This window comes from Clostridium sp. CM037 (assembly GCF_055081095.1).
Map to the genome: position 1 here is coordinate 173014 of NZ_CM143650.1, position 57671 is coordinate 230684.

The window sequence follows — 57671 nt, forward strand, 5'->3', positions numbered from 1 at the left end:
TGGTAAACCAAGATAGAGGAAGCTTAAAGGACGGAAAAAAAGTTAACTACGGTCAAGATTTAGTAAATAATCTTAAAGATAAGGAAGCAGTAGGCTGGAGGTTTGTTACAAAAGAGCAAGCTGAAGATGGAGTCAAGGGAAAGAGTTATTATGCCATGTTCGTAATTCCTGAAGATTTTTCGCAAAATGCTTTAAGTTCGACTAAAGGTAAACCAGAACAAGCTACTATATTATATAGTGCAAATGAAAAGAGGAATTTTTTAGCAGCACAAATCAATGGTAAAGTTTTAGATCAGCTTAAATCAGAACTAACCAAAAGTATGTCAAAAGAATACGCAACAGCAGTGTTTGATAGTTTATATGAACTTAAAGATGGTATGAAAAAAGCTGCTGATGGAAGCAAAAAACTCGCTGACGGTGTAGTTACCGCAAAAGATGGTACGCATCAGTTAAAAGATGGAACCGGGAAACTTAAAAGTAATGTTCCAGAAATGATGGATGGAGTAGGGAAATTACTAGTGGGTTCTAATACATTAACTAGCAAGCTAGGGGAGCTTAAAGCTCAAGTGCCTACAATGGTAAGTGGGGTAAATCAGCTTCATGGCGGTGCAGATAAGCTAAATAATGGATTATCGCAGCTTAATAATGGATTATCGGAGCTTAACAACCAAGTACCATCTATGGGAACAGGAGTACAAAAACTTCATGGTGGTGCAGATAAGCTCAATAATGGCTTATTGGAGCTTAATAAGCAAGTATCAACTATGGTAACGGGGGTACAACAGCTTAATGATAAATATGCGACTGAAATGGTACCTCCAACTAAAGAACTTAGAGACGGAGCAGCAACTCTTGCTTCAGGACTTGCAGGAACTAAAGAGGGATCAACTAAGTTAAATGATTCATCAACTAAGTTAAATGGTGGATCAAAAGAGCTTAGTGGTGGATACGATAAAATGAAAGATAGCATGAGTGATCTTAGCGTGGGCAGTGCAAAAGTTGCTGGCGGAGTAGATGGTTTAGTAGATAATAGTAAAAAATATCAAGTGGCATTGCAACAAGCAAATGAAAAGCTGGAATCATATTTTAAAGATCATCCAGAAGCAAAGGATAATGCAAATATGCAAGTCGTTTCAGCTACATTAACTGCATTAAATAAAAATGCTACAGATGAAAACAACGTAGCGATGATGAATGGACTTCAAAAGGGTGCTCATGGAGTAGCAGAAGGATCTAAGCTATTAAAGGATGGATCCTCAGACTTTGTAAAGGGTTCGCATGACTTTGCACAAGGTGCAGAAGAATTTTCAAAAGGGGCTGGAATGTTTGCAGAAAAAACAGGTGGAGCAGCGGGCGGTGCAGCTAAAATTAGTAGAGGTCTAAATCATCTATATGATGGTATGAATGGTAAATTCAGTAATGGACTTTCAGAGCTTAATGGTAAAATGCCAGCTTTAACTGGAGGCGTGCAGGAGTTAGTTGCAGGTTCAGGAGCTTTATCAGGAGGGATTTCAGAGCTTAATGATAAAATCCCAGCTTTAACTGGAGGCGTGCAGAAGTTAGCGGTAGGTTCAGGAGCTTTATCGGGAGGCTCAGGAGCTTTATCAGGAGGGCTAGCACAATTTAGTAAAAAGATGCCAGCTTTAGCAGATGGAACATCGAAACTAAATGCAGGTTCAGCAGAGCTTACAAAAGGAATTAGTACTTTAAATGGCAAATTACCTGAGCTAAAAGATGGGGTAAACAAGTTAGATGATGGTACTAATAAATTAGATGGTGGCATGACAGAGTTAGCAGGTGGTTCTAAAGAACTTAACAAAAAGCTTGCAGATGGTCATAAGGACCTTAGTAGTAGCTTGAAAAATGATAGTAAAACTATGGGAGAGACATTCTCGCAGCCAGTAGTTATGGATCAAAAGCCAATAAACCCTGTTAAGACTTATGGTGAAGGATTTACTCCATATTTCATTCCACTATCATTATGGGTAGGAGCTTTAATGATGTTCTTTGTAATTACAGATAAGGTAGATGCAGATATTGCAGCAAGCCCAGCTTCTGTAGTAGCAGGTAAGTTCTTATCATATGGAGCTATAGGAGCTATGCAAGCGGTACTTGCAAGTGGAGCTGTAATGTTATTAGGTCTTAGACCAAGTAATATACTACTGTATTTCTTGTTTAATATTTTCTTATCAAATGTGTTTATAGCGATTATTCAATGCATGGTATTCTTACTTGGGCAAGCAGGGAGATTAATATCAATTGTATTATTAATTCTTCAACTTACTTCTTGTGCAGGTACATTCCCAATAGAAGTTGTACCTAATTTGTTTAAGGTTTTAAATCCATTTATGCCATTTACTTATGCAGTATCTGGGTTAAGAGAAGTAATATCAGGTATTGATTATGGCGTATTTACAAAAGATGTAATAGTCCTTGCAGCAATGTTAGTTGTATTCTTATTCATATCTATATCAATGAAGGGGCATGCAGATAAAGTGCAAAAATTGATACAAGATAAAAGAGATGAAGCAACAAATATAACTGCATAGTATAAAGTAAGAACGTATTAAAAAACCACATTCCTATATTATTAGGAGTGTGGTTTTTTAATATAATCATCAATGATTATTACTAAATTAACATTTAAGATCTATTCTAAACACCAATTCATAAACATTTAAAAGGATAGATATTATATACGACTGAATTATTATCATTAGACATGATTCTGCAATTCTAGGAAGCCACAAAACCATAAAACCTACACTAGAAAGCCCTGGTATAAATAATATTAGAAAATAAGTGTTAATAGATGAAATTACAATTGCAGGCAATCCTATTGCTAAAATCATTTTAATATAGTTATCATATAGTTTATTTTCACTATTGTTTCTTTTAATCACATTATTAATAACCAAAATTACAAAACCAAGCAGTGCTATAATCTCGAGTCCAATGCCAATAAACTGAGTTTTCTTTCCAAGCGAAAATATAAGTTTGCCTAAATTTGATTTTGGAAATAGCAATATTACAATAGTATTAACAATTCCTATTAATCCTAAAGTTGCAAAACAAGTAATATAGTATTTCACTTGTTTTGTAACTTTAGTAAATTTTGTGTGTTTCCATATTAGTCCTGGAATAAAGCCTGCGAGCATTGTCATTAAAGTAAATAGTGGAATATAAGGTCCCAGAGGTCTTATAATATATGCAAGAATATCCACAAGACCACCAGAAAGTGCCCCATAAATTGGTCCGAAAATAATTCCAGGAAGAATATAGAAAATACCATCAATGCTAATTCTCACAGCCCCTGCACCACCAATTGGGATCATTATACTAATTGATCTTAGAATTACTGCAATTGCAATGAAAACGGAAGTTGAAACCAAAGTCTTCGTACTCATCTTTTCTTTCATTTAAAGACCTCCGATAAATTATTTAAAAAAAACTGATTCACAGACTTGGTAAACTCAAATTTATTATTAATATGTAACAACTTTTAGATAGACAAACTATTTGTTTCACAAAGTGTATTGATAACAGAAAAAATCAATACAGCTGCTAAGTTTGCTGTAACGTCGTCTTGGTCAAATCTTGGCGAAACCTCAGCTATATCAAAACTTACTACTTTATTTGACCTTAAAATGTATTTAAGGAACTTTAATACACGTTCAGGATCGAGACCAAGTGGTTGTGACGAACTTACTCCTGGTGCAAAAGCTGTAGAAAATACATCGGAGCATATAGTTACATATAGATAATCTTTAAATTTTATGAAAGTATCTATTTCCTCCATAAGCGGCCAACTGTCACTATCTATTATATCTTTCGCAAGCATGTATTTAACACCGAGTCTATCAGCTGTTTTAAAAAGATCTATGGTGTTACTGTGCTTTTGAACTCCGATGCACAAATAAGAATATTGAAGATCCCTATCACTACAAATATCTGCTATTTGTCTAAACATTGTTCCGGAACTGGTCACTTTTGTATAAGGTCTTAAATCAAAATGAGCATCAAAATTTATTATCCCGATATTAGGTTCTTGGCTTTTTTGTGATAAGTAATTTAATGTACCCATATAACTTCCAAAAGCAACTTCGTGACCACCGCCCAAAATAATAGGAAAAAGATTTAAATTTAAAATCTTTTCGATTGCTTTTGATAGAAGAGCTTGGCTTTCATCAAGGGTACAGTTTTCACATAATATATCTCCTACATCAAAAAGTTTAACTTCTTGTGAAAAATTGCATGGAAGGTTAGATAATTCTTTTCTTATACTTTTAGGACCCTTTGATGCCCCTATTCTGCCACTATTAAGCCTTACACCTTCATCACAACAAAAACCAATAAAAGCAAATCCCAGTTTACCGGTGTAGGGAATTAAATCATCTCTTTTTAAATCTATTATCTTTACACATTGATGCCATCTAAAAGCATCATAGTTGGTTTCACTATCAGTGCGTCCCTGCCAAACTGTTTTATCCGTTATTTTATAATTTTTATCAAACATTGTATTTAGCCTCCCAAATTATTTATGTATTTATAATTACATCACTATCATTATTTTAAATATAGTTTTCAGTATGATAAGCATATTAAAAAACAACCTAAGGCAAATTATGATTTACCTTAGGTTGATGGCTATGGGGATCTATCCCTATTATAAAACTACTTTGCTTAGTAGTTGTTTTTCTCTTTCAACTACATTTTTTTCAAGAGTAGATACTTTTTTTTCAAATCGAGCTACGAACTCACTATCATTGATTGAGGATAGATTTATTTTTACATTGTAAAGAGCTGATAGAACTGCACTTCTTGCCATCATAGCTGATACAGCACCATCAGTTACTGCATTTTTATTCCCGTGTTTTATTGCCTTTTCTGAGTAATCCATAAGTGCATACGCATCTTCTGCTATCTTATATGGAGTCTCTGATGCATGCTTTAATGCATTTTGAATAGTTTCTTTTCTTGCAGATTTCTCTTCATCACTGTTTTTTGGCAATTTGAAGGCATCCATTACTCCATGAAAAGATTCAGAGTCTGCATCTATATACTCTATAAATCTTTCTTTATATTTGTTGGCTTGTTCATAAACTTCTTTCATCATGACTTCACTATCTTCATAACCTTTTTTACCAATAGTCAAACTTGCAACCATTGAAACAAGTGCTGCAGCAGATGCAGCTGATAGTGCGGCAATGCTTCCCCCTCCTGGTACGGGGCAATTTTGGGAGGTTTGGTCAATGAATTCTCTAACGCTTTTATCAACTAATAACATTATAATGTACTCCTTTCTCTATCTTTTCAACATAATATGAGCATATGTCTAAAATAATCCTGTTATAACTCCACTTCCATCTATATCCATCTTTTCTGCGGCGCTAACCTTAGGAAGTCCTGGCATGGTCATTATGGTGCCAGCTTCGCATACAATAAATCCTGCACCTGCAGAGACTCTTACAGTTTTTATTGTAATTTTAAAACCTTTTGGAGCTCCAAGAAGTTTATTGTCATCAGATAGGGAGTATTGAGTTTTAGCAATGCATAGGGGCATCTTATCAAGGCCTAATTCTTCAAGTTTTTTCATCTGATTTTTAGCAGCTGCTTCAAACACTACTGTATCTCCACCGTATATTTCCCTAACAATTGTGTTGATTTTTTCGTTTATAGAACTACTTACATCATAAATAGGTTTAAAGTTTGACTCCTCTGTTTCAACAAGTTTTATAAGCTTTCGGGCCATATCAACTCCGCCTTCGGAGCCTTTAGACCATACTTCATTAAGGGCTATGTCAACTCCGAACTCTTTACATTTTGATATAAGAAGTTCTATTTCTTTTTCTGTATCGTTACTGAATCTATTTACAGCAACCATTACAGGTACATTAAATTTTCTTATATTTTCAACCTGTTTTTTTAAGTTCTCAAACCCACTACCAAGGGCTTCAAGATTTTCTATGCCTAAATCTGATTTAGATACTCCACCATGCATTTTCAGTGCCCTTATAGTAGCAACTATAACTGTAGCGGATGGTTTCAATTCTCCATATCTACATTTTATATCAAAGAACTTCTCTCCACCAAGGTCAGCACCGAAACCTGCTTCAGTTACTAAGTAATCACAAAGTTTAAGACCAAGCTTTGTAGCTATGAGGCTATTGCAACCATGCGCTATGTTAGCAAATGGTCCGCCATGAATTATTGCTGGTGAATTTTCTAATGTCTGAACTATATTCGGCTTTATAGCATCCTTCATCAAAAGGGTCATCGCTCCATTAATTTTAAGATCTTTTGCAGTTACTGGATTACCATCCATGTTATAAGCTACTATTATTTTACCGAGCCTCTCTTTAAGATCCATTAAATCTTTAGAAAGACAAAGAATAGCCATAACCTCTGATGCAACGGTAATCATGAAACCATCTTCTCGTGGGAAACCACACACCTTCCCACCAAGACCAACAACTATATTTCTAAGAGATCTGTCATTCATATCCATAACTCTTTTAAATACAATCTGCCTGATATCTATCTTAAGGCTATTACCTTGATGAACATGGTTATCAATTGCTGCAGTAAGTAAATTATTTGATGCAGTTATAGCATGCATATCTCCTGTAAAGTGAAGGTTAATATCTTCCATAGGAACTACTTGGGCATATCCGCCGCCGGCTGCTCCTCCCTTCATACCAAATACGGGTCCTAAAGAGGGCTCTCTTAATGCTATACATGTCTTCTTACCTATTCTATTCAAGGCATCTCCAAGACCAATAGCAGTAGTTGATTTTCCTTCACCTGCAGGAGTTGGAGTAATTGCTGTTACAAGGATTAGCTTTCCATCCTTTTTATCCTTTAATCTATCAAAAATACTTAAAGAAACTTTTGCCTTGTATTTACCATAAAATTCTAATTCATCATCTTCAATTCCTAATTTTTCAGCAATGTTTGCAATGGGTAGCATTTTAGCCTTTTGAGCTACTTCAATATCACTCGGAACAATACTCATATAATTCGACTCCTCATCATAATTAATTATATTTTCTTGGCTCCTTACCCTGAAAGTTTTTTAGGTTTTTATTCTGAAAGTTTCTTTTCAAGTATTTGACTTATATCAAAGTTTTCTATTTGAAGATAATATTCAGCACAGTCTATTAATGCTTTCAAAGGAACCAATCCAATAACTTCACTGCCAACAACGGGTACTCCATATCGTAAAGCTTCCATTTTAACCATTTCATGGGCTCTGTATACGGCGGTTTTTTCATAATTTACAAGATTCATAGAAATCTGAACTATGTTTCTCTCACAAAGTTTAACGCCCATAGCCTTTACAAATCTAAGCCCTCCACCTATAAATCTTACTTTTTTAGCAATAGCAGTTGCTATTTCCATATTGTCTGTGCCTAAGTTTACATTGTATGCTACAAGTGGAAATCTGGCACCTATAACTATACAGCCACTTTTTTCATTCATTTCACATGGACCAAAATCAGGTTTCCATTCTGGAAGTTTTATTTTTTCAAAGAATCCCTCGTACTGACCTTTTCTAATTTTAGCAAGATTTCTTCGTGCTTCACAAGTAGCTGCATCTTCATAAAGATAAACAGGAATATTTAATTCTTCTCCAACTTTCTTGCCAAGTTCTTTAGCCATTTCAACACATTCTTCTGTAGTAATATCCTGAATTGGAATAAATGGAACCACATCTGTAGCTCCCATTCTTGGATGAGCACCTTCTTGAGTCCTCATATCTATAAGCTCTGATGCTCTTTTAACTAGCTTAAAAGCTGCTTTTTTAGCATCTTCAGGTGAAGCAACAAATGTAACAACTGTCCTGTTATGGTCTTTATCGGAAGAATAGTCAAGTAATTTTACATTTTCTGTATTTCTTATCTCGTCAACTATGCTTTCAATTATTTGTTTGTTTCTGCCTTCACTAAAATTTGGAACGCATTCTACTAATTTTAACATAATATTCTCTCCTTTACTATTTAAGATTAATTATATATTAACAACTACATTCCCAGCTTTAATTACTTTTTCTACAATGTTTATACCCGTATGATATGGTATAAAATTATAAGAAGGATATTTCAAAATAACAATATCACCCTTTTTACCAGGGTCGATACTTCCAATGGAATCTGCTCTACCGACAGCAGCAGCACCATTTATTGTAAGCGCTGTTATAGCTTCTTCCGTACTCATATTCATATATATAGCTGCCACTGCGAATACCAGAGGTATTGAATATGTAAAGCAGCTTCCTGGATTAAAATCCGATGCCAGTGCTACAGCGCAGCCCTTATCAATCATTTCCCTTGCCCTTGCATATGGTTCTTTTAGGCAAAATGCAGTACAGGGAAGGAGGGTAGAAATTACCTTTTTATCTGCCATGGCTTTTATTCCATCATCTGAAGCATGTAATAGATGGTCGGCTGATATTGCGCCAACTTCTGCTGCAAGCTCTGATCCTCCAAGGGTTACTATTTCATCCGCATGAAGTTTAAGTTTAAAACCCATTTCCTTTGCTTTCAAAAGAAGTTTTCGTGATTCATCTACAGAAAAAACTTTGTCTTCGCAAAAAACATCGCAAAACTCTGCAAGATTCTCTGATTTAACCACAGGGAGAACTTTATCTATAATGAAGTCAATATATTCATTATTTTTACCTTTGTATTCGGGTGGAACAGAATGTGCACCTAAAAAGGTAATTGCGAGGTCCATAGCATGATCTTCATTAAGTTTCTTCATAACACTAAGCTGCTTTATTTCTGTATCAAAATCAAGGCCATAACCGCTTTTACCTTCTACAGTTGTTACTCCAAGTTTAAGCATCTCATTAAGCCTTTCAATTCCAATATTATAAAGTTCTTCATCTGAAGCATTCCTTGTTGCGTTTACTGTATTTTGTATTCCGCCGCCTCTCTCCATTATATCCATATAGCTGTCTCCGCGGAGTCTCCAAGCAAATTCATCTGCCCTGTAGCCACCAAATACAAAATGAGTGTGAGAGTCTACAAATCCTGGAAGGACGCATTTATTAGATGCGTCTATAACTTCATAATCTGCTTCATTGTAAATTTTCAATATTTCTTCGGTAGTATTAACAGCTTTAATTATGCCATCTTCAATGACAACGGCTCCATTTTTTATGATATGAATGTTTTTCATTTCCTCACCGTATTTTGCATTGCTACCACTGCAGGTAACAAGTTCCGAGGAGTTTTTTATAAGCAAATTTCCTTTTTTCATAAATACATCCCCTTAAATATATTATTTATCAAAATACTTGCTAACAGTATCCCTTACAAGTTTTTCGTTTGTTAAATAAGGAATAGTAACATGGTCTGTACCTTTATGTGTATTGTTAAATTCTATGACTGTTTCTATAGAATGTTCATTTCTTGCCCATGAACGTCTTGCAACTCCATTCATAACATCCCATGAAAGAGCGGATTTGATTATCTCGTCTACTCTATAACTTCCATCAAGTACAAGACCGAATCCTCCATTTATTGATTTTCCGATTCCTACACCGCCACCGTTATGAAGTGCTACAAGACTCATACCTCTTGCTGCATTCCCGGCATAGCACTGTACAGCCATATCTGCCATAACATTACTTCCATCTTTTATGTTGGAAGTTTCTCTAAATGGTGAATCAGTACCACTTACATCATGATGATCTCTACCCATCATAACAGGTCCTATCTCTCCATTTCTTACCATTTCATTGAACTTAAGAGCTATGTTTATTCTTCCTGTAGCATCCTGATAAAGTATTCTTGCTTTTGTACCAACAACAAGATTGTTTTTTTCTGCATCCCTTATCCAGTTATAGTTATCTCTATCCTGGTATCTTCTATTTGGGTCTATGCATCCCATTGCAGCATGATCTGTTTTTATTAAATCTTCATTCTTTCCACTTAAACATACCCATCTGAATGGTCCATATCCATAGTCAAATAGCTGTGGTCCCATTATATCTTCTACGTAAGATGGAAATATAAAGCCATCTTTTTCGTCTATTCCATTTTTAGATATTTCCTTAACACCGGCATCATAAATTGCTTTCATAAATGAATTGCCATAATCAAAGAAGTATGTCCCTCTTTCAACTAATATTTTTATAAGTTCAAAATGACGTTTTAAACTTTTGTCAACCAATTGGCAAAAATTAGTTCTGTCTTTTGCAAGAAGACTTGTTCTTTCCTCAAAAGTTACTCCCTTAGGGCAATATCCACCTTCGTATGCCGCATGGCAAGATGTTTGGTCAGATAATAAATCAATCTTTTTGTTGTTTTTTACTGCATACTCAAGCAAATCAACTATATTTCCGTGATATGCAATTGACATTGGCTCTTTCTTTTCCAAGTATTCGTCAGCAATTTTGAATACCTCATCAAGATCTGATGATTGCTTCATAACCCACCCTTGCTCAAGTCTTGTACTAATTCTTGATTCATCAACCTCAGCTACGATGCCTACACTATTTGCGATTTCGATTGCCTTTGGCTGAGCACCGCTCATACCGCCCAAACCTGATGTTACAAATATATGTCCTCTTAAATCACCATCATTTGGAATTCCAAGCTTCATTCTACCTGCATTTAATAAAGTATTGTAAGTACCGTGAACTATGCCCTGAGGTCCTATATACATCCATCCTCCGGCAGTCATCTGTCCATAGTTTGCAACACCCATTTCCTCTGCTATTTCCCAATCTTTTTGATTATCGAACATGCCTATCATTAGTGCATTAGTAATTATTACTCTTGGTGCATCGGGTTTTGATTTGAAAAGCCCAAGAGGGTGTCCTGATTCTAAAACCAGTGTTTGATCTTGAGTCATTATTTCTAGATATTTCTTTATAAGTCTATATTGCATCCAATTTGGACATACACTTCCTGTTTCACCGTAAGTAACAAGCTCATAAGGATATAAAGCCACTTCAGAATCAAGATTATTATCAATCATAAGCTGAAAAGCTTTACCTTCAATACAGTTTCCTTTATATTCATCTATTGATTTTCCATATATTCTGCCTTCGGGACGAAACCTGTATCCATATATTCTGCCTCTTGTAGTAAGCTCCTCCATAAATTCTGGGATAAGCTCCTCATGATACTTTTCTGGAATGTAACGAAGTGCGTTTTTAAGTGATATTTCTGTCTGTGATTTTGAAAGGTGGAAGCCTCTATCTGGAGCTCTCCTTATTCCCTCAATAAATTCAGGCATAGTAGGTAAACAATCATCTAAAGAAACTGTCATTGCATTTTTTATATCAATATTATTAATCATTACTGATCACTCCCCTCTTTATAATCACATTTTAATACTATGTCGTCATTAAAATGTCTATTTTTTGGGGCACCCATAACTATTTTCTTTTATTAAGGTATTTAGCAAATCTATTTCATAATTATCCTTTGAGGTAGTTAAAAAATTAATACTATTTTCACAATAGAATTGTAAATTTTCATTTAAGTACATATTAAAAATTTTATTTAACTTTTCATTATTTTTCATTTCACTTTTAATTTGAGCTTTTACCATATATACAATTCCAATTTCATGAGGGTTTTTTAGCAACGTTGAATGCACATCTGAATTTTTTAAATATTTTAAGGCACTTTCATAATTTCCTTCACTAATTAGTATTCTTGACATAAAGGCTTCTACAATAGACTTTTCCCACATTAAATCGAATTGTTTATATATATCCATGGCCCTTTCGAAATATTTTTTTGCCTCAGGATATGATCCCATATTGAAACATGTTTCACCCGCATTTATGTTGAAAATAGAAAGACTGGTGAATACATTTTTTTCTTCGCATATTTTTATTGCTCTATTGAAAAAGTCTAAAGCTTCTTGAAATTTCATGCTTTGTCTTCTTATATCGCCTATATAGTTATAAGCGGCCGCTATACTCAAGGCGTATTTATCAGCTACACTTTTAGTTACATTAAAGATATTTATAGATTCATTAAAGAGTCTTTCTGCTTCACTGTATTTTCCCTGCATTTTTTTATATAAGGCTTTAAATCGTAAAAATACACCTATTTCCATATGATAATTACAATCTGCTGCTTTATCTAAACCGATGTTTACATATTTTATCATATCATCAATATTATTAGTCTGTATACAATAATATATCATCTGCTTGTACCCTTCTATGGAGTAATCTGAATCTTCAATCTCATTAGCTTTTTCTATCATTTCATTTATGAACTCAACGCCTTTTTCATAGCTGCCTTCTCTTATAAGATATCTCCCTTTAATATGTAAAAATTCGATCTCTAATCTTAAAACTTCTTTAGAGTTTTTACAGTCAGTTTTTATTTTTAATAGTAGAATTTCTATCTTCTTTATGCTTTTAATGGTTTTATCGTTACTAAAATATAGGTTGTTATAAAAATTAACATCCTTATAATATAGTACTGGATAAAGTTCATGACTAAAATTTAAATATACGTTTAAACTTTTTATACTATACTTTAATGTTGCTAAATTATTATTTGCGTTTGAAAAGTGATAAACAAGTTTATTATAAGTAGTTATATCACTTCTATTATTTGTTAAACCCTTTTCAATAATGTATCCTATATTATTATGAAGAATTTTTCTTCTTGCCAAAGATTGATTGATGTAAATAAATTCCCTTAACTTTTGATGAGTAAACATAAAGCTTATTATATTATTGTTATTTGTTTCTTTTAATATAAATTTATTTTGAAGTTCTTCTATTGAGTCAATTATCTTAAGTTCATCTTCTCCTGTAAGTTCATGTAAAATATATAAAGGTATTTCATCAAAAAATAAAGATGAAATTCTTAATATATTTTTGCATTCTTCAGAAATATCTAAAAGCCTGCTTTTCATTACATCCTGCATTTTAGAAGACATAATATTTATACCACTATTAGATTTTATAGTATTAATATATTCTGTTAAAAAAAATGCATTCCCTTCAGTTTCGTTGTATATTTTATTTACTATATCTTTATTGAAATGATTTTTTGGAAGACCAATTTTAATGAAATTTTCGACTTCATCATTATTAAATCTTAATAAATCCATCCTTAAAATCTTATTATGTTTATTTGCTGAAGCTAAGAATTTATCTATTTCGATATTGCATTCATTTCTATATGTCATGAAACACAAAATGTTAGCATGACCATGTAAAATTATATTGCTTAAAAATGTTAAACTACCATAATCAATCCACTGTATATCCTCAAAAATAAGCATTATTTTCTTTTCGTATGCAATTTTAGTAAGTATATTAGTTATTACATTTCCAATGACTTCATATTTTAATGTATAGTTACTCTCTATAACCTTAAGGCTTTGTTCTTTATTATCTAATTCATCAATCTCAGAAAAACAATTTTCTAAAATATCTTCCCATAAAGTTGGGATTTTTATATTTTTATTTTTCATAATTTCGGAAAGCTTGGATAATATTATGGTCCATGGTTTTAAAATACAATCCTTTTCAAATTGAAAACAATAAGTTTCTAAAATACAAGTTGTATCCTCATCTACTACTTCTAGAAATTTATCTTTCAATCTTGTTTTTCCTATACCAGCTTCGCCTACCAAAAATACGGATTTCGAAGGTTCATTTTTCATGAAATTATTGTAATTGTTTTGTAATATCCTCAATTCATTATATCTTCCATAGAAAAAATCATCAGCGCTTTTACTGCTCTTAACTGTATTCATAATATCTATTACTTCATTAACTATATTTAATATTTTATCATTAAGAGAAATGGATAATTCATCTTTAAATAATTTCTTAACATCATTATATGTTTCAATTGCTTGGTTATATTTACCTTGATTTTTGTAACTTTCCAATAGATATATATAAGCATTTTCATTGAATTCATCTATTTTTATCAATAGCTTTGAATATTTTTCAACAATATCATAATTATTATTATGTAATTCCTTTTCTATCTTTTTATTCAATTTATCAATATACATACATTCCAAATTTTCACGCATTTCTAATAGCCAAATTTCAAAATTTTCTGCATTTTTAGGGCAAAATCCTTGTAGAAATTCTCCTTTAAAAACATCTATTTCATTTTCATCACTCATAAAAGTATATATATCTACGTCTATTTTTATATCTGGATTGAGCATAATTATTGATTTTTGAGGGGATATCAATACCGGAACATTAGAGCATTTATTTATTTTATAGATAGCATTTCTTAGATTCTTTTTAGCATTGCCTTCTTCTTGGTTAGCCCAAAAAAGTTCTGAGAGATGCTCTCTGTTATCTTGTTTATTTAGCAGTAAATAACAAAATAGGCCTTGAGCTTTACTGAATGGTAAAAATATTTCTTTTTCATTGACAGTTACGCAAAAATTACCAAACATTTTGCAATATATATAATCCATCGAATCACTCCCGTATAATGCCATAAACTTTCTTATATAAATTATACTACAATATAAATAAAATGCCAAAATAAGATTATAGCTGAAATCTTTATACGGAAATTCTGGATTAATAGATGCAATATAGACGTAAATAGAAAAATGTAATATAAATGCAAGTGTAAAAAGGCAAAATAGTACTATGACAAGAGATGAAATGTATTTTTATGGTAAAAAAACAGTGAACTAATAATGTACAGGATATACTTAAAATTTTTATCAAAGTTAATTAATAATTCATAATAGACACTTATTTGACGTTTGGATGTTAAAATTGATTTATAATAAAAACAAAAAGGAAGTTATAACAATAAAGTTACATTTCATTAAAGTAAATCCAGTAGAAAATATGACCGTTTTTATTTTAGAGCCTGTACCGAGACAATTTCATATCAATGTTGATAATAAAATTATGGAGTATGGAAGCCTCCATGCTGAACAGGTTGAATTCATAGAAAAACCTTGTACAGAAGAAGGAAAAAGTAGCACTGTCCTAGGCTTCAGATGATGGGAGGCGAGTTTTGTGAAAATGCGACAAGGTCGTTAGCGGCAGTTTTGGTGGATAAGGAGTATCCTTGTGTGAAAAAGGGAAATGAAAAACTTATTGTTCCTTTAGAAGTATCAGGATTTAACGGAGTAATAAATTATGAGGTAGAGCATTTAAAAAATAGCAACGAATATAGTTCTAAAATTGTTATGCCTTTGGTTAAAGAGACTAAATATTTTTATGTTAATCACAATGGAATCGTTTACTAATATGCAGTGGTAGAGTTTCCAGGAATAATTCATTTAATAGTAGATAGTAAAGGGATATCTGATAAAGAAGGATTTTTTTAAAAAGTAAAAAGTAAACTGGAATACATAGCGTTTGATGTTAAGCAGCCAGGTGGAGAGCTACAAGTAACGACTGAATGGTATAATGAATGTATAAAAAAATTTACTTAAATGGTAAGGTAAAAATTGTTGCTGAAGGTGAAGTTTATCTATAACAATTAGCCACGAGGAGGGAATATATGTTATTATTTAATCCAGTTGTTGTATCAGTTATTGTAATGATAATTTTATGTCTTTTTAAACTTAATGTGCTACTGTCTATATTAATTGCAGCTATGACAGCAGGCTTAGTTTCTGGTATGTCTTTGGGAGATACTATGAGGACACTCATTGGAGGAATGGGAGGAAATGCTGAAACTGCATTAAGCTATATATTACTTGGCGCATTAGCAGTTGCAGTAAATAAAACTGGACTAGCAGGAATCTTGGCTAAGAAAATATCTAAAATTGTTGGACAAAAGAAATATGTATTTATAATGTTATTAGCCTTTTTAGGTTGTTTTTCTCAAAACCTTATACCAGTTCATATAGCATATATTCCAATATTAATACCACCGCTACTTTTATTAATGAATAAACTTAAAATAGACAGGAGAGCAGTAGCTTGTGCTCTTACATTTGGATTAAAGGCTCCGTATATTGTTTTACCAGTAGGATTTGGTCTAATATTTCATGGTATTATAAGTTCTGAAATGACTAAAAATGGTATACCTGTTATGACAGCTGATGTAGCTAAAGTGCTATGGCTTCCAGGGATTGGAATGGTTATAGGTCTTCTTTTAGCTGTATTTTATACTTATAGAAAACCAAGAGAATATAAGGATATTCAAATAGAAGGGCTGGATGAAATTAAAGATGGAGACCTTAAAATGAATTCAAAGCATTGGCGTGTTCTAATTGGAGCCGTGTCTGCATTTGTAATTCAAGTTCTTACAGGATCTCTTCCTCTTGGGGCATTGGGAGCATTAATTATAATATTTGTTTCAGGAGCAGTTAAGTTCGAGGATGTTAATGGCTTACTTGATGGTGGAATCAAAATAATGGGTTTAATAGCATTTATAATGCTTGTTGCATCAGGTTATGGGGATGTTTTAAGAAAAACTGGAGCAGTGGAAGCTTTAGTTGTATCTCTTGCAGGAATGGTTAATGGAAGTAAACTGGCAGGTGCAGTTTTAATGTTACTTGTTGGTTTATTAGTAACGATGGGTATAGGAAGTTCATTTGGTACTATTCCTATAGTAGCCGCAATTTACTGCCCACTTGCAATGAAACTTGGATTTTCTCCACTAGCTACTATACTTCTAATAGGTGTTGCATCAGCGCTTGGAGATGCAGGTTCACCAGCATCAGATAGCACACTTGGGCCAACATCAGGACTTAGTGTAGATGGTCAACATGATCATATTTGGGATACATGTGTACCGACATTCTTACATTATACTATACCACTTATGATATTTGGTATTATAGGAGCTATGATATTCTAGTTTAAATAAATTACTAATAAATTTTAGGAGGAATAAAAATGAAAGAAATACTTTTGACAGGAAATGATTTAACTTTAGAGGAAATGGTATCTATAGCTAGAGATGGTTGCAGGGTTTCTATAAAAGAGAGTGCTATAGAAAGAGTTATAAAATCAAGAGCAATAATTGATGATATAGTTGAAAATGAAAGAGCTGTTTATGGTGTAACTACAGGGTTTGGTGAATTTTGTAATGTTAGTATTTCTAAAGAAGATTGCAAAACACTTCAAAGAAACTTAATTTGCTCACATGCTTGTGGATATGGTCCTAAATTTCCAACTGATGTCGTACGAGCTATAATGCTTTTAAGAGCTAATGCACTATCAAAAGGATTTTCAGGTATAAGACCTGGAACTTTGCAAACATTAATTGAAATGATTAATAAAGGTGTTTACCCAACAATTCCTGAAAAAGGATCTTTAGGAGCATCAGGAGATTTAGCTCCACTTGCACATATGGTTTTACCTATGATTGGTGAAGGTGAAGCAGAGTATAAAGGTGAAATATTACCAGGTAAAGTTGCTATGGGAAAAGCGGGAATTCCTATAATAGAACTTGATGCTAAAGAAGGTTTAGCGCTTATAAATGGTACCCAAGTTTTAACGGCAACAGGAGCTTTAGCTACTTATGATGCTATAAAGTTATTAAAAACTAGTGATATAGCAGCAGCTTTGACAATGGAGGCTTTAAGAGGAATTACAGATGCTTTTGATCCAAGAATTCATGTGCTAAGACCACAGCCAGGACAATTAGCAACAGCCAGAAACATATTAAAACTAGTTGAAGGTAGTACTTATGTAACAAGACAAGGCGAAGTAAGAGTACAAGATGCTTATTCATTAAGATGTGTGCCTCAAATTCATGGTGCAAGTAAAGATGCTATAAACTATGTAAAAGCTCAAGTTGAAAGAGAAATAAATTCAGTAACAGACAACCCTATAGTAACTGAAGAGGGAGACGTAATTTCAGGAGGTAATTTCCACGGAGAACCTATGGCATTAAGCTTTGACTTCTTAGGAATTGGATCAGCTGAAATTGCTAGTGTATCTGAGCGAAGATTAGAAAGATTGATCAACCCTCAATTAAATGATTTACCAGCGTTCTTAGCTAAACATGGTGGATTAAACTCAGGATTTATGATTACACAATATGCAGCAGCAGCCTTAGTATCTGAGAATAAAATATTAGCTCATCCTGCATCAGTAGACTCAATACCTTCTTCGGCTAATCAAGAAGACTTAGTTAGTATGGGAACAATAGCAGCAAGAAAGGCTAGGGATATAGTTGATAATGCATCTAGAGTAGTTTCAACAGAAATATTAGCTGCATGTCAAGCTATAGATTTCAGAAAAGAATCTGGATTCAAACTTGGTATGGCAACTCAAGAAGCTTACGATTTAGTTAGAAAATCTGTAGACTTTATTGAATATGATATAGTTATGTATAAAGATCTAGATAAAGTTACTGAACTCGTTAAGAGCGGAAAATTATTAGCAGCAGTAGAAAAAGTAGTTGAAATAGAATATTAATATAACCCAAAGTATAAAAGGGAGCGAAATAAAATAGAAGTAATTTCTATTTTGTTTCGCTCCCCTTTTTTTTAAAAATAAAATCACATTCTTAATATAAATATATATATGTATGTTTATGTAGATATATTGTAGCCTATAAAAAATTTAAACTATAAATGTACCAAGACAAATGTCAAATGAAGAGCTAGCGCAAGCAAATCGTGTTGACATTTCTGGTGAACTTGAAGCTATCATAGGTTATGAAGCTCATTCAAGGTCTACAACCGATGAAAAAGTTAAAAAGGTTTTGAATCACATTGCAGATGAAGAAAGAAGACACGTTGGGGAGCTTCAAGAAGTTTTGTATATGTTATCTCCAAAGGATTCCTAATTTATGGAGGAGGGTAAACAGAAAATTAAAGATCAGCAGTCTCAAAATTTTCAGCAACAAATGTAGTAATTTTCACTTTTAAAGCATCACTTTCAGTGCTGTATATTTCAACTATTATTAGAAAGCGAAAGTTTGTGGCCACTTGAACCCGCTTTATAGCTTTTTAAAAATAAATTGTAAAACTCATTTACTACTTGTGCATTTTCAAGTTCTCTATTTAGTTTTAATACTTCGATTGCAGCTTCTATTGTGCATAGATTACCATCAACCGCACCTCGTCTTAAATCATACTTAGACTTATAATTTGGCTTCAATGAAATAATTGGTAGTTTTTCTAGATAGGGACTTCTCCTGACTATTTTCCGTGCTTCCTTCCACGTACCGTCTATGATAATAAATACAGGGATTTTACCTGTGTTTTTATATTCAACTTTTCGGAGCGCGGCTTCACAATTTTCTACAGGGAAAAGTAAGAATGGCTCATATATTTCATTATTTAGATTTGCTACTAATTTTTCAGGTATCTCTGTTCTTTCCCAAAGAAAAATTTCTGTTGAATGTGGATTAACTATCTTTAATATTCTCGCGGTATTAGAGGGCCTGTAAAATTCTTTTTCTGTAGATAGAATCCAAATATTCGCATTAGTTTTTATTTTAGGTGCTTTATCACAAAGGCAATTTATAATTGGTAACCCACATGTATTACAACTATCATATAGACTTGTTATTTGTTTTACTTTATAAACCAATTCATAATGCCTCCTAAATCCTTTTAATATTTCATTTATATTTAGTTCATTATACTACCATAAAATACTATTATCAACGTGGCTAACCCTAATTAAAATCTATTCAACTACCAGTAGATAATAGGGAGCATAACAGCACTTAAATTCATGATCTAATAAAGTATAACGCTGAAAAGGCCACATAATGGATATTCATTCCACCATGTGGACGGTTTTTGTACGTATGTCGGCTATACCCCCTCTAATGCCAGTTTAATCTTTTAAGTGATTATAACTCAATTATTTTGTCGAAATTATCTATCAATTCCTCGCTTAAACAATGTGTGATGAGAATAATAGTGAAATTAGGATTTTTTAATAACATTGACTCGACTTCAAATGCATTTTTTTTATCTAATGCTGAAGTTCCTTCATCAATAATGATGATTGGTTTATGACGGATCAAAGCTCTGGCTATAGAAAGGCGTTGTTTTTGGCCACCTGAAATGTTATTCCCTTCTTCGCCTAAAAAAGTATTTAAACTTTGATCTAAAGATAAAACAAAATCACTTAGACAGCTTTCTTTTAATGAATTATCTAATTCCTCTTCAGTAAAGTTTTCGCATAATGTTATATTATCTTTTATAGTCCCACTAAATATATATACATTTTGACTAATATATGCAAAATTCTCACTAATACTTTCTTGACTATATTGTTTTATATCAACATTATCAATATATATGTTTCCTTCATAATTATTTAAATGACCTAAAATCAATTTAATCAATGTGGTTTTATTACTTCCGCTTTTCCCAATGATTGCATATTTTTTCCCGTTTTCAAAGATAAGTGAAAGATTTTTAAAAACATCTTCATTTTTATAACCGAAACTTACATTTCTAAGTTCAATGGAGTTAGAAAAAGGTGGGCACATTTCTAAAGTTGTAAATTCATTAGAATCATTCTTCTTGTTGCTCAGACATAGCTTTTGAATCTTTTTCAACAGTTTTGTTCATAAGCTTTGGGGGAATTATCATTAAAACACATAAAATAATTGCAAGCATTGCGACCCACAAGTGAATATATACTAGTCCACATAATGAAAATATAATCATAGATAATTGTGAAATTAATACGAAAAATTGGTTGAATGTTGTACTTTCAATCTGAGTTACATCATTAGTTAACCAAGAAACATAGCTTCCGGTCTCATTTTATAAAATTGCTCATAGTCCATTTGTGTTAATTTATCTGTAATTTGATATCTTAAAGTAAAATTCATTTTTGCAACGGCTTTTGCTGTATTTATTTTACTTTCATAATTCATAATGATTGATATAGTCCACATCAAAATCATAAAAATACTTTGTTTTATTAAGGCATGTACATTACCTGCAATAATAACATTCAAGAGATTTGCTAACATTAACGCTGTTAATACAAATAACAACGATGACAGTATATTCAAAATGCTTGCAATTACCACTATTTTTTTATTTTGACCAATAACCTTTTTCATATTTCCTCCTCATCATAATGACGGATAGTGTTAATTCATTATAATACAATCTATGCTAAAGGCAATTAAAATATTAAATTAATAAATAATTTTCAAAACATAGTAAATACTAAGAAGTATGTAATGTAAAACGGTATTATCAAAAAAATACTCAAAAAAGTTATAAGATACTTTTGTCTTGACATAGAATATAAAAATATATATACTTTGACTATCAAACTAATTTAAAATCAAAGTAAAGGGAGCGGATAATTATGAAGTTACCTCCTTTAAAAATTGGAGAATTAATAGCAAGTATTCCTATAATCCAAGGCGGTATGGGAGTGGGAGTGTCTCTTTCGAGTCTAGCATCAGCGGTTGCAAATGAAGGCGGGATTGGGATAATATCTACTGCTCAAATTGGATATAATGAAAAAGACTTTGGAACCAATGCAAAGGAAGCAAACATAAGATCATTAAGAAGTGAAATCAGAAGAGCTAGAGAATTAAGTCCTAAGGGTATTATTGGGATAAATATTATGGTAGCTATGAATAATTATGAAGAGCTTACGGCAACTGCTTTAGAAGAAGGAATAGATTTAATAATATCTGGTGCAGGACTTGCACTTAATTTACCTAAAATGGCCAAGGGGTTCAATACAAAGCTTGCACCAATAGTATCATCAGCAAAGGCAGCTACAGTTATATCAAAAATGTGGGATAAAAAAAACAATTGTGCTGCAGATTTAATTATTGTTGAAGGCTCTGAAGCTGGTGGACATCTTGGTTTCTCTATGGAAGCATTACTAGAAAAGAAAACCCAAGACTTAAAGGATATAGTTAAAGAAGTTATTGAGGCAATCAAGCCTTTTGAAGAAAAGTATAATAAAAAAATTCCTGTAGTAGCTGCTGGTGGAATTTATACTGGCGCAGACATTGCAGAAATCATGAAACTTGGAGCAGCAGGGGTACAAATGGCTACTAGATTTGTGGCTACGCAGGAGTGTGATGCTAGTTTAGCTTTTAAAATGGCTTATGTTAATTTAAAAGAAGAAGATATAAAGATAGTAAAAAGTCCCGTAGGTATGCCGGGGAGGGCTATTAACAATAAGTTTATGAGGCTCACTCAGGAAAGTGGTTGCAAAGTGGATAAATGTTATTTATGCATAAAGGACTGTAATCCTCAAAAAACTCCTTATTGTATTACGGAAGCGTTAATACAATCAGTAAAAGGTAATTTAGATAAGGGACTTATTTTCGTGGGAAGTAATGCTTACAAAGTAGATAAAATTATATCGGTTAAAGAACTTATGAGTGAACTAGTAGTAGAGGCAGAACACAATTTTTGATTTTATTACAAATTTAAATTAACAAAGAAAATTTGCATATTTATGGTAATGATATTGACAAATAATCATTACATCGATATACTTTGATTGTCAAAGTATATGAAAAGTAAAGTACATGAAAATCGAAGTATGGGAAATGGTGATAAATATGAGCAAATCTGTTGGTGTTATAAATGAACTTTTAGTAGAGACCTTTAACGATATATTACAGATAGAACAGAGGGCACTTAAAGAGGGGATACTTAAAGACCTATCTATAACGGAAATACATACTATTGATGCAATAGGGATGTATGAGTACAGAACTATGTCAGAAGCAGCTCAAGATATTAAAATTACTGTAGGTACGCTTACAACGGCTATCGATAAACTTCTTAAAAAAGGATATGTAAATAGGAAAAGAGGAGAAGAAGATAGAAGATCAGTAATGATTGCGCTTACTAGAAAAGGGAAACTCGCCTATAGAATACATGAAAAATTTCATTCTGATATGGTGCACGCAACTATAGATGGTCTAAATGCAGAAGAAGAAGATGTACTAATAAAATCTCTTGAAAAATTAAATGATTTCTTCAAAAAAAAATACAGATTAGAAAGTTAATGAAAGGATCGATTAAGGAATGAATGAAGTACAAATAATTGGTACAGGAAGTTATGCTCCTCTAAACATAATGACTAATCATCAATTGGCAGAGATTGTAGATACTTCTGATGAATGGATAGTTTCTATGACGGGTATCAAAGAGAGACATATATCACAAGGTGAAAACACTTCAGACTTAGCAACAAAAGCAGCCTTCGAGGCATTAAAGGATGCACAAGTTAAAGCGGAAGATATAGATTTGATAATTCTTGCAAGTACATCGCCTGATCAATTTGTACCGGCCACTGCATGCATAGTTCAAGGGAATATTGGGGCAGTTAATGCTATGGCCTTTGACATATCAGCAGCATGTACGGGGTTTATATTTGCCCTTGATATAGCAACGCAATTTCTTAAAACAGGAGAGCGTAAACGAGCCTTAATAATAGGTGCGGAGGTTCTATCAAAGATTGTTGATTGGACAGATAGAAAAACCTGTATACTCTTTGGTGATGGAGCAGGAGCGGCAGTTCTTGAGGCAGGCAGTAAAAAAGGGATTATTTCTATAAATTCAGCTTCAGAAGGTGAAAAGGGTGGAGTTTTAACTTGTCCTACTGTAGATGTAAAAAACACCTTTATAGAAGGAAATGAAAGTTTTAATGCGAAAATAAGTATGGATGGCAAAGAGATTTTTAAATTTGCAGTAAAAACTATTGCAAGCAGTATAAATGAAATCTTAATTGAAGATAATTACACTTTAGAGGATGTTAAATATGTAGTTTGCCATCAAGCAAACTACCGAATAATAGATTTTGTAGTTAGAAAGTTGAAGTCTGATAAAGATAAATTCTTTGTTAACTTAGATCGTTATGGAAACACTTCAGCGGCAAGCATAGCTATAGCAATAGATGAAATGAATAAGAAGAATTTATTAAAAGCTGGAGATAAGATTATACTTGTAGGCTTTGGCGGTGGATTAACCTACGGAGCTTCATTAATAGAATGGACAATTAATAAATAAAATATTAGGAGGAATTAGTAATGGTATTTGAAAAAGTTAAAAATGTAATAGTTGAACAATTAGGGATAGACGAAGCAGAGGTCAAAATGGAGTCAAATTTCACAGATGATTTAGGAATAGATTCTCTTGAAATATTTGAAATTGTAATGTCACTCGAAGAGGCCTTTGAAATTGAAATACCGAATGAAGATATAGAAAACATTAAAGACGTAAAGGGAATTGTTAACTATATAGAAGAAAAGTTAAAATAATAGGAATTAATGAGTTAGGCGATTAGAGAACTGAGCTACTAATCATATTAAAATTTAGTTTATTTCAGTATGATAAAAGAGTATATATTACATGAAATGTAGTCCACGTAATATATGCTTTTTTTTCTATAATTATCTGACTTTAACGACATTTCAGAAGGGAAATCTCCCATTTCTATAAGTGGGAGTTCCATACTATAACGAAGAAGAAACTTCAGTGGGAGTATAAATCTCCTTCTGGGATTGTTATATTGCAACTCCGCAGGAGATGATTTGGCTATATACTTTTAAGGAATAAAGGAGGGATAAAATGTTTAATTCCATATTTTTTGAAGATTTAGGTGTGAAATATCCGATAATACAAGGTGGTATGGCTTGGGTTGCAGACAGTAGCTTAGCATCTGCAGTATCTAATGCAGGGGGATTAGGTATTATAGCAGCGGCTAATGCACCAGTTGATTATATAAGAAATGAAATTAGAAAAGCAAAGAAGTTAACAGATAAACCATTTGGCGTTAATATAATGCTTTTAAGTGATAATGCAGAAGAAATTGCACAGCTTGTATGTGAAGAAGGTATTAAAGTTGTTACTACGGGTGCAGGCAATCCAGGTAAGTATATGGAACTTTGGAAGTCACATGGAATTAAGGTGATACCAGTGGTACCATCAGTGGCACTGGCTAAACGCATGGAGAGGGCAGGCGCAGATGCAGTTATCGCAGAAGGTTGTGAATCTGGAGGACATATCGGTGAACTTACAACTATGGCTCTGGTTCCACAAGTTGTTGATGGAGTTAGTATTCCGGTGATTGCAGCAGGGGGCGTAGGTGATGGGCGTGGTATTGCGGCAGCATTTATGCTTGGAGCCCAGGGAGTTCAAGTAGGAACAAGATTTTTAGTGGCGGATGAATGTACAATACATGAAAAGTACAAAAAGAAGGTATTGGCTGCAAAGGATATAGACTCTGTAGTTACAGGAAGACCTACAGGGCACCCTGTTAGGGCTTTGAAAAATAGGTTATCAAGACAATTTCAAAAGCTTGAAAAGGAAAATGCTCCAGTAGAGGAGCTAGAGGCCCTCGGACGAGGATGTCTACAAAGGGCAGTAAAAGAAGGCGATATTGAGATGGGATCTGTTGTGGCGGGCCAAATCGCAGGTCTTGTAAAGAAAGAACAAAGTTGCAGAGAAATTATAGAAGAAATGTTTGCAGAGGCAGAAGAAGGTATTATAAAATTTAGATAAAAAAGAATATTATCATTTAAGGAGGGAAATATGAGTAAAATTGCTTTCATTTTTCCTGGACAGGGAGCCCAATATATTGGTATGGGCAAGGAATTATTTCAAAATATAGAGGTTTGCAAAAATATATTTAATATAGCAGATAAGGAGCTTAAATTTGAGCTAAGCAAACTTTGTTTTGAGGGCACAGAAGATGAGCTAGATATCACAGAGAATACTCAACCAGCTATTTTAACTACTAGTATAGCAGCCCTTATGGCATTAAAAGAACATGGCATAAAATGTGATGTAACTGCAGGACTTAGTCTTGGAGAGTACTCAGCACTGGTTTGTAGTGGAGCTATGGATTTCAAAGATGCGGTAAAGATTGTTAAAAAGCGTGGACGATTTATGCAGGAAGCAGTGCCTGTAGGGATAGGAACTATGGCAGCTATTTTAGGCCTTGCAGTTAACTTAGTTGAAGAAGCTTGTAGTGAGGCTAGAACCTCTGGGATAGTAGAAATCGCTAATTTAAACTGCCCAGGACAAATAGTAATTGCCGGGGAAATAGCGGCGGTAGAACTTGCATGCGAAAGAGCTGTGAAAAAAGGCGCAAAACGGGCTATTAATTTACCTGTAAGCGCACCATTTCATACTTCTATGTTAAAACCAGCAGCGGAGAAGTTAGAAATTGAACTTGAAAATATAAACCTTAAAGACATTACTATTCCAGTAATGTCAAATGTAAATGGTGATTATGTAAAAGGCAAGGATGATATTAAAGGTAATTTAAAACTTCAAGTTATGAGTTCCGTTTTATGGGAAACAATTATAAGAAATATGATAAAAGACGGTGTCGATACTTTCGTAGAAATAGGTCCAGGTAAGGTCCTGTGTGGATTTATCAAGAAAATAGATAGAAAACTTACAGTAGTTAATGTAGAAGATATGGCATCTTTGGACAAAGCTGTTGCATCTTTAAGTAAGCGATAGAATTGCTTAAACAATAGAATTGCTTAAACAATAGAATTGATTAAAAAGTGGAATCCTATGAAAGATGTAAAGGAGCATGAATTTATGTTAAAAGGGAAAACAGCAGTAGTTACAGGAGCTAGTCGGGGTATCGGAAGAGCAATAGCCGTAAAGCTAGCAAAGCTTGGAGCAAATGTAGTTGTTAACTATAGAAATAGTGAAGACGCAGTGCGCGAAGTAGTTAAAGAAATAGAAGATTTAGGAGTTAAGGTGTTAGCAATTCAATGTGATATTAGCAGTTATAGTGATGTGGAAAATATGATGAAAAAAAGTGTTGAAGAGTTCGGAAGCTTAGATATTCTAGTTAATAATGCTGGTATAACAAAAGATGGTCTTTTAATGAGAATGAAGGAAGCTGATTTTGACAGTGTTATAGATATTAACCTGAAGGGTGCTTTTAATTGCACAAAACATGTATCAGCCATAATGCTTAAACAGAGAAGTGGAAGAGTAATAAATATATCTTCAGTGTCTGGGCTTACAGGAAATGCAGGCCAAGTGAATTATTCCTCCGCAAAGGCAGGTATAATAGGTATGACTAAGGCCGTGGCTAGGGAATTTGGGGGCCGTGGAGTTACGTGTAATGCAGTAGCGCCAGGATATGTTCAAACAGATATGACACGTGGTTTGACCGAAAAGGTAAAGGATACTATAATGAGCACTATTCCGCTAAGGAGACTTGGAACGCCAGAAGATGTGGCAAATGTAGTAGCATTTCTAGCCTCAGAGGAAGCTTCATACATAACAGGTCAAGTTATAAATGTAGATGGTGGAATGGTAATGTAACTTAGTTGATGATTAAAGGAGGGTTTACTTTATGAAAAATAGAGTTGTTATAACAGGCATGGGAGCAGTTACTCCTATAGGAAATGATGTAAATAGTTTTTGGGATAATATAAAAAAAGGTACTTGTGGCATAGATGTAATTAAGGCTTTCGATATTTCTAAATTTAAATGTAAGCTTGCTGCAGAGGTTAAGGATTTTGATGTAACGGTTGCACTCGACAAAAGAGAAGCTAGAAAAATGGATAAATATTGTCAGTATGCAATGGTTGCAGCAGATGAAGCAATTAAAATTTCAGGACTAGATTTAAAAACTATAGATAGTGAAAGATTAGCAGTAATAGTTGGTTCAGGAATAGGCGGAATTGGTACTATTGAGAACGAGCATGCAAAACTTATGGAAAAGGGAGCAAGCAGAGTTACCCCTTACTTAATACCTATGATAATAGGTAATATGGCAGCCGGGAATATTGCAATAAAATATGGTGCTAAAGGTATGTGCTCGAGCGTTGTTACGGCTTGTGCTACAGGAACTAATGCAATAGGAGATGCTTTTCACATGATTCAAGATGGAAGAGCGGACATAATAATAGCTGGAGGTGCAGAGGCTTCAATAAGCCCACTAGCCTTAGCAGGGTTTGCACAACTAACAGCTTTAAGCAAAAGTGAAGATCCTTTAAGAGCATCAATTCCTTTTGATAAAGAGAGGGATGGTTTTATTATGGGAGATGGTGCAGGTATAGTTATACTTGAATCTTTAGAGCATGCAGAAAAAAGAAATGCAAAAATATATTCAGAGGTTAAGGGCTATGGATCAACTTGTGATGCCTATCATATAACTTCACCATCTCCAGATGGAGAAGGAGCAGCAAGATCAATGATAATAGCGCTTAAAGACGCAGATGTTAAGGCAGAAGAAATATCTTACATTAATGCACATGGAACAAGTACTCCATATAATGATAAGTTTGAAACTATAGCTATAAAATCTGCTTTTGGGGAATATGCATATAAAATACCTGTAAGTTCAACAAAGTCCATGACAGGTCATCTCTTAGGAGCATCAGGGGCTATAGAAGCTATAGTATGTGCAAAAGCATTAGAAGAAGGTTTTGTGCCAGCAACTATAGGATATAAAGTGCCAGATGAAGATTGTGATTTAGATTACGTTCCAAACGTAGGAAGAAAACAGCAACTTAAATATGCATTGTCAAATTCATTAGGCTTTGGTGGTCATAATGCTACTATTATATTAAAAAGATGGGACGGTAGATAATTATGGATTATAAAAATATTCAAGAGTTAATAAAAACCGTTAGTGAATCGATTCTTACTTCTTTTGAAATTGAGACAGAAGGTATCAGAATAATGATGGAGAAAAAAGAACAACAGGTGGTAATAGAAAAAACACCTTTAAATGCTGCACCTTTAGAGCGAGTTGCTAAGGAAACCCTTACTAGGGAAGATGTAGCTTCTAAAGAAGTGTATTTAGAAAAACTAGAAAAGGATATAGCTATAACTACAGAAAATGCAGAAAAGGCAATACCCAAGGAAAACCTATTTGTAGTTAAATCACCTATTGTTGGAACTATGTATTCTTCTCCAAGTGCTGAATCAAAGAATTTTGTAAAGGTTGGGACTAAGGTTAAAGTTGGAGACACACTTTGTATTTTAGAAGCTATGAAGCTTATGAATGAAATTGAAAGCGAAGTAGATGGAGAAGTTGTAGAAGTATTGGTTTCAAATGAAGATATGGTAGAGTACGGACAGCCATTGTTCAAAATAATTGAAAACTAGTGGCGAAAAGACAGCTTTAAACTGTCATATGGTGACCGGTGTAATTGCATGAAAGGTGGAATCATTAATATGGAAGATATAAAAGGTACTACTTTAGATATAAAACAAATACAAGAAATTATTCCTCATAGATATCCATTTTTATTTGTGGATAAAGTAGAGGAACTAGAACCAGGCAAAAGAGCTGTTGGGTATAAGAATGTTACTATGAATGAGTATTTCTTTCAGGGGCATTTTCCAGAAGAACCTATACTTCCGGGAGTAATAATTATTGAGGCTTTAGCGCAGGTTGGGGCAGTGGCACTTTTAAGTATGGAGAGCTATAAAGGTAAAATAGCTTACTTTGGTGGTATTAATAAAGCTAAATTTAGAAAGAAAGTTGTTCCGGGAGATGTGTTAAAGCTTGAGGTAGAAATAATCAAAATGAAGGGACCTGTTGGGATAGGTCTAGGCATAGCTACAGTAAATGGAGTTAAAGTGGCGCAAGCTGAAATTACATTTGCGGTAGGGAAATAAACATTAAAAACACTTTTGTTAATAATTTTTAGTGTGGGGAAGGTAATAATATGTTTAAGAAGATATTGATTGCAAATAGAGGCGAGATTGCGGTAAGAATAATCAGGGCGTGTAATGAAATGGGTATTCAAACTGTTGCAGTATATTCTGAGGGAGATAAAGATGCTCTTCATACTCAAATGGCAGATGAGGCTGTATGTATTGGACCTAGTAAATCTAAGGATAGTTATTTAAATATGCAAAATATTTTAAGTGCCACGGTGCTTACGGGCGCAGAGGCAATTCATCCGGGGTATGGGTTCTTATCTGAAAATAGTAAGTTTGCACAGATGTGTGAGGAGTGTAATATAAAATATATAGGCCCAAATTCACAAAACATTGATAATATGGGAAATAAATTAAAGGCAAGAGAAATTATGATAAATGCTGGGATACCAGTAGTCCCTGGTTCGGGCGGAGCGATTGACTCTGAAGCAGATGCTTTAACGGAAGCTGAAAAAATAGGATATCCTGTAATGATAAAGGCCTCAGCAGGAGGCGGGGGACGAGGAATTAGAGTCGTTAGTAAAATAGAAGATCTTATACCTGCGTACAACACTGCGAAAGCTGAGGCGAAAACTGCTTTCGGTGATGATACAATGTATATGGAAAAATTCATAGAAGAGCCAAGACATATAGAGTTTCAAATACTTGCAGATGAGCATGGAAATGTTGTTCATCTTGGCGAGAGAGACTGTTCTATTCAAAGGCGTAATCAGAAGGTAATAGAAGAGGCACCAGGAGTCCGAATGACAGGAGAACTTAGAAAACAGATGGGTGAGGTTGCAGTTAAAGCGGCTAAGTCTATTAATTATAAAAATGCTGGAACTATAGAGTTTTTATTAGATAAACATGAAAAATATTACTTTATGGAGATGAATACACGTATACAGGTAGAGCATCCAATAACAGAAATGATCACTAGAGTAGATTTAGTTAAAGCGCAGATAAGAATTGCTGCAGGCCAAACACTTCCTTATGAACAGGAGGATATAAAAATTGAGGGCCATGCTATTGAATGTAGAATAAATGCAGAAAATCCTTCTAAAAACTTTATGCCTTGTCCTGGCGTTATAAAATCACTACATATTCCAGGGGGATATGGAGTAAGGATTGATAGTGCGGCATATCAAGGATACAAGATTCCACCCACATATGACTCCATGATAGGAAAACTCATTGTGCATGGAAAAGATAGAGATGAAGCAATACGTAAAATGAGAAGAGTATTAGGGGAGTTTATAATAGAGGGTGTGGATACTAATATAGATTTTCAATTTAAAATAATAAATAATAGTAATTTTATAAAAGGAAAATTTGATACTAGTTTTATTAGTAAAGAATTTAACAAGTAGCTAAACACATGCTGGAATTTATTGCATAAAAGTTTTATACTATGAGAGTGGTATCTATTTGGTATGCTATAAATTATAGTGTAGGTATGTTTTTAGAAAGGGGTAGCTATATGTTTGAGTTTAAACGTATATTTAAAAAAAGTAAATATATTGAGGTTAAAAGTTTAGAAGATGAATATGGTGAGAAAAAACCTAATATCCCTACAGGAATGTGGGTTAAATGCGAAACATGTGGTAAAATCCTTTATAATAAGGATTTAGAGAGTAGCATAATGACATGTGATAATTGTAGAACCCATTTCAGAATTGGGTCTAGAGAAAGAATAAATTATACTATAGATGAAGGGACTTTTATAGAATACGATAAAGATATGATCTCAGATGACCCTATAGATTTTGAGGGATATAAAGATAAACTCCAAAGTTTGCATGATAAAACCTTATTAAAAGAAGCTGTAATAACTGGAGAAGGAAAGATAAATGGACAGGATACGTTAATTGCAGTAATGGATAGCAATTTTATGATGGGAAGCATGGGCTGCGTTGTCGGAGAGAAAATTACAAGGGTCATTGAAAGAGCAACAGAAGCTAAAAAACCAATTATTATATTTACTGCCTCAGGGGGAGCTAGGATGCAGGAAGGCATATTTTCGCTAATGCAAATGGCTAAAACTAGTGCTGCTATTGCAAGGCATAATGAAAAAGGTTGTCTTTATATAACTGTTCTTACAGACCCAACTACAGGTGGAGTTACAGCAAGTTTTGCTATGCTGGGAGATATAATAATCTCTGAACCTAATGCATTAATAGGGTTTGCAGGTAAAAGAGTTATTGAACAAACATTAAAGCAACAATTACCTGATGGTTTTCAAAGGGCTGAATTTCTGCTCCAAAAAGGTTTTATAGATAAAGTAGTGGATAGAAAAGCTATGAAGGATACTTTAACGCAAATATTGAAAATTCATTCATAGCATTAAGAGAAAGACAAAAGTAACGGTAGGGAGTGGAATTTTATGGTAACTTTACCTTTTGAAAAGCACATGTATGAACTTAAAAGTAAAATAGATGAACTAAAGAATTTAGCAATAGATCAAAATATGGATTTAGAAAAAGAAATAAGACAGATGGAAATTAAGCTCTACAATATGAAAAAGGAAGCCTATAAAAACTTAACTGCCTGGGATAAAGTAAGTATTGCGAGGCTTGTGGAACGTCCTACTGCTCTTGATTATATAAATCTGATTTTTGATTCCTTTATGGAGCTACATGGTGATAGGTATTATGGAGATGATTCTGCTATTGTAGGTGGAATAGCAGAGTTTAATGGTATTCCTATAACTGTTATAGCCCAGCAAAAGGGAAATAACACCAAGGAAAACATAAAGAGAAACTTCGGTATGCCAAATCCAGAGGGGTATAGAAAAGTGTTAAGACTTATGAAACAGGCAGAAAAATTTAAAAGGCCTATTATTTGTCTTGTAGATACTCCGGGAGCATATTGTGGACTAGGTGCAGAAGAAAGAGGTCAAGGTGAGGCAATTGCTAGAAATCTTATGGAAATGGCAACATTAAAAACACCAGTAATTTCAATAGTTATAGGAGAAGGCGGAAGTGGTGGAGCTTTAGCTATGGCGGTAGCAGATGAGGTTTGGATGCTAGAACATGCAATTTATTCTATTTTGTCACCGGAAGGTTTTGCTAGCATATTATATAAAGATGCAAGTCTTGCTAAAGAAGCGGCTACTGCAATGAAAATAACAGCTCAGGATTTAATTGATTTTGGAATAATAGATAGAATTATAAAAGAGCCTTTAGGTGGGGCGCACACTAATTTAGAGGAGATGGCGGCAAGTATTAAACGTAATTTAGAGGAGTCAATTGTTAGATTAATGCGGGAACCTATAGAATCTTTACTTACTAAGAGATATTATAAATTTAGAAAGATTGGCAAGGTAGTGGAATAATTTTCATTTTAGTGATGTTAAGAAAAGTATATATACTTTTCTTTTTTTTTGTATTGAAGTGTTTATATAAATCATACATAATAGAAGGTGAGAATAATATTTAAGATAATGGCAAAGGGGAATTAAGTTATGAGTAGAACACACAGTGGGACGATTTTAGTGATAGATTCAGGATGCGATCTATCTTTAGATTATATTAAACAAGAAAACATAGTACCGATAGGAATAATATGTAATTTTAAAGGTCAAGCAATAGAGGATGATTTTGGGAAAAATATTATTCGTAAGGACTTTTATGATGCTTTAAGGCAGGGGGAGATGCCTACTACATCACAAATAAATAGTCAAAGATATGTAGAGGTTTTTAGAAAGTATGTGAAGGAAGAAAAATCTATAATATATATTGCTTTGTCTTCTGCATTAACAGGAACTATAAACAGTGCAAATATAGCAATAGAGACTATACTTGAAGAGTTCCCAGAGGCGGATATAAGTATAGTTGATAGTAAATGCGCAAGCCTTGGACAAGGGCTGTTAGTGCATTATGCTTATGAAATGTTAAAGAAAGGAAATTCAAAACAAGAGATAGTTACCTGGCTTGAGGAAAATAAACTTAAGATTAACCACTGGTTTACAGTTAATGATTTAAACCATTTAAAAAGAGGTGGAAGAATTTCAAGTTCCGCTGCAGCTGTTGGCACCTTGTTAAATATAAAACCAGTTTTGTTTGTGGATAATGAAGGAAGACTTACTCCTTTTTCTAAGTGTAGAGGTAGAAAAAAGGCAATAAATACCTTAGTTGAAAAATTCAAGGAAAGAACAGACCCAAATAAAGAGCAAGTTATTGCTATAAGTCATGGAGATTGTATTGAAGATGCATTAGCTTTAGAGGCTTTGGTTAGAGAAAATGGAAATGTTAAAGATGTTATTTTAAATTATGTGGGTACGGCAATAGGGTCCCATACAGGACCAGAAATATTAGGATTATATTTTATGGGTGATGAAAGATAATGGTTAAGGCGTATTATGATAAATGGAATTGCAATTTATATAATATCATAAATTAAAAATTAATTTATGAAGTAAAAGAAAGAAAGGGGAAGATATCTTTCTTTTACTAATATAGAGAAGATCTATTCTGTTTCATTTCCTAATTTCTTAGATTCTTTAGAAACACCTATTTCGTTGGCAGTTTCCATTCTCATTTTATCTAATTCTTTTTTCGTTTTTGGATTAGCCTTTTTATTATCTTTACTATTTTTGTTGTTTTTGTGTGACATTGCAAGATCCTCCTTATATTACTTAGAGCACAAATAACTATTAATCGATTTGCTCCTTTATAATAAATATTTCAATATTAGTATAACCAAGTTCATGAAATGTATGTGATATAATTAGTATTATTAAAAAAAATTATATAGGAGGAAATAATTATATGAATAAAAAGATAGGATTTATAGGCTGTGGTAATATGGCAAAGGCTATGATAAGTGGAATAGTAAAATCAAATTTAGTTTCTAGCCAACAAGTAATAGCAAGTAATCCATCAGATAAGAGTTTAAATAAGGTAAAAGAACAATATAATATTCTAGTAACTAATGACAACAAGGAAGTTGCTGAATTTTCTGATATATTAATTTTAGCTGTAAAACCCTATAAATACTCTGAGGTTATCGATGAAATAAAACCATATTTAAAGACGACGGTAGTTATAGTAACTATAGCTGCAGGGGTAACTTTAGAATATATGAGTAATACACTCGGAGGCGCTGCAAGGGTTATAAGAACTATGCCAAATACTCCAGCGTTTGTTGGCGCGGGTATGAGTGCACTTTGTGCTAATAAAAATATAACTAAAGAAGAATTGCAAGACGTAGTAAATATTTTTGAAAGTTTTGGTAAGATAGAGATATTAGAGGAAAAGCTTATTGATGTAGTTCCGGCGGTAAGTGGCTCATCTCCTGCTTATGTTTATATGTTTATTGAAGCTTTAGGTGATGGGGCGGTGCTTCAAGGAATGCCAAGAGAAAAGGCTTATAAAATGGCAGCGCAAGCAGTGCTAGGGGCAGCTAAAATGGTACTTGAAACAGGAGAACACCCAGGAAAACTTAAAGACGATGTATGCTCACCAGGTGGAACTACTATAGCGGCCGTATACACCTTAGAAAAGAATAATTTTAGAGGATCAGTAATTTCAGCTATGGAGAGTTGTACAGAAAAGGCAATTAAAATGGGTGAAAAATAAGAGTTCAAAAAATAGAGGCAGTTACATATGAATCTCAATAGAATGAAACAGTTTGGTGACTAGGTACAGGATTAGGGTATAAAATATGCTCTAATCCTGTACCTTTTTTATTGTGCAACAAAGAATTACCCCTGAAAATATTTGTAATAAAATTACATGAAAAACATATACATTTATTAAGGGTTTGATCAATTTGCATCCCTAAAGCACCACTATAGCAGATAATTTAACGACATTTCAGAAGGTAAGTCTCCAACTTCTATAAGTGGGAGTTCCATACTATAACAAAGAGAAAACTTCAGTGGGAGTATAAAATCTCCTTCTGAAGTCGTTAATATTTCAGCTCGGCAGGAGATGATTTAACTGGAGGGAAAGCAAATGGAAACAAAGGGTTTATTGGTTAAGATTAATTATTCGCAAGAGGGTAATGACAGTTTAGCAATATCTTATACTACTAATATAAATAAGGATAATCATTCTTCTAAGTATTTAATTTGTGGAGGAAGGTATAATAGAAATGGTGGAACTATAATGTTTAAGGCTAAAAATATAGAAGAAGCTTTAGAAATAGCTAATAATAATCTAGTGGCCAAAGCAGGAGTTAATAAATATGAGTATTTTAAACTATCAACATCTGAAATAGGGTTAACGTAAATACGCATTAATACCACTATGTATTTTGAATTTTCAATGAATACATTGACACAATCACAAAAAGTTTTTGCGAAACGGTTGAATACTTGGGATTATGAACTATAATTAAAGATGAAATCATCAATATAGAATATACTTACAACTAAACTGTGGTTGTAATTGACGGTTTGAATAATTTCAATTGGGAGGAAATATAATGAATAAACTATCGCGAAATGATATTTGTTGGTGTGGCAGTGGTAAGAAATATAAAAAATGTCACATGGATCAGGATATATTTATAGGGAATATAGAGGAAAAAGTAGGTTATAAAATACCTAGAGATATAATGAAAACAGAGGAACAAATAGAGGGTATAAGGAAAAGTTGTAAGCTAACTCATGATATACTCGATATTGTTGGGGAGAGAATAAAAGTTGGAGTAACCACAAATGAAATTAATACTTGGGTACATGAATATACTGTGCAGCATAATGCATATCCAGCACCACTCGGCTATGGGGACTTTCCTAAGAGTGTATGTACATCTATAAATGATGTAATATGTCATGGTATACCCGATGATACAGTTCTAAAAGATGGTGATATAATTAATGTAGATGTGTCTTGCATATTAGATGGATATTATGGTGATGCTAGTAGAATGTATACAATTGGAGAAATGTCTAAGGAAGCGTTAGATTTGGTGCGTGTATCGAAAGAGTGTTTAGAAAGGGGTATAGAGCAGGTAAAACCCTTCAATACCCTTGGAGATATAGGGTGTGCTATTCAAGAGTATGCAGAAGGTTTTGGATATTCGGTAGTATACGATTATGGTGGTCATGGCGTTGGATTGGAGTTTCATGAAGAACCATTTGTACCTCATATAGGCAGAAAAGGAGAGGGGTCAATATTACTACCTAATATGATTTTTACTATTGAGCCTATGATTAATATCGGTAGTCCTGAAACAGATGTACTTGAAGATGATTGGACGGCAGTTACAGTAGATGGTTCATTGTCATCTCAGTGGGAACATACAATACTTGTTACTAAAACTGGATATGAGATACTAACATAAGACTACATTATATGTAAAAATACCGCCAGAAATGGAGGTATTTTTATATATAATGTTTTATAAGTCACTATTCTATTTTTATTTATGTACCAATGGTATTGTAAATGTCGTTAAATTTTATAAATAGGATTAATTAAGCTTATGAACATAAATGGAGAAAGGGAAGATAAAATAGCATTATATGATTTTGTTGTTTAGGTGTAGTATAGACAAAATAAAAATGAGGAAAGATAAATCTATAATTTATGGTGATGGTAGCGCGGAATAAAATGTTGTATAATGAATATAATAGGTAAATATTGATATTGACAGGTGTAATTTACATGGGGCAAGGTTTTAGGATATGAAACACTTAATAAGTATTTAAACTTTTAAAAAAAGTACGAGGAGGACAGAAATGAAGTTTACGATTGGCGGTATATATCACGGATTTAAGTTAATTGAAGAGAAAAATATAGGAGAGCTAAATTCTGTTACAAGGTTGTTTGAACACATTAAAAGTGGGGCTAGACTGTTGCATTTAGAAAATGATGATGATAACAAGGTGTTTTCTATAGGATTTAGAACACCACCGAAAAGTAGTAATGGGCTTCCACATATACTGGAACATTCAGTGCTTTGTGGCTCTAGAAAATTTCCAACAAAGGAGCCTTTTGTTGAATTAATAAAGGGATCTTTAAATACATTTTTAAATGCTATGACTTTTTCTGACAAAACGATATATCCTCTAGCTAGTAAAAATGATAAAGATTTTTTTAATCTTATGGATGTGTATTTAGATGCAGTTTTCTATCCGAATATATACTCACAACCTGAAATATTAATGCAAGAGGGCTGGCATTATGAATTAGAAAACAAGGAAGATAAACTAACTTATAAAGGTGTAGTTTATAATGAAATGAAAGGTGCATTTTCATCTCCGGAAGGGTGTCTCATGCGCAAGGTTCAAGAGTCCTTATTTCCGGACACATCATATGGCGTAGAATCTGGTGGAGATCCAGAATGTATACCAGAATTATCGCAGAAAGAATTCATAGAGTTTCATAAAAAATATTATCATCCATCAAATAGTTATATATTCCTATATGGAGATGGAGATATTGATAAACAGTTACAATTTATTAGTGAAGAGTATTTAAATAATTTTGATAAAATTACAGTAGAGTCATCTATTAGCTTACAGAAACCATTTAGCAAATTGGAAGAAGTTAAGATGGATTATCCTATTTCATGTGATGATGATGAGAATGGCAAAACATTCTTAAGTATGAACTTTGTATCAGGTGATAATATTAGCCATCCAGAAATGCATTTAGCCTTTGAAATTTTAGAGTATTTATTACTAGAAAGCGCTGCAGCACCTTTGAAGAAAGCACTTATAGACGCCGAGATAGGTAAAGATGTATTTGGAGGGTTTGATAATAGCATATTACAACCGGTGTTTAGTATAGTAGTAAAAAACTCTAATGAAAGTGAAAAAGAAAGATTTAAGGAAGTTGTATTTACAACTTTAAAGGATTTAGTTAAAGAAGGAATAGATAAAAAATTAATAGAAGCTTGTATAAATAGTACTGAATTTAAATTAAGGGAAGCTGACTTAGGTGGTTTTCCAAAGGGATTATATTACTATATAACTAGTATGGACAGCTGGCTTTATGATAAAGATCCAACTATGCATTTAGAGTATGAAAGTTATTTGATCAAAATAAAAGCTGCATTAACTACTAATTATTTTGAAAAACTTATAGAAAAGTACCTAATAAATAATACCCATAGTTCTATGGTTATATTGAATGGTAAAAAGGGCCTAGCAGAACAAAAGTCCAAGGCAGTAGAAGAAAAACTAGCTAAGTATAAGGAAAGTCTTTCAGAAAAACAAATAGAGGAAATAGTGCAACAGGGGAAAGCTCTTAAAGAAAGACAAATGACGCCAGATGCTGTGGAAGTGCTAGAAACTATTCCTTTACTTGAACTAACGGATATTGAGAAACAAGTAGAACATTTACCTTTAAAGGAAAAGGATGAGCAAGGAGTAAAAGTATTATCTCATAATATATTCACTAATAAAATTGCCTATATAAATGTATTATTTGATTCTAAAAAAGTAGATATAAAGTTACTGCCTTATGTAACATTATTATCAACTATTTTAGGAAGGGTAAGTACGCAGAATACTAGTTATTCTGATTTATCTAATGAGGTTAATATTCATACAGGCGGAATTCATTTTACCACAGAGGTATTTGGCGAAAGTGGAAATTTTGAAAAATATAGCCCCAAGTTAGTAGTAAAGACTAAAGCTTTAACTGAAAAGCTTCCTAAATTATTTGATATTATGGTAGAGATAATTAGCAATACTAAATTTGATGAAAAGAAACGTTTGAAGGAGCTAATTCAACAATTAAAATCAAGGCATGAAATGAAAATTCTTGATAGAGGACATATGGTAGCAGCTGGAAGACTTACATCGTACTTCTCGCCAGCTTCAGCTTATATAGAAAAAACTACAGGAATAGCTTTTTATAAATTTATTGATGAGATTGAAAGAGATTTTGATAACAAAGCAGAAGAGATCATTGAAAACTTAAACAAGGTATCAAAGCTTATATTTAACAAAAATAATCTTATAATAAGTGTTACAGGAGAAGAAGACATATATACTGCATTTACTACAGAGCTACCTAAGATTATAAGCGTCTTAGGAGAAGAAAAATTGCCAGATGCATTGTATAATTTTGATCTAAATAAAAATAATGAAGGATTATTAACCTCATCAGATGTTCAGTATGTAGCTAAAGGATATAACTTCATTAAGAAGGGATATTCATATTCAGGTAAAATGCTAGTACTTAAAACTATAGCAAGTCTCGATTACCTATGGAATAGAGTGCGTGTGCAAGGTGGCGCCTATGGTGGTTTTGCAAATATAGCTAGAAGTGGGAATATAGTCTTTGTATCTTATCGTGATCCTAATGTCCAAGAGACCTTAAAAGCTTACGATGGAATATGTGATTATATAGGAAGCTTTGAAGCCTCAGAAAGAGAAATGACAAAATACATTATTGGAACAATCAGTGAGCTTGACTCACCATTAACACCTTCTATGAAAGGTGAGCGGGCGACAGCATATTATATAAGAGGTATTACTGAGGAGCAAAGACAAAAGGAAAGAGAAGAAGTATTAAGTACAAATCCTGCGGACATTAAGTCTTTTAAAGCACTATTAAATGATGTTATAAAGGAAAACTACTTTTGTGTACTGGGAAATGAAACTAAACTTAAAGATAATAAAGAAATATTTACTAATTTAGTAAATGTATTTAAATAAGGTGCCTTATGGCACCTTTTTTTCGAAGGAGGATTTGCATGGCTATTAAAGCGCTCTTTACATACAATTATGGCGAAGAAAAAATGAAAGGTATAGAAGATTTTGGGTATGATATAAAGGTAACTAAAGAGCAAGATTTAATTTATAGTGAAAAGCTTGAGGACGTAGAGGTTTTAATTTGTTATAATCCCTTTAAAACACTCGCCATAGAGAAAATGAAAAAGCTAAAATGGATTCAATTATCTAGCATAGGTATTGACCAATTGCCAACAGAGTATGTTAAAAACACTTCTATTATAATTACGAATAATAAAGGTGGCTATAGTATACCAATGGGGGAATGGATTGTATTAAAAACTCTAGAGCTTTTTAAGAATAGTAAGGGGCTATATGAAAATCAAGTTAATAGAAAATGGAAAATAGATGCAAGTATTCAGGAGATATATGGTAAAACTATAGGATTTATAGGGACAGGCACAATAGCTGCGGAGGCAGCCAAACGATTTCAAGGGTTTGGGGTGAACTTATTTGGCGTAAATACAGATGGTAGAGATGTTGAATATTTTAATACATGCTATGCTATGAGTGAATTAGACCAAATGATTAAATTATGTGATGTGATTGTGTGTACACTGCCATATACCAAAGCTACCCATCATTTAATTAATGAAGATAGATTTATTGCAATGAAGAATGGAACTTTTTTCATAAATGTAGCTAGAGGGGGTATTGTGGATGAAGCTTCTTTAATTAAAAATTTAAAAAATGGTAAACTAGCAGGGGCCGCAATAGATGTATATGAAGAAGAACCCTTAAAATTGGATAATCCATTATGGAATCTAAATAATGTTATATTAACTTCTCATAATTCCTGGATTTCAGAGATGAGAAACCACCGAAGATTTAAACTTATATATAAGAATATGAAAAAATATGTACAAGGGGAAGAACTAGTAAATGTAGTAGATTTAAAAAAAGGGTATTAGATTATTTATAAAAAGGAGTTAGTGATTTTTAAGGGGGATAAGGTAAGTGGACAAGGATAAAAAATTTAGCAACTTATTTATAACAAGCATGGTTATGGCTGCAATCATAACTTACATAACAATTATTTTAGGGAAAAATGCAAAAGAAATATATTTTTGGGGAATTATTATCTCTTTAGTCTTAGTGATGCTAGGCCTAGTAGCAAGAAGCAAAGCAATATTTTACAAGAAATTAAAAGAAGTTAGAGAAAACTATGGTGTTGAAAATAAGCGAGAGAGGAAATTTGAAGATATTAAATTATTATTTGATGTATTGAAATATAAAAATCCGCAGGAAATATATGTTGATGATCAAACTTACTTAGATTTAAATATGAACCAGGTTTTTGAAAAGGTAGACAGAACATTGTCATCTCCAGGGGAACAGTATTTATACCATATTTTAAGAAATCCAATTTTAAAAAAAGAAAAACTAATTAATAGAAATAAGACTATAAGTTTTTTTCAAAAAAACAAGGAAACAAGAGAAAAAATACAAGTTAGTTTATTAAAGCTGGGAAGACAGCGCAATAATACTGTAACATCGTTTTTATGGAATGAGATCTTATATAAAACTTCAATGAAGCCATTGCTATATCTTTTAACAGTACTAGCTTATGGTTCTTTAGTTTCAATAGCTTTTATTGGAATATCTAAAGCCTTTTATTTCTTATTTACAATGTTTTTAGCTAATGGGTTTATTAATGTTAAGATTAAAAAACAGGTTGGGGCAGAAATTGAAGCTACGGGATATTTAGGAAAGATAATTACGTTAGCTGAAGTTATGGGAAGAGTAGAGGATGAAGAGATAAAGGAATATACCTTAAAGCTTAAAGAAAAAGCAAAGGGTTGCAAGGTGATAATGAAAAAAGCTACCTCCATTGGAATAGGAAGAATAGAAGGTGCAGATGTTATTTTTGAGTACTTTAATATGTTCTTTTTAAAAGAAGCTAGAGGCTTTTATAGAATAATAGATGAGGTTAAAGCACATATTGAAGAAATAAGAGAAATTTATTTAATTTTAGGAGAAATTGATGCATTAATATCTGTAGCGTCCTATAGGGATGGGCTTTTAGAATATACGGAGCCTAAATTAACAAAAGGACTTAAACAGATAAAAGGTGAGAATATAAAACATCCATTAATAGAAGCTGCTGTAGGTAATTCTCTAACTATAGAAAAGGGTGTTATTATAACTGGTTCAAACATGTCAGGTAAATCTACTTTTTTAAGGGCTGTGGGCTTAAATGCACTATTTGCACAAACTATTTTTACCTGCCTTGCTACAAGCTATGAAGGTGGATATTTCAATATAGTATCTTCGATGACTGTAAGTGATAATATAACTGGTGGAAAAAGTTATTATTTAAGTGAGGCAGAGGCAATATTTAGAATAATTAATGTTTGCAATGAGGAAGTAACAAACCTATGTCTTATTGATGAAATTTTTAGGGGAACTAACCCTATTGAGAGGGTTAATGCTTCTGCTGAAATTTTAGCTTATTTGTCTACTCACAATTCTTTGGTTGCAGTAGCTACACATGATCTTGAAATAACTAAAATGGTAGGAGACTTATATGAATGCTATTATTTTACTGAGAGTGTAGGGGAGCATGGATTAGAGTTTGATTATAAAATAAGAAAAGGGGTATCTTCTACCAGAAATGCAATAAAAGTACTTGAATTTATGGAATATCCAGAAGAAATTATTCATAGAACCAATGAAAGAATTATAAAGAGTAAAATTTAAGTGAAATTACTCTTTAATGTAAATATGTAAATACCACTTGCTACGTAAGTGGCATCTAAGGGAGGAAGTTATTATGAAAGCAGAAATATTATCAGTAGGTACGGAAATATTACTCGGCGATATTGTTAATACAAATGCACAATATATTGCTAAGAGACTTGCAGATCTAGGTATATCAGTTTATCATCAGTGCGTAGTTGGAGATAATCCAGAAAGACTTTTAGAATCATATAGATTAGCATTTAGTAGAGCTGATTTAGTTATAACTAGTGGGGGACTTGGACCTACAAAGGATGATTTAACCAAGGAAGTAGCTTTTGAATATTTTGGCAAGCGTAGCGTTGTTCATGAAGCTTCTTTAAAAATTATTGAGGATTATTTTAAAGATATGAACAGACCAATGACGAAAAGCAATAAGAAACAAGCGTATTTTCCAGTAGATGCGGTAGTGATTCCTAATAATAATGGCACAGCGCCGGGATGTATAATAGAAGAAAATGGAAAGATAATTGCACTTTTACCTGGTCCACCTTGGGAAATGAAACCTATGTTTGAGGAGGCTGTTATTCCTTATCTTAAAAAGTTTGCGCAAGGTGTATTAGTTTCAAAGGTGCTCAAAGTTATTGGAGTGGGAGAGAGCAGTGCGGAAGAAATGATAGAAGATATATTGAATAATCAAACTAATCCAACTGTGGCACCCTATGCTAAAGCAGGGGAAATGACATTTAGAATTACAGCAAAGGCTAATACACAGGAAGAAGGCACAAGACTGATTGCGCCTATGGAAGATGAAATACGTAGAAGACTAGGAAATAACATTTATGGCGAAGGGAATACAACCTTAGAAAATGTACTTGGAGAAATGCTTATAAATAAGAAGTTAACTATATCCACAGCAGAATCTTGCACAGGAGGAATGGTAGCTGCAAAGCTTATAAATTACCCAGGGATATCTTCTGCGTTTATAGAGGGGGCAATTACATATAGCAATGAGGCTAAAATTAATAGATTAGGAGTTGCGAGAGAAACATTAGATAAGTATGGTGCAGTAAGTAGTGAAGTAGCAGCAGAAATGGCGCAAGGTATAGCAAAAACTGCAGGCACTAGTATTGGCCTTTCAACTACGGGAATTGCGGGCCCAGATGGTGGAAGTGCAGAAAAACCAGTGGGACTTGTATATGTTGGGTTATATATTAATGGTGAAGTTAAAACTAAGATGCTTAAATTATCTGGTAACAGGCAGAAAATACGTGAGAGTGCAACTATGGAGTTACTTGATTTAGTTAGGAGAGAGCTATTGTAGTTAACTTGCACTTATAAAAAGTCATTAAATAAAAAAAAATTATAGTATTGTATAATGGAACTAATAAAGGCACATATCAATATTGATATGTGCCTTTAAAAATCTATTTAAAATATATATGTTACTTTTATGAATTTATCTATTTTATTTAGTAACAGGTGGTACAAAAACCCTAGTTGCGAGTTCGTTATCCAGCATATAAATACTTGTAGGATCAGCGTTGATTCTCGCAAGCCTTTTTATAAGGCCATTAAAATTAGATTCTTCCTCAACTTGCTCATCAATAAACCACTTAAGTAAGCTTATAGTAGCATGTTCTTTTTCTTCAGTAGCAATGTCAGTAAGGTTATAAATATTACTAGTTACAACTTTTTCATGAGCATATGCTATGTTAAAAACATCAAGAAGTGTTTCATAATCATTTTGAGGTTCACTCATTCCTTCTAAAGTTAAGCGTCCGTTCATTTCATTTATATAATTATAAAATTTCATAGCATGGAATTTTTCTTCTTCAGCTTGTACTTTAAAGAAATTAGAAAAACCATCAAAATCTTCTGCTGCGCAATAAGCTGACATAGCTAAATAAAGGTGTGCAGAATAAAATTCAAAGTTCATTTGCTTGTTTAGTTCATTGAACAATCTTTCGCTTATCATAATAATCCTCCTCATATTCCTCTGGTCTAAAACAATGATTATGACCTTGGAAATGTAAATTTACAATAGTATAATATTATTGTTTGACGTTGATAATTGTTTTTACTTAATTATAAATATTAAACAATATCTATATTATACACCAAATGTGTTTTTATTAAACAATAATTATACAGCGAATGTATAGTTATTGTGCTAACATGCCATATATATTAGGAATTAGGCTTTAAAATATAATTACATTAAACATTTCAGAAGGAAGATCTCCCACTTTTATAAGCGGGAGTTACATACCCTAACAAATAGAAAACTTCAGTGGGAGTATAAATCTCCTTCTGAAGTCGTTAATGTTTCAGCTCCGCAGGTGATGTTTTAAGGTAATAATTTTTCTAAGTTTACAATTCCAGAACCTTGCATATATTTTGGGGAATTTATTAGGCTTGAAGATGTCTTTAATAAAGCCAATGTATCCTTATAACATAAATTTATATTGTTCTCATACAGCAGTGCACATAATCCACTTATAAAAGCTGCAGAGCATGAAGTTCCAGTGTAGGTCGTATACAGATTAGTGATGCGAGTAGGATAAAGCTTCACACCATTTTTTTCAGAGATAAATTGTGCATCAGAAATCAAAGAGCAAATATTAACACAGGCAGCTATCAAATTTGGCTTATCGAGCTTTTGGAAAGGACCACAGGAAGAATATTCATATATTTTTGGGCTTCCTATGCTATCATACCCACCTACCGTTATACAATTTTTAAGAGTAGCTATGCCCCGCACAGAACTTTTAACATTTTTATTGCTACCACTAGGAACGATTACTACTATGCCCTTTGAGATTGCAAGGTCGAAAAGCTTTGAGAATAAAGAAAGGACAAATTCATTAGTTTCAAAAGTTTCAAAAGGAAGGCAAATGATTTTAAGGTTAAAGTCATTATCTTCGCTTAATAGAGTTTCTAATGAAAACAAAATATCAGATACAAAACCCTTTCCTAGTTTATTAAAGGCTTTAATCATGTATATATGGCTATTTTTGGCGACACCTTTATACATACCCTTAGATCCATAACCACTACCACAAATTAAGCCGCTCATAAAGGTGCCGTGACCATTATCATCATAAGGATAGTTTAAATTATTAACAACGTCTACAAACTTTCTAATTTTATTACAAGGATTTAATAAGTCAGGATGGGGATACACACCGCTATCAATTATTCCAACGCCAATGCCCTTTCCAGTAAGGCTATAGTCATTTTGAAAGGATACGCCATTTGACGCGAGTATACTATTACCACATAAATGTGCATAAGAATCAAAAGTTATATAAGCTACTTGGGGATATTCTAGTAATCTATATATAGCACTGGAAGTTAAAATAGCACAAATACAATTTATTGAGGGGATATGGCGTAGAATATCACATTTTAAAGATTTAATTTTATTAACGGTTTTAGTCTCAAGGGATTTGCAATGTATTATTACCCTATAGTTTTCATATAGGCTACTAAGTAAAGCACACCTTAAGTTGGGATCTAACTTATTTTTGAAGGAAAACATGTATGCCTCCTAAACGTATTGTTACATTATTATAGTATATGCAATTTTTTTGAAAATGTTAATAAAAAAGATTACTAAAACTTCCATTTAAAGATTATTATACCTGCAATCATTATACCAATACCTATAAACTTAGATAAAGCAAATTTGATTTGCTGAGCTCCGAACATTCCAAATCTATCGATGACACCGGCAGATAGTAGCTGAGCTACTAATATAATTGCAATGGAGCATGTTGGTCCCATTTTTGTTATTCCCTGCATAACAGAGAATATAATTATAGCGCCTAAGAATCCTCCTAGTAAATATAATTTATTTACTTGTTTTATAGCTTTAATATTACCATTGCCAACTATAAGGAGTATTACTAAGGTCACGATGAACCCAGTTCCTTGAACAAATACGTTAGTTTCCCAAAGACCAACTTTTTCACTTACCCTTGTATTAAAAACACCTTGAAGACTCATACAGACGCCTGCAACTATAGAAAATATTAATCCCAATTACAATCACACTCCTCTAGGGTAGTTTACCCAGAATGTGTTGTAATATTAAAAAAATATAGTGAAAACCTTTCAGAAGAAAGGTTTCCACTATATTTGAATATGAATTAGTATCCATTATCCTGTCTTTCATGATTAATTTTATTTTTATAGAAATATGCATTTTCAATATCTTCTTCTGAAAATCCTAGATTTTGACCTAAACTCAAAAAGTTTTGAAAAATATTTAAATAGTTATCAAGAGAAGAACAAATTATAAAATCTGAAATATTTGTATACACAGTTAAAAACTGCTGAGATAATTCAGAGGTAATACATTTAGTATTCAAAGTAATATCTTGAAAGTTTTTTTCTATTCCGAGGCTTAAAATAAAGTGTATACAATCAACATATTCTTCAAGAATTACATCGTTACTTGAAGGTTTCTTTGTACTCCAAAATTTAAAACAACGAGTTTCATTCGCGAGTTCGCCTAGTTCCACTTGAAGGGAAAGTATTTTTTTTTGTAATAAGGGTACTCCTTCAAGGTTATGTTGCACTTGAATTCTATGGTCTAAAGTATTTTGCATCTGGAATAATTTTTGTAAATTCATATTTGAAACCGCCTTTTTACTGAATTATGTATATTCATTTTAATCGATATTAAGGTGCAAGAAAATCAAATGATATATTTTATAGAATATATTTCTTAGTCACCATTTCATCATTGTTATTTATAGGTTTCCAAAGTTCGACAGTATCTATTGTGATAGTTCTTGAGAAATTTTCATCCTTGGCTGAAGCACAAGCTGCTAAATATTCACTATTAGACCATTCTCTATCAGCAAAAGTTGTGTTAGCTAGTGAGATATGCAAATTCCAAGTTTCAATATCATCTCTAACCTTAAAGCCATGTAAATTTAAAATTGAATTTATATCCTTAGATAATTGATATATAGTGCCTTCATTACCAATATTTAAATTTACAGACTTATAGGGAGGGTCAAAACATATCACACCATTCAATTCAACTTCAAATTTAGTATAATTCTTAAGAATGTTTTTTAAAGCAGTATCCAAATCGTAAAGATTGGGATTAGTTATTATTTCTAGAGTTACATGAAGCATAGGTAAATTAGCATCAGACTTGTATAGGTCATACTTTTCACAGATTGCCTTTTGCATAGATTCTATATATTTATAAGAAACTTTATCAAATAAGCCAACCAAGTAGTAAATCATTGTCATCCCCCTCAAACCTAAAATATAACTTTATGTTTTTAGTATTCCCTTAGCTCATAAGTTTTAACTAACATTTCCTTTTTAGTACTAACCTGTTTCCACAATTCAAGTTTAGAAACCTTTACAAACTGTAAGAAATCATCCTTATCTAAAGCTTCATTAATAGAAATTGTACTTCCGTTATATGACTTTTTAATGATGTGATTGGCATTAGCTAATATAATATTTAAATCAATATTATAATCATCACTTTTAACGTTAAAACTATGTAAATCTAAAGTGTCTGTAATATTTCTTGCTAACCGAAAGATATATCCTTTATCTTCAACATCAAGATTAACTTGACTTAAATTTTCGTTTAAACTAATACTATTATTTATAGCCACTTTAAATTTTTTATAAGGAGATAGAATTTTAGAAACAACAACATCTAATTTTTCTAAATCAGGATTAATTATTGAAACTATAGGTATAAAAAGATTACGAGAACTCTTATATAGTTTATATTTTCTACAGATATCTCTTTGAATATTTTGAACTGTAGAATTAGATAAATCATCAAATAACGCAACTAAAAAATATTTCATATGTTTCCTCCAAGCAAAATTAATAACCAATGTTGGTTAACATTATTTTGAGTAAATTATAAGTGTATTATAACATAATTTTTAGGTTTTGTATTTCCTGTGTAAATTTATGTATGAAGATTCATTTGTAATTTATTAAGGTGAAAAAATGAAGATGTTACAATTTAAATATTTTTGTATAGTTAGCATAATTATTTTTGATTATGCTAACAATAGTTTTATAATTAATAAAGGGAGGTGCTTTTCTTATGAAGCATAATGACAGTATAGGTTGTACCGTAAATGAATGTGAATACCATTGTAAAGATGATAATTACTGCACTTTAAACAAAATTGAAGTTGTAAAACATGAAAGTGTTGCTAAAACACCAGAATGTACAGACTGCGGAAGTTTTAAAACAATATAATAAAGCTAAATAATGTAAAGATCACTCGTGGAAGCACGGGTGATTTTTTACGTTGTTTTTTTAGCAAAGTATAAATATTGTAAGAAATTCTGTGTTTAATAAAATAATATCGTCTAACATTTAAAAAAAATGTTAAAATATAATGTAATTATGGTATAATTCAATTGTATGTATAAAAATGAAAGTAATTAATATATAATGCATAGTGAGGATGATACAAATATGGATAAATTGGTAATTAACGGAGGCCGACGTATTTTTGGTCAGGTAGAAATAAGTGGTGCAAAAAATGCAGCAGTAGCAATTTTACCAGTAGCTATAATAGCAAGTAAGGGTAAATGTATCATTGAAAATATTCCCAATATAGAAGATGTAAATTGTATAGAAAGAATATTGGAAAATTTAGGCTGTGAAATTAAAAGAGAAAAAAATTCAGTTTCTATAGATAGTACAAATATAACTAGCATTGATGCTAACACAGAAGATGTAAGAAGAATGAGAGCTTCCTATTATTTGATTGGTGCGCTTTTAGCTAGGTTTAAAAAGGCTAGGGTAGAGCTTCCGGGGGGGTGCCCTATAGGTGTAAGACCTATAGATCAACATATAAAAGGGTTTGAAGCACTTGGAGCAACAGTAGTTATTGAGAATGGTGCTGTAAACATTCAGGCAGATAAACTAATTGGAACTAGTATTTATTTTGATGTTGTTAGTGTAGGTGCAACAATAAATGTAATGGCCGCTTCAACGCTTGCAGAAGGTACAACTATTTTAGAAAATTCTGCAAAAGAACCACATGTTGTTGACGTAGCTAACTTTTTAAACTCTATGGGAGCTAATATTAAAGGGGCAGGTACGGATGTTATAAGAATTATAGGTGTAAAAGAATTAACAGGATGCAACTATAGTGTAATTCCAGATCAAATTGAGGCAGGTACTTTTATGATAGCAGCTGCTGCTTGTGGTGGGGAAGTAACTATAAATAATGTTATTCCAAAACATCTTGAATCAATTTCAGCAAAGCTTATGGAAATGGGAGCAGATGTACATGAAGGTGGAGATAGTGTTACTGTTAAATCTGAAGGAAGACTCAAGGCTGTAAATATTAAGACTTTGCCTTATCCTGGATTTCCAACGGATGTCCAACAACCAATGAACACATTGTTATCTGTTTCAGAGGGTAGAAGCATAATAAATGAAAGCATTTGGGAAGCTAGATTTAAGCATGTGGACGAGCTTAAAAAAATGGGCGCTAATATAAAGGTTGAAGGAAGTGTCGCTACGGTAGATGGCGTAGATAAACTTATAGGGAAAGTAGTTATTGCATCAGATTTAAGAGCGGGAGCAGCTTTGGTTATAGCGGGGCTTATAGCAGAAGGTACTACAGAAATTTTAGGCATAGAGCATATTGATAGAGGATATCCAAATATTGAAGAAAAATTTAGAAGCATAGGGGCGGATATAAAAAGAGTTACTATGTAACAATTTGAAATTAAAGGAGACAATTATGATATTCTGTCCATTATATAGTGGAAGTAGCGGAAATAGCATATTTGTAGCGTCGGAAAATACAAAAATTTTAGTTGACGCTGGTATGCCAGGTAAAAGCATTGAAAGCGCACTTAAAGAAATAAATCAAGATCCTAATGATATTGATGGCATTTTTATTACTCATGAACATTCTGACCACATAAAGGGTGCAGGAATTATTTCTAGAAGATATAATGTACCAATATATGCCAATAAAAATACTTGGGAAGCTATGGAAATCAAGATAGGTAAGATAAAAGAAAATAATATAAAAATTATCAATAATAATTCTGTGGATATAAAGGACATGCATATAATAAATTATAATATATCACATGATGCGGCGGCACCTATAGGATATGCTTTATATAGTGGAAATAAGAAGGCATGCATAGCTACAGATTTAGGATATTTTTCTGACGAAGTAAAGAATATGATAAAAGATGCAGATGTAATTCTACTCGAGAGTAATCATGATGTGGAAATGGTGAAATTTGGTCCCTATCCGTATCCGTTGAAAAGAAGGATATTAAGTAATATGGGACATCTATCCAATGATGCATGTGGGAAAGCTATAGTAGAAATAATGAATGATAAGCAAAAACATATTATTTTGGGACATTTGAGTAAAACTAATAATTATCCTGATTTAGCCTATCAAACAGTGGTCAATATACTCAAAGAAAATCATATCGAAATAGGTAGGGATATTTCTTTGAATTTAGCTAGAAGAGATATGCCAAGTGATGTAATCAACTTTTAACAACATTTCAGAAGGAAAGTCACTTACGTCTATAAGCAGGTGTTACATAATATAACGAATATAAACTTTAGTGAGTGCCATAAATCTCCTTTTGAAGTCGTTAATTAGGCCACTTTAGTGGATTATTAAAGGGAGGTCAAATATGAAAAAAGCAATCAAAATATTATTATGTTCATTGCTAGTTGGCTCAACAATGTCATTTTATGGGTGCGAAAAAAAAGATGAGAAAAGTGTTACAAATAAAGAAAAGCTTCAAAATCTAAACCTGCCCCTAGAAAAAGATGGATTTATCCAATTGGGTGTTTATTTTGATGGCACTAAAGAGGGTTCTGATGTAGAAGTAGTTAAAGATGAGAGACTTATTAATAAAGAAGAGCTTATCGGGGAAACTATTATGCAAGAACTTGTAAAAGGGCCTACTGTAAAAAGTGAGCTAAAACCAATACTTCCTAAAGAGACTAGGATATTAAGTTTTTCTATTAAAGATAATATTGCTTATGTTAATTTAAGTAAAGAAGCTAAAATAGATATGACAGAAACAAAAGAAAAAAGCTGTCTAAAAGGGATATCGGCGTCATTAACTCAATTGTCATCTGTAAAGAAAGTAAAGATAACAGTGGAAAATAGGAATATTGATACTATAGGTGGAAATTTTGATATATCAAAGCCTTTTAGTAAAGAGGACCTAATTCCAATTAAAAAATAATAGGTTAGTTGTAAGAAATTCTGAAAGTATATTCAATTTAACAATTTTATGTTGAATGCTAGCGAAATATTTATTAAAATAATGTAATATAACAAAATATAGTATGATTCGGAGGAGAATAGAGAATGAGTTTATATAAAGAGTGGACAGATATGGTGGTTGATTATGTTAAACGTAAAGGAGAACCTGCATTTTGGCATGATTATGGGGAAATAGAAAAACGTGTCTATACAAAATTATTATCAAACCATAAAGATGAAGTTAAGGGTACAATGGAAGAGCTTGCAAAATACTTTGATGTATCTAACATATATTTTATGGGATTTGCTGATGGGATAAACGATAGTCTTTTAGACCCTATAAAACTAGAAGAAACTGAAAGTGATACAAAAGTAGATTTCAAAATAGATTTTGAAAAACTTTATTTCAATATGCTAGATGCAAAAGCAGATTATTTATATGAACTTCCACAATGGGAAGGGATTTTTTCAAAAGAAAAAAGAAAAGAAATTCAAATAGCTTATAGAGATTCCAAAATGGTGGTCAATAACGACAAAATCGGAAGAAATGACACTTGCCCCTGCGGAAGTGGGAAAAAATACAAAAAATGCTGTGGAAAATAATATAGTATAATTATGTAAAATAATATATGAATTGTAGTAAATAAAACTTTGCACTTTTGTGGTAAGTTTTATTTATTTTTTTTGGATTTTTTTATAATTTAATCAATTAGATGTTATTCTAATAAAAGGATAAATATATTAGTTAACGAAAATATTGTTGGTAAAATAACAATATATTTCCTGTGGGGGTTGTTTTTTTCAGTCATCGGGGTAATATTATGACTATACTAATATGCTATAAAAATAGGAAGCTGGAATGAAGGTGTTAAAAATCATTCAAGTATGAGTGAAATGTATGAACAGGCACTTGATATTTATGATTTTTATAAAAATGCAGTATACAAGGAGGAATATCTATAATAAGCAATATAATTGTATCAAAATTACAGGGGGGATTATTAATGAATGCTATTGAAATCAAAAATTTGACTAAAAGTTATGGTAAAACAAGAGGTATTACAAATGTAAGTTTTAATGTTGAACAAGGAGAAATCTTTGGTTTTATTGGACCTAACGGTGCAGGTAAATCAACAACGATAAGAACGTTATTATCTCTGATTTATCCTACTAGTGGTAGTGCTACAATTTTCGGTAAAGACTGTATAGAATTTGGTCCTGAGATAAGGAAGGAAATAGGATATTTACCGTCAGAAATTTTTTATTATGATAATATGAAAGTTATTGATTTACTAAAGTATTCTGCTAGTTTTTACAAGAAAGATTGTAGCAAAAGAATTACAGAACTAGCTGAGATAATGGATCTTGACATCTATAAGAAAATTGATGATTTATCTTTTGGGAATAAAAAGAAAGTTGGTATTGTTCAAGGCCTGCTACACTCACCTAAACTTATTATACTTGATGAGCCCACTAGTGGACTTGACCCGCTTATGCAACAAAAATTCTTTGAGCTTCTTGAGGAGGAGAACAAAAAAGGTGCAACAATTTTACTTTCTTCTCATATTTTAAGTGAGGTCCAGAGGCTATGTAATCGTGTTGCAATTATTAAAGAGGGGAAAATAATAAAGGTTGATAAGATTAGTACATTACAAGAAAGTAACCATAAAAAAATTAAAATTGAGGTAAAATCAAAAATAGATGATAATTATTTTAAAATCAGTGGAGTCGCCAATTTAGATATAAAGGATAATGTAGTAAGCTTTTTGTTTAGTGGTAATATTAATTTTATTATGAAAAAGATTTCGGAAATAGAAATAAGTAATCTTTGGATTGAAGAGCCAGACCTTGAAGAGATCTTTATGCATTACTATGAAAAGGAGGACTAAAAGCTATGAATATGTTTCTTCATGAATTAAAGGCTTATAGGAAATCCACTATTATATGGACTTGTTCTTTAATAACACTTGTTATTCTTTTCTTATCAATGTTCCCCGCTTTTTCAAAGGAAGCTGAGGCATTTAAAGAAATAATGAAAGGATTTCCAGAGCCAGTAAGAAAGGCAATGGGATTCTCTGTAGATAGTATGTCTTCTATTTTAGGGTTTTACTCCTATATGTTTTTATATACAACACTTTGTGGTGCCATTCAAGCTATGAATCTAGGAACCTCCATCGTATCAAAGGAAGTTCGCGCAAAAACAGCAGATTTTCTTTTAACTAGGCCTGTTACTCGCAGGGCGATTATGACATCAAAGCTAATGGCTGCATTAACCTGTCTTGTAATTACTAATATAATCTACTTGTTAGCTTCTAGCATTATGGTGTCCATTGTTTCAACAAAAGACTATAGTTACAAGCTATTTTTTATGATTTCTATTACATTGTTTTTCGTTCAGATTATGTTTCTTGCTTTGGGGATTATAATTTCAGTTGTGATGCCAAAGATTAAATCGGTGCTATCTATTTCCCTTGGCACTGTATTTACATTTTTCATTATTGGTATGTTTGCAGCTACATCGGGAGATGATGCCATGCGTTACGTTACTCCTTTTAAGTATTTTGACGTAAATTACATCATGAAAAATTCAAGTTATGAGGTTTCATTTATTATAATAGGAATAGGATTTATTGCTTTTGCAATTACTGCCAGCTATTTTATATATTCTAAAAAAGATGTTCATGCTGCTTAGATATGTTAACACTTAATATTTATTAATGGATGATACGAGGGGGTTAGTTTATGAATGTATTTATTGTAGAGATGAGGGCCCATAGAAAAGGGCTTATTATATGGGCTTTTGGTATTTTATTTATGGTTGTAGCTGGTATGGGCAAATATGTTGCATTATCAGTCTCAGGTCAGTCAATGAATGATTTATTTGATCAAATGCCAAAATCTATGCAAAAAATCTTTGGCATCGGTAGTTTTGATTTGTCAAAGGCTAGCGGTTATTATGGAATGCTCTTTTTATATTTAGCGCTTATGGCAACTATTCATGCTGCTATGCTTGGGGCTGATATAATTTCAAAGGAAGAACGGGATAAAACAGCAGAGTTTCTACTTTCAAAACCTATTTCAAGAAATAAAATCATAACATCAAAACTATTGGCAGCCTTTGTGAATGTTTTAATATTATTACTTTGGTTTCTTCGATCATTGTGGTGGGGAAATACAGCAAAGGGGAAGTGGTAACCACAGAGATAGTAATCTTAATGATCGGAATGTTTATTTTGCAGCTTATATTTATGTTTATTGGCACGGCCATAGCTGCAATAAGCGAAAATCCAAAGACTGCAACATCAATATCTACAGCAGTTCTTTTAATAACGTATATATTATCTATGGCAATAGACTTAAGCGGTAAATTTAAAAATCTTAAATACTTTACACCGTTCAAATATTATGAAGCTAAGAATTTGATTAATGGTGGTGGTTTTCAATTGAGTTTTGTAGTTTTATCAATTATAATTATTTCAGCGACCATAAGCATCACATATGTGTTTTATAAGAAAAGAGACTTGAGCATATAGAATGCCATTCGAATTTTAGTTATAACATGGGGGTTTATCCATGTTATTTGTTTTTAACGACATTCCAGCTCCGCAGCTAATAAATTAGTTTGTAATTTTGAAATATGTCATGCAATCTTATATTATATTTATGATAAATCTAATATAAGTGAAATAAAGGAGAGCTAAAAATGAATATAACTATAATTTGTGTAGGAAAAATAAAAGAAAAATATTTAAAAAGTGCTATAGATGAATATACAAAAAGATTATCTAGGTATTGTAAACTTAATATAATTGAATTAAGTGATGAAAAAACTCCTGATAATGCCTCTGAAAAGGAAGAGGTTATAATAAAGGACAAAGAAGGAGAGGCAATAGTTAGAAGCATAAAGGATAATATGTTTGTAATTGCTCTAGAGCTAAATGGAAAGACGTTATCCTCAGTGGAGTTGTCCAATTATATAAGGGATTTAGGCATAAGAGGTGATAGTAATATAGCTTTTGTTATTGGAGGTTCATTGGGACTATCTAAGGCTGTTTTAGAAAGAGCTAATTACAAATTATGTTTTTCAAAGATGACGTTTCCACATCAACTATTTAGAGTAATGCTACTGGAGCAGGTTTATAGAGGGTTTAGGATAATAAGTGGGGAACCGTACCATAAGTAACGTAGAATTTATTTGTGGAAGTTCACCTTACTTAATACGGGTTTATCGAAATCTGTAGATGTATTCTTAAAGTTATCCACAACCATAGTATGAAACCTCCACTTTATCAACATTTTATTCATATTAGTATACAGTCATTTGTCATCTCCAACTAATATTATTTAGAATATGGATAAATATATCTATGCCAGTACTCTTAAATGCTGCATATATTATATGGAACAAATAATTTCTTTTAATTATTTGTCCCATGTTTATAGTTGTCTAGTATTAATGGAGATGAGAGAATGGACAAGAACAACATTTTTTTAAAAATATATGGAATATCTGGAATATTGGGCATCCTTTCTAAAATATTCACAAGCATACAAACTTCATATACTATACTTTTGGTGCTTATTAGTTTAGATACTATTACAGGAATATATACTGCTATAAAATATAAAAGGTTTTCAAGTGTGGGATTACGTAAATTTACTAAAAAAGTTAGCACTTATACACTTTCCATAATTACAGTTAAATTGTTAGAGAATATTATAGTTCCAATAGTAAATACAAGCATGTTATCTCAAATTGTTATAGCTTTTCTAGCAATTACAGAGAGTATAAGTATTTTAGAAAATCTAACATTAGTCGGAGTGCCTATACCTTCTAATTTTTTACCTTTATTGATTAAGACCTTAAAGATACCAGGATTAAATAATTTGTTGGAAGATTCGAAACACAAGAAGGAAGAATCCTCTGCTATTGATGATATTGATGATATAGTAAATTATCAAATTCCTACTTTTGAGGATAAATATATGAGGATGTTTTTAGAAATTAAATATGATGTATGGAAGTCCATTATTAATCAAATCATGCTTATAAATGAAACTATTCAGGATAATCCAGATATTTTGTTTTGTAAGATACTATCATTAGTAGAGTTAGGCATTAACGATACGAATAAGAGATGGGTAGAAGAAAAAATTCCAATTAAATATATTGAAAAGATATCGCAAGAACATCAGTCTAAAATAGATAAGTGCATAGAGAAGCTAAAAATCATTTGTTACTCTGAGAAAACTACAGGGGAGAAAAAAGATCAGATTATTGATTGTATTCTAATAGCTTTATATCAAACAATAATTGATGCACGTAAGATGATATAATAATAAATCCTAGCTTCATTTGAATTCTAGGATTTATTATTAGTATAATTACTACTATAAATAGAATAGAAGGGAGGGATTATTATAGATGAGTCACAATTATTAAAAGGCATTTTAGAAGGTAGCGTATTAAGCAT

General features: G+C 32.4%; 57 protein-coding genes (1 of these 57 running past the window's edge). 38 read left to right on the forward strand and 19 right to left on the reverse strand.

Annotation, left to right across the window (positions count from 1 at the left end; genetic code table 11):
* A protein-coding gene (locus tag ACWJKP_RS00925; protein ID WP_165411801.1) for a YhgE/Pip domain-containing protein crosses the window boundary here: on the forward strand, nucleotides 1-2549 show its 3' portion. It extends 166 nt beyond the left edge of the window; only the last 2549 of its 2715 coding nucleotides appear in the window; the start codon falls outside the window, past its left edge; it ends in the stop codon at nucleotides 2547-2549.
* Between the two features lie 87 nt (nucleotides 2550-2636).
* Here the strand turns inward: ACWJKP_RS00925 and ACWJKP_RS00930 are convergent, their stop codons facing one another.
* The 8 genes from ACWJKP_RS00930 to ACWJKP_RS00965 all read right to left on the reverse strand — a co-directional run bounded on the left by ACWJKP_RS00930 (nucleotide 2637) and on the right by ACWJKP_RS00965 (nucleotide 14439).
* The gene (locus ACWJKP_RS00930; RefSeq protein ID WP_165411800.1) at nucleotides 2637-3419 is read right to left on the reverse strand and encodes a folate family ECF transporter S component; all 783 of its coding nucleotides are present in this window, start codon (nucleotides 3417-3419) and stop codon (nucleotides 2637-2639) included.
* Nucleotides 3420-3502: 83 nt separating this feature from the next.
* On the reverse strand, nucleotides 3503-4516 hold the full coding sequence (hutG, locus tag ACWJKP_RS00935) for a formimidoylglutamase (RefSeq protein ID WP_165411799.1): 1014 nt from the start codon (nucleotides 4514-4516) through the stop codon (nucleotides 3503-3505).
* Nucleotides 4517-4666: 150 nt separating this feature from the next.
* Nucleotides 4667-5287, reverse strand: a complete 621-nt coding sequence (locus tag ACWJKP_RS00940) for a cyclodeaminase/cyclohydrolase family protein (RefSeq protein ID WP_165411798.1) — start codon at nucleotides 5285-5287, stop codon at nucleotides 4667-4669.
* A 48-nt stretch (nucleotides 5288-5335) separates the two neighbouring features.
* A complete protein-coding gene (locus ACWJKP_RS00945; protein ID WP_462961375.1) occupies nucleotides 5336-7015 on the reverse strand; it encodes a formate--tetrahydrofolate ligase in 1680 nt (559 codons plus the stop codon).
* Between the two features lie 68 nt (nucleotides 7016-7083).
* Nucleotides 7084-7980: a glutamate formimidoyltransferase gene (ftcD, locus tag ACWJKP_RS00950; protein WP_165411796.1), complete on the reverse strand. Its 897-nt coding sequence runs from the start codon at nucleotides 7978-7980 to the stop codon at nucleotides 7084-7086.
* A 30-nt stretch (nucleotides 7981-8010) separates the two neighbouring features.
* A complete protein-coding gene (gene hutI, locus ACWJKP_RS00955; protein ID WP_165411795.1) occupies nucleotides 8011-9264 on the reverse strand; it encodes an imidazolonepropionase in 1254 nt (417 codons plus the stop codon).
* Between the two features lie 21 nt (nucleotides 9265-9285).
* Nucleotides 9286-11313, reverse strand: coding sequence for a urocanate hydratase (locus ACWJKP_RS00960; protein WP_165411794.1), 2028 nt, complete (start codon nucleotides 11311-11313; stop codon nucleotides 9286-9288).
* A 57-nt stretch (nucleotides 11314-11370) separates the two neighbouring features.
* The gene (locus ACWJKP_RS00965; protein WP_165411793.1) at nucleotides 11371-14439 is read right to left on the reverse strand and encodes an AAA family ATPase; all 3069 of its coding nucleotides are present in this window, start codon (nucleotides 14437-14439) and stop codon (nucleotides 11371-11373) included.
* A 313-nt stretch (nucleotides 14440-14752) separates the two neighbouring features.
* Here ACWJKP_RS00965 and ACWJKP_RS00970 point away from each other — a divergent pair, with 313 nt between their 5' ends.
* The 5 genes from ACWJKP_RS00970 (at nucleotide 14753) to ACWJKP_RS00990 (ending at nucleotide 18740) form a co-directional block, all read left to right on the forward strand.
* Nucleotides 14753-14986 carry a hypothetical protein gene (locus tag ACWJKP_RS00970; RefSeq protein ID WP_224579108.1) on the forward strand — a complete coding sequence of 78 codons (234 nt, stop codon included), beginning with the start codon at nucleotides 14753-14755 and terminating at the stop codon, nucleotides 14984-14986.
* Between the two features lie 71 nt (nucleotides 14987-15057).
* Nucleotides 15058-15234: a hypothetical protein gene (locus ACWJKP_RS00975; protein ID WP_224579106.1), complete on the forward strand. Its 177-nt coding sequence runs from the start codon at nucleotides 15058-15060 to the stop codon at nucleotides 15232-15234.
* A 257-nt stretch (nucleotides 15235-15491) separates the two neighbouring features.
* Nucleotides 15492-16799, forward strand: a complete 1308-nt coding sequence (locus ACWJKP_RS00980; protein ID WP_165411792.1) for a Na+/H+ antiporter family protein — start codon at nucleotides 15492-15494, stop codon at nucleotides 16797-16799.
* A gap of 38 nt (nucleotides 16800-16837) precedes the next feature.
* Nucleotides 16838-18367, forward strand: coding sequence for a histidine ammonia-lyase (gene hutH, locus ACWJKP_RS00985; RefSeq protein WP_165411791.1), 1530 nt, complete (start codon nucleotides 16838-16840; stop codon nucleotides 18365-18367).
* Between the two features lie 172 nt (nucleotides 18368-18539).
* Entirely contained in the window at nucleotides 18540-18740 is a 201-nt protein-coding gene (locus tag ACWJKP_RS00990; protein WP_165411790.1) for a demethoxyubiquinone hydroxylase family protein, read from the forward strand.
* A gap of 107 nt (nucleotides 18741-18847) precedes the next feature.
* Here ACWJKP_RS00990 and ACWJKP_RS00995 read toward each other — a convergent pair whose 3' ends face one another.
* The 4 genes from ACWJKP_RS00995 to ACWJKP_RS01010 form a co-directional block, all read right to left on the reverse strand.
* A complete protein-coding gene (locus ACWJKP_RS00995; RefSeq protein ID WP_165411789.1) occupies nucleotides 18848-19489 on the reverse strand; it encodes a tRNA-uridine aminocarboxypropyltransferase in 642 nt (213 codons plus the stop codon).
* 268 nt (nucleotides 19490-19757) lie between these two features.
* Nucleotides 19758-20474: an ATP-binding cassette domain-containing protein gene (locus ACWJKP_RS01000; protein WP_165411788.1), complete on the reverse strand. Its 717-nt coding sequence runs from the start codon at nucleotides 20472-20474 to the stop codon at nucleotides 19758-19760.
* Nucleotides 20431-20637, reverse strand: coding sequence for a hypothetical protein (locus ACWJKP_RS01005; protein WP_165411860.1), 207 nt, complete (start codon nucleotides 20635-20637; stop codon nucleotides 20431-20433). The genes ACWJKP_RS01000 and ACWJKP_RS01005 overlap by 44 nt, the downstream gene beginning before the upstream one ends.
* A gap of 17 nt (nucleotides 20638-20654) precedes the next feature.
* Nucleotides 20655-20990 (reverse strand): ABC transporter ATP-binding protein, encoded by a 336-nt coding sequence (locus ACWJKP_RS01010; protein WP_165411787.1) that lies wholly within the window; start codon nucleotides 20988-20990, stop codon nucleotides 20655-20657.
* Between the two features lie 254 nt (nucleotides 20991-21244).
* Here ACWJKP_RS01010 and ACWJKP_RS01015 point away from each other — a divergent pair, with 254 nt between their 5' ends.
* From ACWJKP_RS01015 to ACWJKP_RS01080, 14 genes are all read left to right on the forward strand, one after another.
* The gene (locus ACWJKP_RS01015; protein ID WP_165411786.1) at nucleotides 21245-22318 is read left to right on the forward strand and encodes an NAD(P)H-dependent flavin oxidoreductase; all 1074 of its coding nucleotides are present in this window, start codon (nucleotides 21245-21247) and stop codon (nucleotides 22316-22318) included.
* A 148-nt stretch (nucleotides 22319-22466) separates the two neighbouring features.
* A complete protein-coding gene (locus tag ACWJKP_RS01020) occupies nucleotides 22467-22919 on the forward strand; it encodes a MarR family winged helix-turn-helix transcriptional regulator (RefSeq protein WP_165411859.1) in 453 nt (150 codons plus the stop codon).
* Nucleotides 22920-22938: 19 nt separating this feature from the next.
* On the forward strand, nucleotides 22939-23922 hold the full coding sequence (locus ACWJKP_RS01025) for a beta-ketoacyl-ACP synthase III (RefSeq protein ID WP_165411785.1): 984 nt from the start codon (nucleotides 22939-22941) through the stop codon (nucleotides 23920-23922).
* A 20-nt stretch (nucleotides 23923-23942) separates the two neighbouring features.
* On the forward strand, nucleotides 23943-24173 hold the full coding sequence (acpP, locus tag ACWJKP_RS01030) for an acyl carrier protein (RefSeq protein ID WP_165411784.1): 231 nt from the start codon (nucleotides 23943-23945) through the stop codon (nucleotides 24171-24173).
* 310 nt (nucleotides 24174-24483) lie between these two features.
* On the forward strand, nucleotides 24484-25416 hold the full coding sequence (fabK, locus tag ACWJKP_RS01035) for an enoyl-[acyl-carrier-protein] reductase FabK (protein ID WP_165411783.1): 933 nt from the start codon (nucleotides 24484-24486) through the stop codon (nucleotides 25414-25416).
* Between the two features lie 30 nt (nucleotides 25417-25446).
* Complete coding sequence (gene fabD, locus ACWJKP_RS01040) at nucleotides 25447-26385, forward strand: ACP S-malonyltransferase (protein ID WP_165411782.1); 939 nt, start codon at nucleotides 25447-25449, stop codon at nucleotides 26383-26385.
* A gap of 84 nt (nucleotides 26386-26469) precedes the next feature.
* A complete protein-coding gene (gene fabG, locus ACWJKP_RS01045; RefSeq protein ID WP_165411858.1) occupies nucleotides 26470-27210 on the forward strand; it encodes a 3-oxoacyl-[acyl-carrier-protein] reductase in 741 nt (246 codons plus the stop codon).
* A 31-nt stretch (nucleotides 27211-27241) separates the two neighbouring features.
* Nucleotides 27242-28483 (forward strand): beta-ketoacyl-ACP synthase II, encoded by a 1242-nt coding sequence (gene fabF, locus ACWJKP_RS01050; RefSeq protein ID WP_165411781.1) that lies wholly within the window; start codon nucleotides 27242-27244, stop codon nucleotides 28481-28483.
* Nucleotides 28484-28485: 2 nt separating this feature from the next.
* The gene (gene accB / locus ACWJKP_RS01055; protein WP_165411780.1) at nucleotides 28486-29004 is read left to right on the forward strand and encodes an acetyl-CoA carboxylase biotin carboxyl carrier protein; all 519 of its coding nucleotides are present in this window, start codon (nucleotides 28486-28488) and stop codon (nucleotides 29002-29004) included.
* A 69-nt stretch (nucleotides 29005-29073) separates the two neighbouring features.
* Nucleotides 29074-29520, forward strand: a complete 447-nt coding sequence (gene fabZ / locus ACWJKP_RS01060; protein WP_165411779.1) for a 3-hydroxyacyl-ACP dehydratase FabZ — start codon at nucleotides 29074-29076, stop codon at nucleotides 29518-29520.
* 50 nt (nucleotides 29521-29570) lie between these two features.
* Complete coding sequence (locus ACWJKP_RS01065) at nucleotides 29571-30914, forward strand: acetyl-CoA carboxylase biotin carboxylase subunit (RefSeq protein ID WP_165411778.1); 1344 nt, start codon at nucleotides 29571-29573, stop codon at nucleotides 30912-30914.
* Nucleotides 30915-31024: 110 nt separating this feature from the next.
* On the forward strand, nucleotides 31025-31885 hold the full coding sequence (accD, locus tag ACWJKP_RS01070; RefSeq protein ID WP_165411777.1) for an acetyl-CoA carboxylase, carboxyltransferase subunit beta: 861 nt from the start codon (nucleotides 31025-31027) through the stop codon (nucleotides 31883-31885).
* A 42-nt stretch (nucleotides 31886-31927) separates the two neighbouring features.
* Entirely contained in the window at nucleotides 31928-32878 is a 951-nt protein-coding gene (locus tag ACWJKP_RS01075) for an acetyl-CoA carboxylase carboxyltransferase subunit alpha (RefSeq protein ID WP_165411776.1), read from the forward strand.
* A 129-nt stretch (nucleotides 32879-33007) separates the two neighbouring features.
* Nucleotides 33008-33889: a DegV family protein gene (locus ACWJKP_RS01080; RefSeq protein ID WP_165411775.1), complete on the forward strand. Its 882-nt coding sequence runs from the start codon at nucleotides 33008-33010 to the stop codon at nucleotides 33887-33889.
* Between the two features lie 122 nt (nucleotides 33890-34011).
* Here the strand turns inward: ACWJKP_RS01080 and ACWJKP_RS01085 are convergent, their stop codons facing one another.
* A complete protein-coding gene (locus ACWJKP_RS01085; RefSeq protein WP_165411774.1) occupies nucleotides 34012-34158 on the reverse strand; it encodes a small, acid-soluble spore protein, alpha/beta type in 147 nt (48 codons plus the stop codon).
* 155 nt (nucleotides 34159-34313) lie between these two features.
* Here ACWJKP_RS01085 and proC point away from each other — a divergent pair, with 155 nt between their 5' ends.
* The 7 genes from proC (at nucleotide 34314) to ACWJKP_RS01120 (ending at nucleotide 44243) form a co-directional block, all read left to right on the forward strand.
* The gene (proC, locus tag ACWJKP_RS01090) at nucleotides 34314-35123 is read left to right on the forward strand and encodes a pyrroline-5-carboxylate reductase (RefSeq protein ID WP_165411773.1); all 810 of its coding nucleotides are present in this window, start codon (nucleotides 34314-34316) and stop codon (nucleotides 35121-35123) included.
* Nucleotides 35124-35501: 378 nt separating this feature from the next.
* A complete protein-coding gene (locus ACWJKP_RS01095) occupies nucleotides 35502-35777 on the forward strand; it encodes a hypothetical protein (RefSeq protein WP_165411772.1) in 276 nt (91 codons plus the stop codon).
* 196 nt (nucleotides 35778-35973) lie between these two features.
* Nucleotides 35974-36837, forward strand: a complete 864-nt coding sequence (locus ACWJKP_RS01100) for a methionyl aminopeptidase (RefSeq protein WP_165411771.1) — start codon at nucleotides 35974-35976, stop codon at nucleotides 36835-36837.
* 397 nt (nucleotides 36838-37234) lie between these two features.
* Complete coding sequence (locus tag ACWJKP_RS01105; RefSeq protein WP_165411770.1) at nucleotides 37235-40165, forward strand: insulinase family protein; 2931 nt, start codon at nucleotides 37235-37237, stop codon at nucleotides 40163-40165.
* Between the two features lie 38 nt (nucleotides 40166-40203).
* Complete coding sequence (locus ACWJKP_RS01110) at nucleotides 40204-41151, forward strand: phosphoglycerate dehydrogenase (RefSeq protein ID WP_165411769.1); 948 nt, start codon at nucleotides 40204-40206, stop codon at nucleotides 41149-41151.
* Between the two features lie 46 nt (nucleotides 41152-41197).
* Entirely contained in the window at nucleotides 41198-42940 is a 1743-nt protein-coding gene (locus ACWJKP_RS01115) for a MutS-related protein (protein WP_165411768.1), read from the forward strand.
* A 73-nt stretch (nucleotides 42941-43013) separates the two neighbouring features.
* Nucleotides 43014-44243, forward strand: coding sequence for a competence/damage-inducible protein A (locus ACWJKP_RS01120; protein ID WP_165411767.1), 1230 nt, complete (start codon nucleotides 43014-43016; stop codon nucleotides 44241-44243).
* A gap of 144 nt (nucleotides 44244-44387) precedes the next feature.
* Here the strand turns inward: ACWJKP_RS01120 and ACWJKP_RS01125 are convergent, their stop codons facing one another.
* From ACWJKP_RS01125 to ACWJKP_RS01150, 6 genes are all read right to left on the reverse strand, one after another.
* Nucleotides 44388-44897: a ferritin gene (locus ACWJKP_RS01125; RefSeq protein WP_165411766.1), complete on the reverse strand. Its 510-nt coding sequence runs from the start codon at nucleotides 44895-44897 to the stop codon at nucleotides 44388-44390.
* A 372-nt stretch (nucleotides 44898-45269) separates the two neighbouring features.
* On the reverse strand, nucleotides 45270-46463 hold the full coding sequence (locus ACWJKP_RS01130) for a S8 family serine peptidase (protein ID WP_165411765.1): 1194 nt from the start codon (nucleotides 46461-46463) through the stop codon (nucleotides 45270-45272).
* Nucleotides 46464-46537: 74 nt separating this feature from the next.
* Nucleotides 46538-46966 carry a DMT family transporter gene (locus ACWJKP_RS01135; RefSeq protein ID WP_224579104.1) on the reverse strand — a complete coding sequence of 143 codons (429 nt, stop codon included), beginning with the start codon at nucleotides 46964-46966 and terminating at the stop codon, nucleotides 46538-46540.
* A 107-nt stretch (nucleotides 46967-47073) separates the two neighbouring features.
* Nucleotides 47074-47559, reverse strand: a complete 486-nt coding sequence (locus ACWJKP_RS01140; RefSeq protein WP_165411764.1) for a dUTP diphosphatase — start codon at nucleotides 47557-47559, stop codon at nucleotides 47074-47076.
* A gap of 79 nt (nucleotides 47560-47638) precedes the next feature.
* Nucleotides 47639-48187: a 2'-5' RNA ligase family protein gene (locus ACWJKP_RS01145; RefSeq protein WP_165411763.1), complete on the reverse strand. Its 549-nt coding sequence runs from the start codon at nucleotides 48185-48187 to the stop codon at nucleotides 47639-47641.
* A gap of 38 nt (nucleotides 48188-48225) precedes the next feature.
* Nucleotides 48226-48774 carry a hypothetical protein gene (locus ACWJKP_RS01150; protein ID WP_165411762.1) on the reverse strand — a complete coding sequence of 183 codons (549 nt, stop codon included), beginning with the start codon at nucleotides 48772-48774 and terminating at the stop codon, nucleotides 48226-48228.
* A gap of 248 nt (nucleotides 48775-49022) precedes the next feature.
* Between ACWJKP_RS01150 and ACWJKP_RS01155 the strand changes: the two genes are divergently transcribed.
* The 11 genes from ACWJKP_RS01155 (at nucleotide 49023) to ACWJKP_RS01205 (ending at nucleotide 57534) form a co-directional block, all read left to right on the forward strand.
* A complete protein-coding gene (locus ACWJKP_RS01155; protein ID WP_165411761.1) occupies nucleotides 49023-49181 on the forward strand; it encodes a DUF1540 domain-containing protein in 159 nt (52 codons plus the stop codon).
* A 222-nt stretch (nucleotides 49182-49403) separates the two neighbouring features.
* Nucleotides 49404-50660, forward strand: coding sequence for a UDP-N-acetylglucosamine 1-carboxyvinyltransferase (locus ACWJKP_RS01160; protein WP_165411760.1), 1257 nt, complete (start codon nucleotides 49404-49406; stop codon nucleotides 50658-50660).
* A gap of 25 nt (nucleotides 50661-50685) precedes the next feature.
* Nucleotides 50686-51471 (forward strand): MBL fold metallo-hydrolase, encoded by a 786-nt coding sequence (locus ACWJKP_RS01165; protein WP_165411759.1) that lies wholly within the window; start codon nucleotides 50686-50688, stop codon nucleotides 51469-51471.
* Between the two features lie 142 nt (nucleotides 51472-51613).
* Nucleotides 51614-52177, forward strand: a complete 564-nt coding sequence (locus ACWJKP_RS01170) for a GerMN domain-containing protein (RefSeq protein WP_165411758.1) — start codon at nucleotides 51614-51616, stop codon at nucleotides 52175-52177.
* 125 nt (nucleotides 52178-52302) lie between these two features.
* Entirely contained in the window at nucleotides 52303-52800 is a 498-nt protein-coding gene (locus ACWJKP_RS01175; protein ID WP_165411757.1) for an SEC-C metal-binding domain-containing protein, read from the forward strand.
* A gap of 401 nt (nucleotides 52801-53201) precedes the next feature.
* On the forward strand, nucleotides 53202-54086 hold the full coding sequence (locus tag ACWJKP_RS01180; RefSeq protein WP_165411756.1) for an ABC transporter ATP-binding protein: 885 nt from the start codon (nucleotides 53202-53204) through the stop codon (nucleotides 54084-54086).
* A 5-nt stretch (nucleotides 54087-54091) separates the two neighbouring features.
* Entirely contained in the window at nucleotides 54092-54889 is a 798-nt protein-coding gene (locus ACWJKP_RS01185; RefSeq protein ID WP_165411755.1) for an ABC transporter permease subunit, read from the forward strand.
* A 50-nt stretch (nucleotides 54890-54939) separates the two neighbouring features.
* Complete coding sequence (locus tag ACWJKP_RS01190) at nucleotides 54940-55392, forward strand: ABC transporter permease subunit (RefSeq protein ID WP_224579102.1); 453 nt, start codon at nucleotides 54940-54942, stop codon at nucleotides 55390-55392.
* A complete protein-coding gene (locus ACWJKP_RS01195) occupies nucleotides 55386-55730 on the forward strand; it encodes an ABC transporter permease subunit (protein ID WP_462961376.1) in 345 nt (114 codons plus the stop codon). The genes ACWJKP_RS01190 and ACWJKP_RS01195 overlap by 7 nt, the downstream gene beginning before the upstream one ends.
* A gap of 170 nt (nucleotides 55731-55900) precedes the next feature.
* Nucleotides 55901-56380, forward strand: a complete 480-nt coding sequence (gene rlmH, locus ACWJKP_RS01200; RefSeq protein WP_165411754.1) for a 23S rRNA (pseudouridine(1915)-N(3))-methyltransferase RlmH — start codon at nucleotides 55901-55903, stop codon at nucleotides 56378-56380.
* 287 nt (nucleotides 56381-56667) lie between these two features.
* Nucleotides 56668-57534, forward strand: coding sequence for a phage holin family protein (locus tag ACWJKP_RS01205; protein ID WP_165411753.1), 867 nt, complete (start codon nucleotides 56668-56670; stop codon nucleotides 57532-57534).
* Nucleotides 57535-57671: the final 137 nt, after the last annotated feature.

Bases quoted from the DNA above. Each gene is read 5' to 3' on its own strand.
- ACWJKP_RS00930 (WP_165411800.1), bottom strand. From the start codon at position 3,419: ATGAAAGAAAAGATGAGTACGAAGACTTTGGTTTCAACTTCCGTTTTC.
- hutG (WP_165411799.1), bottom strand. From the start codon at position 4,516: ATGTTTGATAAAAATTATAAAATAACGGATAAAACAGTTTGGCAGGGA.
- ACWJKP_RS00940 (WP_165411798.1), bottom strand. From the start codon at position 5,287: ATGTTATTAGTTGATAAAAGCGTTAGAGAATTCATTGACCAAACCTCC.
- ACWJKP_RS00945 (WP_462961375.1), bottom strand. From the start codon at position 7,015: ATGAGTATTGTTCCGAGTGATATTGAAGTAGCTCAAAAGGCTAAAATG.
- ftcD (WP_165411796.1), bottom strand. From the start codon at position 7,980: ATGTTAAAATTAGTAGAATGCGTTCCAAATTTTAGTGAAGGCAGAAAC.
- hutI (WP_165411795.1), bottom strand. From the start codon at position 9,264: ATGAAAAAAGGAAATTTGCTTATAAAAAACTCCTCGGAACTTGTTACC.
- ACWJKP_RS00960 (WP_165411794.1), bottom strand. From the start codon at position 11,313: ATGATTAATAATATTGATATAAAAAATGCAATGACAGTTTCTTTAGAT.
- ACWJKP_RS00965 (WP_165411793.1), bottom strand. From the start codon at position 14,439: ATGGATTATATATATTGCAAAATGTTTGGTAATTTTTGCGTAACTGTC.
- ACWJKP_RS00980 (WP_165411792.1), top strand. From the start codon at position 15,492: ATGTTATTATTTAATCCAGTTGTTGTATCAGTTATTGTAATGATAATT.
- hutH (WP_165411791.1), top strand. From the start codon at position 16,838: ATGAAAGAAATACTTTTGACAGGAAATGATTTAACTTTAGAGGAAATG.
- ACWJKP_RS00990 (WP_165411790.1), top strand. From the start codon at position 18,540: ATGTCAAATGAAGAGCTAGCGCAAGCAAATCGTGTTGACATTTCTGGT.
- ACWJKP_RS01010 (WP_165411787.1), bottom strand. From the start codon at position 20,990: ATGAAAAAGGTTATTGGTCAAAATAAAAAAATAGTGGTAATTGCAAGC.
- ACWJKP_RS01015 (WP_165411786.1), top strand. From the start codon at position 21,245: ATGAAGTTACCTCCTTTAAAAATTGGAGAATTAATAGCAAGTATTCCT.
- ACWJKP_RS01020 (WP_165411859.1), top strand. From the start codon at position 22,467: ATGAGCAAATCTGTTGGTGTTATAAATGAACTTTTAGTAGAGACCTTT.
- ACWJKP_RS01025 (WP_165411785.1), top strand. From the start codon at position 22,939: ATGAATGAAGTACAAATAATTGGTACAGGAAGTTATGCTCCTCTAAAC.
- acpP (WP_165411784.1), top strand. From the start codon at position 23,943: ATGGTATTTGAAAAAGTTAAAAATGTAATAGTTGAACAATTAGGGATA.
- fabK (WP_165411783.1), top strand. From the start codon at position 24,484: ATGTTTAATTCCATATTTTTTGAAGATTTAGGTGTGAAATATCCGATA.
- fabD (WP_165411782.1), top strand. From the start codon at position 25,447: ATGAGTAAAATTGCTTTCATTTTTCCTGGACAGGGAGCCCAATATATT.
- fabG (WP_165411858.1), top strand. From the start codon at position 26,470: ATGTTAAAAGGGAAAACAGCAGTAGTTACAGGAGCTAGTCGGGGTATC.
- fabF (WP_165411781.1), top strand. From the start codon at position 27,242: ATGAAAAATAGAGTTGTTATAACAGGCATGGGAGCAGTTACTCCTATA.
- accB (WP_165411780.1), top strand. From the start codon at position 28,486: ATGGATTATAAAAATATTCAAGAGTTAATAAAAACCGTTAGTGAATCG.
- fabZ (WP_165411779.1), top strand. From the start codon at position 29,074: ATGGAAGATATAAAAGGTACTACTTTAGATATAAAACAAATACAAGAA.
- ACWJKP_RS01065 (WP_165411778.1), top strand. From the start codon at position 29,571: ATGTTTAAGAAGATATTGATTGCAAATAGAGGCGAGATTGCGGTAAGA.
- accD (WP_165411777.1), top strand. From the start codon at position 31,025: ATGTTTGAGTTTAAACGTATATTTAAAAAAAGTAAATATATTGAGGTT.
- ACWJKP_RS01075 (WP_165411776.1), top strand. From the start codon at position 31,928: ATGGTAACTTTACCTTTTGAAAAGCACATGTATGAACTTAAAAGTAAA.
- ACWJKP_RS01080 (WP_165411775.1), top strand. From the start codon at position 33,008: ATGAGTAGAACACACAGTGGGACGATTTTAGTGATAGATTCAGGATGC.
- ACWJKP_RS01085 (WP_165411774.1), bottom strand. From the start codon at position 34,158: ATGTCACACAAAAACAACAAAAATAGTAAAGATAATAAAAAGGCTAAT.
- proC (WP_165411773.1), top strand. From the start codon at position 34,314: ATGAATAAAAAGATAGGATTTATAGGCTGTGGTAATATGGCAAAGGCT.
- ACWJKP_RS01095 (WP_165411772.1), top strand. From the start codon at position 35,502: ATGGAAACAAAGGGTTTATTGGTTAAGATTAATTATTCGCAAGAGGGT.
- ACWJKP_RS01100 (WP_165411771.1), top strand. From the start codon at position 35,974: ATGAATAAACTATCGCGAAATGATATTTGTTGGTGTGGCAGTGGTAAG.
- ACWJKP_RS01105 (WP_165411770.1), top strand. From the start codon at position 37,235: ATGAAGTTTACGATTGGCGGTATATATCACGGATTTAAGTTAATTGAA.
- ACWJKP_RS01110 (WP_165411769.1), top strand. From the start codon at position 40,204: ATGGCTATTAAAGCGCTCTTTACATACAATTATGGCGAAGAAAAAATG.
- ACWJKP_RS01120 (WP_165411767.1), top strand. From the start codon at position 43,014: ATGAAAGCAGAAATATTATCAGTAGGTACGGAAATATTACTCGGCGAT.
- ACWJKP_RS01125 (WP_165411766.1), bottom strand. From the start codon at position 44,897: ATGATAAGCGAAAGATTGTTCAATGAACTAAACAAGCAAATGAACTTT.
- ACWJKP_RS01130 (WP_165411765.1), bottom strand. From the start codon at position 46,463: ATGTTTTCCTTCAAAAATAAGTTAGATCCCAACTTAAGGTGTGCTTTA.
- ACWJKP_RS01140 (WP_165411764.1), bottom strand. From the start codon at position 47,559: ATGAATTTACAAAAATTATTCCAGATGCAAAATACTTTAGACCATAGA.
- ACWJKP_RS01145 (WP_165411763.1), bottom strand. From the start codon at position 48,187: ATGATTTACTACTTGGTTGGCTTATTTGATAAAGTTTCTTATAAATAT.
- ACWJKP_RS01150 (WP_165411762.1), bottom strand. From the start codon at position 48,774: ATGAAATATTTTTTAGTTGCGTTATTTGATGATTTATCTAATTCTACA.
- ACWJKP_RS01155 (WP_165411761.1), top strand. From the start codon at position 49,023: ATGAAGCATAATGACAGTATAGGTTGTACCGTAAATGAATGTGAATAC.
- ACWJKP_RS01160 (WP_165411760.1), top strand. From the start codon at position 49,404: ATGGATAAATTGGTAATTAACGGAGGCCGACGTATTTTTGGTCAGGTA.
- ACWJKP_RS01165 (WP_165411759.1), top strand. From the start codon at position 50,686: ATGATATTCTGTCCATTATATAGTGGAAGTAGCGGAAATAGCATATTT.
- ACWJKP_RS01170 (WP_165411758.1), top strand. From the start codon at position 51,614: ATGAAAAAAGCAATCAAAATATTATTATGTTCATTGCTAGTTGGCTCA.
- ACWJKP_RS01175 (WP_165411757.1), top strand. From the start codon at position 52,303: ATGAGTTTATATAAAGAGTGGACAGATATGGTGGTTGATTATGTTAAA.
- ACWJKP_RS01180 (WP_165411756.1), top strand. From the start codon at position 53,202: ATGAATGCTATTGAAATCAAAAATTTGACTAAAAGTTATGGTAAAACA.
- ACWJKP_RS01185 (WP_165411755.1), top strand. From the start codon at position 54,092: ATGAATATGTTTCTTCATGAATTAAAGGCTTATAGGAAATCCACTATT.
- ACWJKP_RS01190 (WP_224579102.1), top strand. From the start codon at position 54,940: ATGAATGTATTTATTGTAGAGATGAGGGCCCATAGAAAAGGGCTTATT.
- rlmH (WP_165411754.1), top strand. From the start codon at position 55,901: ATGAATATAACTATAATTTGTGTAGGAAAAATAAAAGAAAAATATTTA.
- ACWJKP_RS01205 (WP_165411753.1), top strand. From the start codon at position 56,668: ATGGACAAGAACAACATTTTTTTAAAAATATATGGAATATCTGGAATA.